Origin of the sequence: Mucilaginibacter sp., assembly GCF_965201005.1 — a bacterium.
In the GTDB taxonomy this organism is placed as follows: Bacteria; Bacteroidota; Bacteroidia; order Sphingobacteriales; family Sphingobacteriaceae; genus Mucilaginibacter_A.
Genome location: NZ_OZ241747.1, coordinates 3,573,174 through 3,630,374 on the forward strand (window position 1 = coordinate 3,573,174; position 57,201 = coordinate 3,630,374).

The 57,201-nt window shown below is 40.5% G+C and carries 61 protein-coding genes, 1 tRNA gene and 1 riboswitch (2 of these 63 running past the window's edge); of the genes, 25 read left to right on the forward strand and 37 right to left on the reverse strand.

Annotated features, from left to right (window positions below; genetic code table 11):
* The 3 genes in view from ACOFKR_RS16255 to ACOFKR_RS16265 are tightly spaced (at most 57 nt apart) and all read left to right on the forward strand, a layout consistent with a single transcriptional unit that may run on beyond the window.
* Positions 1-699: the 3' portion of a type 1 glutamine amidotransferase gene (locus ACOFKR_RS16255; RefSeq protein ID WP_419801851.1), read on the forward strand. 138 nt of this gene lie to the left of the window's left edge; the window shows 699 of its 837 coding nt (coding positions 139-837); the start codon falls outside the window, past its left edge; its stop codon occupies positions 697-699.
* 11 nt (positions 700-710) lie between these two features.
* Entirely contained in the window at positions 711-1,904 is a 1,194-nt protein-coding gene (locus ACOFKR_RS16260) for a hypothetical protein (protein ID WP_419801852.1), read from the forward strand.
* Positions 1,905-1,961: 57 nt separating this feature from the next.
* A complete protein-coding gene (locus ACOFKR_RS16265) occupies positions 1,962-2,120 on the forward strand; it encodes a FeoB-associated Cys-rich membrane protein (RefSeq protein WP_419801853.1) in 159 nt (52 codons plus the stop codon).
* A gap of 70 nt (positions 2,121-2,190) precedes the next feature.
* Here the strand turns inward: ACOFKR_RS16265 and ispF are convergent, their stop codons facing one another.
* Positions 2,191-2,670, reverse strand: coding sequence for a 2-C-methyl-D-erythritol 2,4-cyclodiphosphate synthase (ispF, locus tag ACOFKR_RS16270; protein ID WP_419801854.1), 480 nt, complete (start codon positions 2,668-2,670; stop codon positions 2,191-2,193).
* 14 nt (positions 2,671-2,684) lie between these two features.
* Positions 2,685-3,875: a type IX secretion system outer membrane channel protein PorV gene (porV, locus tag ACOFKR_RS16275; RefSeq protein WP_419801855.1), complete on the reverse strand. Its 1,191-nt coding sequence runs from the start codon at positions 3,873-3,875 to the stop codon at positions 2,685-2,687.
* 224 nt (positions 3,876-4,099) lie between these two features.
* Here porV and ACOFKR_RS16280 point away from each other — a divergent pair, with 224 nt between their 5' ends.
* On the forward strand, positions 4,100-5,710 hold the full coding sequence (locus ACOFKR_RS16280; protein WP_419801856.1) for an SUMF1/EgtB/PvdO family nonheme iron enzyme: 1,611 nt from the start codon (positions 4,100-4,102) through the stop codon (positions 5,708-5,710).
* A 286-nt stretch (positions 5,711-5,996) separates the two neighbouring features.
* Here the strand turns inward: ACOFKR_RS16280 and ACOFKR_RS16285 are convergent, their stop codons facing one another.
* The 26 genes from ACOFKR_RS16285 to ACOFKR_RS16410 form a co-directional block, all read right to left on the reverse strand.
* Positions 5,997-6,644, reverse strand: a complete 648-nt coding sequence (locus ACOFKR_RS16285) for a DUF4159 domain-containing protein (RefSeq protein ID WP_419801857.1) — start codon at positions 6,642-6,644, stop codon at positions 5,997-5,999.
* A complete protein-coding gene (locus ACOFKR_RS16290) occupies positions 6,641-7,342 on the reverse strand; it encodes a 16S rRNA (uracil(1498)-N(3))-methyltransferase (protein WP_419801858.1) in 702 nt (233 codons plus the stop codon). Before ACOFKR_RS16290 ends, ACOFKR_RS16285 begins: the two co-directional genes overlap by 4 nt.
* A gap of 11 nt (positions 7,343-7,353) precedes the next feature.
* A complete protein-coding gene (locus ACOFKR_RS16295) occupies positions 7,354-8,697 on the reverse strand; it encodes a hemolysin family protein (protein WP_419801859.1) in 1,344 nt (447 codons plus the stop codon).
* Entirely contained in the window at positions 8,697-9,254 is a 558-nt protein-coding gene (locus tag ACOFKR_RS16300; RefSeq protein WP_419801860.1) for an inorganic diphosphatase, read from the reverse strand. The genes ACOFKR_RS16295 and ACOFKR_RS16300 overlap by 1 nt, the downstream gene beginning before the upstream one ends.
* 24 nt (positions 9,255-9,278) lie before the next feature.
* Positions 9,279-9,932 carry a DedA family protein gene (locus ACOFKR_RS16305; RefSeq protein WP_419801861.1) on the reverse strand — a complete coding sequence of 218 codons (654 nt, stop codon included), beginning with the start codon at positions 9,930-9,932 and terminating at the stop codon, positions 9,279-9,281.
* 59 nt (positions 9,933-9,991) lie between these two features.
* Complete coding sequence (locus ACOFKR_RS16310) at positions 9,992-11,371, reverse strand: NADH-quinone oxidoreductase subunit N (RefSeq protein WP_419801862.1); 1,380 nt, start codon at positions 11,369-11,371, stop codon at positions 9,992-9,994.
* Positions 11,372-11,375: 4 nt separating this feature from the next.
* The gene (locus ACOFKR_RS16315) at positions 11,376-12,836 is read right to left on the reverse strand and encodes a complex I subunit 4 family protein (RefSeq protein ID WP_419803657.1); all 1,461 of its coding nucleotides are present in this window, start codon (positions 12,834-12,836) and stop codon (positions 11,376-11,378) included.
* A gap of 19 nt (positions 12,837-12,855) precedes the next feature.
* Complete coding sequence (gene nuoL / locus ACOFKR_RS16320) at positions 12,856-14,760, reverse strand: NADH-quinone oxidoreductase subunit L (protein ID WP_419803658.1); 1,905 nt, start codon at positions 14,758-14,760, stop codon at positions 12,856-12,858.
* Between the two features lie 36 nt (positions 14,761-14,796).
* On the reverse strand, positions 14,797-15,117 hold the full coding sequence (gene nuoK, locus ACOFKR_RS16325; protein ID WP_419801863.1) for an NADH-quinone oxidoreductase subunit NuoK: 321 nt from the start codon (positions 15,115-15,117) through the stop codon (positions 14,797-14,799).
* 12 nt (positions 15,118-15,129) lie between these two features.
* Complete coding sequence (locus tag ACOFKR_RS16330) at positions 15,130-15,618, reverse strand: NADH-quinone oxidoreductase subunit J (RefSeq protein ID WP_419801864.1); 489 nt, start codon at positions 15,616-15,618, stop codon at positions 15,130-15,132.
* A 53-nt stretch (positions 15,619-15,671) separates the two neighbouring features.
* Entirely contained in the window at positions 15,672-16,169 is a 498-nt protein-coding gene (locus ACOFKR_RS16335) for a NuoI/complex I 23 kDa subunit family protein (RefSeq protein WP_419801865.1), read from the reverse strand.
* A 14-nt stretch (positions 16,170-16,183) separates the two neighbouring features.
* The gene (gene nuoH, locus ACOFKR_RS16340) at positions 16,184-17,227 is read right to left on the reverse strand and encodes an NADH-quinone oxidoreductase subunit NuoH (protein ID WP_419801866.1); all 1,044 of its coding nucleotides are present in this window, start codon (positions 17,225-17,227) and stop codon (positions 16,184-16,186) included.
* The gene (locus tag ACOFKR_RS16345) at positions 17,227-18,237 is read right to left on the reverse strand and encodes a 2Fe-2S iron-sulfur cluster-binding protein (protein ID WP_419801867.1); all 1,011 of its coding nucleotides are present in this window, start codon (positions 18,235-18,237) and stop codon (positions 17,227-17,229) included. Before ACOFKR_RS16345 ends, nuoH begins: the two co-directional genes overlap by 1 nt.
* Positions 18,238-18,322: 85 nt before the next feature.
* The gene (gene nuoF, locus ACOFKR_RS16350) at positions 18,323-19,687 is read right to left on the reverse strand and encodes an NADH-quinone oxidoreductase subunit NuoF (RefSeq protein ID WP_419801868.1); all 1,365 of its coding nucleotides are present in this window, start codon (positions 19,685-19,687) and stop codon (positions 18,323-18,325) included.
* Positions 19,688-19,876: 189 nt separating this feature from the next.
* Complete coding sequence (gene nuoE, locus ACOFKR_RS16355) at positions 19,877-20,401, reverse strand: NADH-quinone oxidoreductase subunit NuoE (RefSeq protein ID WP_419801869.1); 525 nt, start codon at positions 20,399-20,401, stop codon at positions 19,877-19,879.
* Positions 20,394-21,605, reverse strand: a complete 1,212-nt coding sequence (locus ACOFKR_RS16360; protein WP_419801870.1) for an NADH-quinone oxidoreductase subunit D — start codon at positions 21,603-21,605, stop codon at positions 20,394-20,396. The genes nuoE and ACOFKR_RS16360 overlap by 8 nt, the downstream gene beginning before the upstream one ends.
* 11 nt (positions 21,606-21,616) lie before the next feature.
* Positions 21,617-22,120 carry an NADH-quinone oxidoreductase subunit C gene (locus ACOFKR_RS16365; protein WP_419801871.1) on the reverse strand — a complete coding sequence of 168 codons (504 nt, stop codon included), beginning with the start codon at positions 22,118-22,120 and terminating at the stop codon, positions 21,617-21,619.
* Entirely contained in the window at positions 22,120-22,662 is a 543-nt protein-coding gene (locus ACOFKR_RS16370; protein WP_419801872.1) for an NADH-quinone oxidoreductase subunit B, read from the reverse strand. Before ACOFKR_RS16370 ends, ACOFKR_RS16365 begins: the two co-directional genes overlap by 1 nt.
* A 196-nt stretch (positions 22,663-22,858) precedes the next feature.
* On the reverse strand, positions 22,859-23,230 hold the full coding sequence (locus ACOFKR_RS16375; RefSeq protein ID WP_419801873.1) for an NADH-quinone oxidoreductase subunit A: 372 nt from the start codon (positions 23,228-23,230) through the stop codon (positions 22,859-22,861).
* Positions 23,231-23,300: 70 nt separating this feature from the next.
* Entirely contained in the window at positions 23,301-25,001 is a 1,701-nt protein-coding gene (locus ACOFKR_RS16380) for a tetratricopeptide repeat protein (protein WP_419801874.1), read from the reverse strand.
* Positions 25,002-25,016: 15 nt separating this feature from the next.
* Positions 25,017-25,934 carry a PstS family phosphate ABC transporter substrate-binding protein gene (locus ACOFKR_RS16385; protein WP_419801875.1) on the reverse strand — a complete coding sequence of 306 codons (918 nt, stop codon included), beginning with the start codon at positions 25,932-25,934 and terminating at the stop codon, positions 25,017-25,019.
* A 223-nt stretch (positions 25,935-26,157) separates the two neighbouring features.
* The gene (locus ACOFKR_RS16390; protein WP_419801876.1) at positions 26,158-26,991 is read right to left on the reverse strand and encodes an energy transducer TonB; all 834 of its coding nucleotides are present in this window, start codon (positions 26,989-26,991) and stop codon (positions 26,158-26,160) included.
* Between the two features lie 44 nt (positions 26,992-27,035).
* Entirely contained in the window at positions 27,036-27,572 is a 537-nt protein-coding gene (locus ACOFKR_RS16395) for an ExbD/TolR family protein (protein WP_419801877.1), read from the reverse strand.
* A gap of 17 nt (positions 27,573-27,589) precedes the next feature.
* A complete protein-coding gene (locus ACOFKR_RS16400; RefSeq protein ID WP_419801878.1) occupies positions 27,590-28,195 on the reverse strand; it encodes an ExbD/TolR family protein in 606 nt (201 codons plus the stop codon).
* Between the two features lie 48 nt (positions 28,196-28,243).
* Positions 28,244-29,083, reverse strand: a complete 840-nt coding sequence (locus ACOFKR_RS16405; RefSeq protein WP_419801879.1) for a MotA/TolQ/ExbB proton channel family protein — start codon at positions 29,081-29,083, stop codon at positions 28,244-28,246.
* A gap of 270 nt (positions 29,084-29,353) precedes the next feature.
* Positions 29,354-29,695: a translation initiation factor gene (locus tag ACOFKR_RS16410; protein WP_419801880.1), complete on the reverse strand. Its 342-nt coding sequence runs from the start codon at positions 29,693-29,695 to the stop codon at positions 29,354-29,356.
* Between the two features lie 337 nt (positions 29,696-30,032).
* Here ACOFKR_RS16410 and metK point away from each other — a divergent pair, with 337 nt between their 5' ends.
* From metK to ACOFKR_RS16450, 8 genes are all read left to right on the forward strand, one after another.
* Positions 30,033-31,283, forward strand: a complete 1,251-nt coding sequence (metK, locus tag ACOFKR_RS16415; RefSeq protein ID WP_419801881.1) for a methionine adenosyltransferase — start codon at positions 30,033-30,035, stop codon at positions 31,281-31,283.
* Between the two features lie 51 nt (positions 31,284-31,334).
* Entirely contained in the window at positions 31,335-32,255 is a 921-nt protein-coding gene (locus tag ACOFKR_RS16420) for an EamA family transporter (RefSeq protein WP_419801882.1), read from the forward strand.
* Positions 32,224-32,853 (forward strand): NUDIX domain-containing protein, encoded by a 630-nt coding sequence (locus tag ACOFKR_RS16425; RefSeq protein ID WP_419801883.1) that lies wholly within the window; start codon positions 32,224-32,226, stop codon positions 32,851-32,853. The genes ACOFKR_RS16420 and ACOFKR_RS16425 overlap by 32 nt, the downstream gene beginning before the upstream one ends.
* 19 nt (positions 32,854-32,872) lie before the next feature.
* A complete protein-coding gene (locus tag ACOFKR_RS16430; protein WP_419801884.1) occupies positions 32,873-33,604 on the forward strand; it encodes a lysophospholipid acyltransferase family protein in 732 nt (243 codons plus the stop codon).
* A gap of 7 nt (positions 33,605-33,611) precedes the next feature.
* Positions 33,612-34,010, forward strand: coding sequence for a VOC family protein (locus tag ACOFKR_RS16435; protein WP_419801885.1), 399 nt, complete (start codon positions 33,612-33,614; stop codon positions 34,008-34,010).
* Between the two features lie 321 nt (positions 34,011-34,331).
* Entirely contained in the window at positions 34,332-34,532 is a 201-nt protein-coding gene (locus ACOFKR_RS16440; protein WP_419801886.1) for a hypothetical protein, read from the forward strand.
* Between the two features lie 93 nt (positions 34,533-34,625).
* Positions 34,626-34,856 carry a hypothetical protein gene (locus ACOFKR_RS16445; RefSeq protein ID WP_419801887.1) on the forward strand — a complete coding sequence of 77 codons (231 nt, stop codon included), beginning with the start codon at positions 34,626-34,628 and terminating at the stop codon, positions 34,854-34,856.
* A complete protein-coding gene (locus ACOFKR_RS16450; protein WP_419801888.1) occupies positions 34,846-35,172 on the forward strand; it encodes a type II toxin-antitoxin system RelE/ParE family toxin in 327 nt (108 codons plus the stop codon). The genes ACOFKR_RS16445 and ACOFKR_RS16450 overlap by 11 nt, the downstream gene beginning before the upstream one ends.
* A gap of 50 nt (positions 35,173-35,222) precedes the next feature.
* On the opposite strand, the gene ACOFKR_RS16455 is transcribed toward ACOFKR_RS16450, so the two are convergent.
* The 3 genes from ACOFKR_RS16455 to aspS all read right to left on the reverse strand — a co-directional run bounded on the left by ACOFKR_RS16455 (position 35,223) and on the right by aspS (position 39,122).
* Positions 35,223-36,611 carry a M28 family peptidase gene (locus ACOFKR_RS16455; protein WP_419801889.1) on the reverse strand — a complete coding sequence of 463 codons (1,389 nt, stop codon included), beginning with the start codon at positions 36,609-36,611 and terminating at the stop codon, positions 35,223-35,225.
* A 224-nt stretch (positions 36,612-36,835) separates the two neighbouring features.
* The gene (locus ACOFKR_RS16460) at positions 36,836-37,315 is read right to left on the reverse strand and encodes an FKBP-type peptidyl-prolyl cis-trans isomerase (protein WP_419801890.1); all 480 of its coding nucleotides are present in this window, start codon (positions 37,313-37,315) and stop codon (positions 36,836-36,838) included.
* A gap of 22 nt (positions 37,316-37,337) precedes the next feature.
* Positions 37,338-39,122 carry an aspartate--tRNA ligase gene (gene aspS, locus ACOFKR_RS16465; protein ID WP_419801891.1) on the reverse strand — a complete coding sequence of 595 codons (1,785 nt, stop codon included), beginning with the start codon at positions 39,120-39,122 and terminating at the stop codon, positions 37,338-37,340.
* Between the two features lie 228 nt (positions 39,123-39,350).
* Between aspS and ACOFKR_RS16470 the strand changes: the two genes are divergently transcribed.
* From ACOFKR_RS16470 to ACOFKR_RS16495, 6 genes are all read left to right on the forward strand, one after another.
* Positions 39,351-39,548, forward strand: a complete 198-nt coding sequence (locus ACOFKR_RS16470) for a hypothetical protein (protein ID WP_419801892.1) — start codon at positions 39,351-39,353, stop codon at positions 39,546-39,548.
* Positions 39,548-39,712: a hypothetical protein gene (locus tag ACOFKR_RS16475; RefSeq protein ID WP_419801893.1), complete on the forward strand. Its 165-nt coding sequence runs from the start codon at positions 39,548-39,550 to the stop codon at positions 39,710-39,712. Before ACOFKR_RS16470 ends, ACOFKR_RS16475 begins: the two co-directional genes overlap by 1 nt.
* Positions 39,713-39,889: 177 nt before the next feature.
* Positions 39,890-40,038: riboswitch (TPP riboswitch) on the forward strand.
* Positions 40,039-40,093: 55 nt separating this feature from the next.
* A complete protein-coding gene (locus tag ACOFKR_RS16480) occupies positions 40,094-42,478 on the forward strand; it encodes a TonB-dependent receptor (protein WP_419801894.1) in 2,385 nt (794 codons plus the stop codon).
* A 27-nt stretch (positions 42,479-42,505) separates the two neighbouring features.
* On the forward strand, positions 42,506-43,141 hold the full coding sequence (gene pnuC / locus ACOFKR_RS16485) for a nicotinamide riboside transporter PnuC (protein ID WP_419801895.1): 636 nt from the start codon (positions 42,506-42,508) through the stop codon (positions 43,139-43,141).
* Between the two features lies 1 nt (position 43,142).
* Positions 43,143-44,246, forward strand: coding sequence for an acyl-CoA dehydrogenase (locus tag ACOFKR_RS16490; protein WP_419801896.1), 1,104 nt, complete (start codon positions 43,143-43,145; stop codon positions 44,244-44,246).
* A 111-nt stretch (positions 44,247-44,357) separates the two neighbouring features.
* Positions 44,358-44,924 carry a thiamine diphosphokinase gene (locus ACOFKR_RS16495; protein ID WP_419801897.1) on the forward strand — a complete coding sequence of 189 codons (567 nt, stop codon included), beginning with the start codon at positions 44,358-44,360 and terminating at the stop codon, positions 44,922-44,924.
* Here ACOFKR_RS16495 and ACOFKR_RS16500 read toward each other — a convergent pair.
* Positions 44,921-45,730 carry an SDR family oxidoreductase gene (locus ACOFKR_RS16500; RefSeq protein WP_419801898.1) on the reverse strand — a complete coding sequence of 270 codons (810 nt, stop codon included), beginning with the start codon at positions 45,728-45,730 and terminating at the stop codon, positions 44,921-44,923. The genes ACOFKR_RS16495 and ACOFKR_RS16500 overlap by 4 nt on opposite strands.
* A gap of 71 nt (positions 45,731-45,801) precedes the next feature.
* On the opposite strand from ACOFKR_RS16500, the gene ACOFKR_RS16505 reads away from it, so the two are divergent.
* The 4 genes from ACOFKR_RS16505 (at position 45,802) to ACOFKR_RS16520 (ending at position 48,367) form a co-directional block, all read left to right on the forward strand.
* A complete protein-coding gene (locus tag ACOFKR_RS16505; protein ID WP_419801899.1) occupies positions 45,802-46,479 on the forward strand; it encodes an OmpA family protein in 678 nt (225 codons plus the stop codon).
* A 104-nt stretch (positions 46,480-46,583) separates the two neighbouring features.
* Complete coding sequence (locus ACOFKR_RS16510; RefSeq protein ID WP_419801900.1) at positions 46,584-46,952, forward strand: HYC_CC_PP family protein; 369 nt, start codon at positions 46,584-46,586, stop codon at positions 46,950-46,952.
* 82 nt (positions 46,953-47,034) lie between these two features.
* Positions 47,035-47,553 carry a heavy-metal-associated domain-containing protein gene (locus ACOFKR_RS16515; protein WP_419801901.1) on the forward strand — a complete coding sequence of 173 codons (519 nt, stop codon included), beginning with the start codon at positions 47,035-47,037 and terminating at the stop codon, positions 47,551-47,553.
* Positions 47,554-47,566: 13 nt separating this feature from the next.
* Complete coding sequence (locus tag ACOFKR_RS16520; protein ID WP_419801902.1) at positions 47,567-48,367, forward strand: hypothetical protein; 801 nt, start codon at positions 47,567-47,569, stop codon at positions 48,365-48,367.
* Between the two features lie 213 nt (positions 48,368-48,580).
* Here the strand turns inward: ACOFKR_RS16520 and ACOFKR_RS16525 are convergent, their stop codons facing one another.
* The 4 genes from ACOFKR_RS16525 to ACOFKR_RS16540 form a co-directional block, all read right to left on the reverse strand.
* Positions 48,581-49,570 (reverse strand): family 43 glycosylhydrolase, encoded by a 990-nt coding sequence (locus ACOFKR_RS16525; RefSeq protein ID WP_419801903.1) that lies wholly within the window; start codon positions 49,568-49,570, stop codon positions 48,581-48,583.
* Positions 49,571-49,671: 101 nt separating this feature from the next.
* Positions 49,672-51,225, reverse strand: a complete 1,554-nt coding sequence (locus ACOFKR_RS16530; protein WP_419801904.1) for a glycoside hydrolase 43 family protein — start codon at positions 51,223-51,225, stop codon at positions 49,672-49,674.
* A 170-nt stretch (positions 51,226-51,395) separates the two neighbouring features.
* Positions 51,396-52,499 (reverse strand): glycoside hydrolase family 2 TIM barrel-domain containing protein, encoded by a 1,104-nt coding sequence (locus ACOFKR_RS16535; RefSeq protein WP_419801905.1) that lies wholly within the window; start codon positions 52,497-52,499, stop codon positions 51,396-51,398.
* 161 nt (positions 52,500-52,660) lie between these two features.
* Positions 52,661-53,482 (reverse strand): phytanoyl-CoA dioxygenase family protein, encoded by an 822-nt coding sequence (locus tag ACOFKR_RS16540; protein WP_419801906.1) that lies wholly within the window; start codon positions 53,480-53,482, stop codon positions 52,661-52,663.
* Between the two features lie 243 nt (positions 53,483-53,725).
* Here ACOFKR_RS16540 and ACOFKR_RS16545 point away from each other — a divergent pair, with 243 nt between their 5' ends.
* Positions 53,726-54,724, forward strand: a complete 999-nt coding sequence (locus ACOFKR_RS16545; protein WP_419801907.1) for a glycoside hydrolase family 43 protein — start codon at positions 53,726-53,728, stop codon at positions 54,722-54,724.
* Between the two features lie 525 nt (positions 54,725-55,249).
* Here ACOFKR_RS16545 and ACOFKR_RS16550 read toward each other — a convergent pair.
* Positions 55,250-55,322: transfer RNA gene (locus ACOFKR_RS16550), tRNA-Met, on the reverse strand.
* 135 nt (positions 55,323-55,457) lie between these two features.
* Here ACOFKR_RS16550 and era point away from each other — a divergent pair.
* Positions 55,458-56,336 carry a GTPase Era gene (gene era / locus ACOFKR_RS16555; protein WP_419801908.1) on the forward strand — a complete coding sequence of 293 codons (879 nt, stop codon included), beginning with the start codon at positions 55,458-55,460 and terminating at the stop codon, positions 56,334-56,336.
* 83 nt (positions 56,337-56,419) lie between these two features.
* Positions 56,420-57,201: the 5' portion of a ribosome biogenesis GTPase Der gene (gene der / locus ACOFKR_RS16560; RefSeq protein WP_419801909.1), read on the forward strand. Its footprint extends 520 nt past the window's final position; 782 of the gene's 1,302 nt are visible here — the first part of the coding sequence; the start codon lies at positions 56,420-56,422; the stop codon falls past the right edge of the window.

Here is a 57,201-nt window from a genome sequence, read left to right on the forward strand (position 1 = left end):
GTTTTTAATTTACGCGGAAATAATGAAATCCCGGGTTTGGGTTTCGACATTTATATTTCCAGCGGCGGCCCCGGAAGCCCGCTGGATAGTGAAGGTTCTGTGTGGGAAACCCTTTATTTTGAATTGGTCGAAAATATCCAAAAACATAATAATTCTGATCATCCGCAGAAAAAACACGTACTTTTTGTGTGCCATTCTTTTCAGTTAATGTGCAGGTATTATGGCTTGGGCAAGGTAAATCAGCGTCATTCGCCTTCGTTTGGGATTTTGCCGGTACATCAAACCGAAAACGCGCAAATTGACCCTGTTTTTGCAGGTTTGCCAGAACCTTTTTATGCGGTGGATTCGCGATCCTGGCAGGTTATCGAACCAAACGCTGATCGTTTTGAAGCAATTGGTGCCACGATTTTAGCCATCGAAAAAGAACGTCCGCACTTGGATTGGGAACGTTGCCTGATGTCCGTTCGTTTTAACGAATATTTTATCGGCACACAGTTTCATCCGGAAGCAGACCCGGAAGGTATGCGTTTGCGTTTGCTGGAACCGGAAAGAAAAAAGGAAACCATTGCCGAACATGGAGAGCACAAGTACGATGAAATGCTGGAACGATTGAACGATCCGGACAAATTGCTGCTCACACAAAACACCATGATCCCGAATTTTCTGGACCAGGCACTTTTAACTTTTCAGGAAGCATAATTTAATTCACCATGATTTCTTCGGAACGGAAAGCTTTTAACAGGCAATTTTCAGCAGAAAAATATCAGCATTTTTTAAATCTGCTGCAGCAGGGTTTGGCTGAAGATATTGCTTTTCGTGTAGCCGAAACGCCGGTTTTTATCAGCAAAGAATTAAAAGAAAAACTGGTTTTGGCCGGAGAAGAAATATTAAAAACCATTTTTGATCCGGATTTTAAAGAACTGACCAAATGCGCCATTCCGCAAAAATGGAACGTGGCAAACGAAACCAGCCATCCGCATTTTATCGCTTTGGATTTTGCCATTTGTAAAGACGAACAAGGCAATATCAGCCCAAAACTAATTGAGTTACAAGGCTTTCCATCTTTGTATGGTTTTCAGTCTTTTTTGGGGGATTGTTATCGCGAAGCTTATAATTTACCTGATAAAAGAAGCATTTACTTTTCCGGCCTCAACAAAGAAAGTTATCTGGAACTGTTGAAAAAAACCATCATTGGCCCGTATCAGCCTGAAGAAGTGGTTTTGATGGATGTTGACGCGTTTCACCAAAAAACAGTGGTTGATTTTCTGATCACACAAAAACAGCTGGGCATTCCGGTTATCCCGCTGGAAGATCTGAAGCAGGAAGGCAAAAAATTGTATTATTTAAAAGAGGAGCGCAAGATTTTTATCAAACGTATTTATAACCGCTTGATTTTTGATGAAATTGATCATGTGCCTGATATTTTTGACCGGGTTGTAGATATCCGTCAGGATTTGGATGTAGAATGGATTACGCATCCAAACTGGTTTTACCGCATCAGCAAGTTTACGATGCCTTTTTTACAGAGTGAATTTGTGCCTAAAACTTGGTTTTTAAATGAACTGCCTTCTGTTCCGCAAAACCTGGAAGATTTTGTGTTGAAGCCGCTGTTTTCTTTTGCCGGGCAAGGTGTAATTATTGATGTAAAAGAAGCAGATATTGAGGCAATTCCAGATCCGGAAAACTGGATTCTTCAGGAGAAAGTAAATTATGAACCGATTGTGCAGGCACCTGACGGCGGAGTAAAATGTGAAATCAGGATTTTGTATCTTTGGCCTGAAAAAGACAAACAACCAACTTTAGCCATTAATTTGGCACGTTTAAGCCGTGGTAAAATGATTGGCGTGCGATATAATAAAGATTTTGACTGGGTTGGCGGTACGGTTGCTTTTTTTGAGCAGTAAAAGTTTGACTGAGCTTTCCGAAATTTACCCGATAAAAGAAGCATTATTTATAAAAGCATGAACCTCCAGATCATCATTGTTGCCATACTGTTTTTAGGGGCTATTTTTTATGTTGGCCGGTTGGTTTACAGTAGCATCACCGCTAAAAAAAGCTGCGGCAGTAATTGCAAATGCGGCGTGGATTTTTCTCAGGTAGAAATAAATAAAAGCAAGTAGTTGACAATTATTGCTGCTAAACTTCACTTTCAAAATAAGCAGCAGCGCGATCAATGCTTCTTTTATCAGCCTAAATCTTCTCAATTAAACAAACCGCATAAGCAACTACGCCTTCTTTTCTTCCGATAAAACCCATTTGCTCATTGGTGGTGGCTTTGATGGAGATATCCTCCACACTGATGCCGCTTGCTTCTGCAATATGGGCTTTCATGGCCGGAATGTGCGGGTTGATTTTGGGGGCTTCCAAACAAATCATGGCATCGATGTTGCCAATCGTCCAGTTGCGCTCGGCCAGCATCCGCAATACTTCTTTTAGCAGTAATAAACTGTTGATGCCTTTCCAGCGGTCATCTGTATTAGAAAAATGGAAACCGATATCGCGCAGATTGGCCGCGCCCAGCAAAGCATCGCAAATGGCGTGGAGCAGCACATCTGCATCAGAATGCCCGTAAGCACCGGAAGTATGCGCTAAATTTACGCCGCCCATAATAAACGGGTGGCCCTGGCGCAACTGGTGCACATCAAAGCCAAAACCTACCTTAATTTTCATTGATAAAAGAAGTATTACTTGTTTGATGGATTTTTACCGAAGGAATAGCCCAGCGTAAAACGTACGGTATTGGCAAGCGCACTTTGCTGCTCATTGGCCACTAAGTAAGAAAAATCCAGGTTAAAAGCTTCATAACGCAAGCCAACACCCAGCGTTAAGTATTTGCGGTTGCCCAGATTCGGGTTTTCGTAAAAATAACCGGTACGCAACGCAAACTGATGATTATACCAGTATTCCAGTCCGCCGCCAAAATTAATTTCTTTCAATTCCCCGCTGAAACCAGCATCTGTGAACGAGCCGAATATACCTGCCGGAACACTGGCTGTTGAATTAGGATTGCTCGGAACAAGTAGTTTATTGGCATCTAAAGTAGCGGTGATTTCGTTGTAAGTATCTAAATACCACGTGTTGGCAACACCAACCCGCAAATTGGTGGGCAAAAAATATTTTTGTCCGGTTTCTGTATAACTGATTTTGGAACCAATGTTGGAAATGTTGACACCCAGCGCAAAAAGATCATCTGTACCTAAAAGTTCCGTTGGTTTTTTATACGTTAAAGAAACATCTGCCGCTACGGCCTGGCCGGCTTTGGTTTGCTGGCCCGTAAAAAAACTACCGTTGGAAAGGTTAGAATAAATGTACCGCAGAGAAGTGCCTAAAGAGAAATTTTCGCCAAACTTACGGGCAAAACTGGCATCGATAGCAAATTCGTTGGGCGTATATGTACCCTGCTCCTGCTGGTTTATATCTACCAGCTGAATTTTGCCCAGGTTGAAATACTTTAAAGACAAGCCGATTACATTGCGGTCATCCAACTTGTGTGCGTAACTTAAATAAGCCAGGTTAATATCCGGTACTAAACGGCGCAGCCACGGACTGTAAGATAAGGAAAGCTGATCGCCGTTTTCTATAAACGCCAGTTTTGACGGGTTCCAGTAATTGGCATTTTTATCATTGGACAATGCAACACCGGCATCACCAATGGCGCCCGAACGGGCATCAGGGGAAATAGTTAAAAAAGGAACTGCCGTGAGCAACGCACCTGAAGAAGAACCACCGTTTGTGTTGGTGCCATTTACTTGCGCATCAGCATAAAAAACATTAAAAGTTATACTGATACTTAGCAATAAAGCACTTTTGATTATAATATCAATTTTCATCAAGCCGGAACAATAATTTTTAAGCAGCACGATAATATTATACATGTTACAGAATAAAGCAAAACAAAAACCGTTTTACAAAGCAAATAACTACTTTACAACTTGCTTATTGCCAAATCTAACTAAATTTTGATCTGCTGTAACTCTAAAAGATGTTATTTCGTTCAATATATAATAATATCTGTAAAGGGTATTTGCTGATGCCTAAATTTTATGTTGGCGTGTTTTACGAAAAATATTAAATTTACGTTCTACAGGATTCTCTAAAAATGAAAAAAAATTTTACTAACTGTGCTTTGGCAATGCTTATGCTGGGTGGTGTGTTAAGCAGTTGTAATAAAGCAAAATCTCAAAAAACAGGCTGGGCTTACAATGACCGCAGCAACGGCGGTTTTCAGGTTTTTGCCAAGAAACATCCGGCTCCTGGCCCGGGTTTGGTGCCGATAGAAGGCGGTACTTTTGTTTTGGGCGGCTCTTTAAACGAAGATCTTCAGTTTGATTATAATAACATAAGAAGAAGGGTCACGGTTGCTTCTTTTTACATGGATGAAACAGAAGTTTCCAATACAGACTGGCTGGAGTATATGTATTGGACCAAAAGAACATATCCGCAAGATCGGGAATTATATTACAACGCCATTCCTGATACGTTGGTTTGGCGGCAGCCTTTGTCCTACAACGAGCCTTATGTGGATAATTATCTGCGCCATCCGGGTTATCAGGATTATCCGGTGGTTGGTGTTAGCTGGGATCAGGCAAATGATTACTGCGATTGGCGTACACAACGCGTTAATGAAGAAATTCTGCGTGAACGCGGCATCATCACCGATTGGAAAACCATGAGCAAAAACAAAAAAACAGGTAGTGCTGCTGCTTTCAACACAGATATTTATTTGAACGGCCAATATCGCGGCACCGGTATTGATGGCAAGCACATGCCTACAGATTTGAATGCGGCCAACAAAGGAAAAGGTGGTAAACCGGCCACACGCCCGGCCCGTATTGAGGATGGTGTGCTGAAACAACCTTATCGTTTGCCTTCTGAAGCAGAGTGGGAATATTCTGCTTTGGCTTTAGCCGGAAACACTCAATTTGAAAACATCAGCGATGGTAAAGTTTATCCCTGGAATGGTATGGGTGTCAGATCACCAAAAAAGAGCACCCGCGGTTTGATTTTGGCCAACTTTAAACGTGGTGCCGGCGATAACATGGGTACGGGTGGTTACCTGAACGATAAGGCTGATATTACAGCGCCGGTTCGTTCCTATCCGCCAAACGATTTCGGTTTATATAACATGGCCGGAAATGTAAATGAGTGGACTGCTGATACTTACCGCCAGTTATCTTACGAAGATTTTGAAGATTTCAACCCTTTCCGCGGTAATATATATACCGATAAAAGATTGGCCAATGCAGATAAAGGTTTGCTGGCCAAAGATAAATATGGCCGACCGATTAAAGATTTGGCCAAAACTTCTAAAAAACAGAAATGGAGTGAATTGAACGGACAACGTGCCACTGCGGCCGAAACAAATGTTGCTAACAACAACCCGACAGCAAATGCAGTTACCGCTGCAAACAATACCGGCAAAGCATTTACACCTGATGTGAGGGGATATGCAGATTCTGTTAATACTACGTTATATGGCAATACTACTTTGGTAAATGATCATTCTAAGGTTTACAAAGGCGGTTCCTGGAATGATCGTGCTTACTGGTTAAACCCTGCAACACGCCGGTTTATGGATCAGGAAGACGCAACAGCAGAAGTTGGTTTCCGTTGTGCCATGGGCATGATTGGCGAAGCCGAAATCAACCCTGCAAATAAACCGCATTTCCGGGTTAAAAAAGCAAAATCACCAAAGAAAATACAGTTGTAAAAGGAGTATTGGTTTTATAAAAAGCGGCTTTCATCTTAAAAAATGAAAGCCGCTTCGTTTTTACAGTTTACCATAAACCATGTACTGTTTTTATCGGTATAAATTTAAAATGCTGATTTACTTTGATAATTCTTTAAGCCGATCTTGTATAAACGTAGAACTTGATTAAACTTTTTTTGTGCTTTACACCATGCTTTTTTTATCGACTAAAAATTGGTTTTTGCCTGGTTTGGACCAGTACTGACCCCAGTTTTTAGGCGATAAAAACAGTATCAGAAGGCTGAGATTATTGTGTTAAAGCGTACTCCACCAGATTGGCACCCATTTTCAAGGCTTTTAAACGGTTTTCTGGGGTATCGTTGGCATAAGTTCCGGCATCTTCCCAGCCATTGCCCAAATCGCATTCGTAAGTGTAAAAACAAACCAAACGGCCTTTGTAAGTCAACCCAAAAGCTTGAGGACGCTTGCCATCATGCTCATGAATTTTTGGCAGACCGTTAGGGAATGGAAACTTTTGATGAAAAACCGGATGGTTTACCGGCAATTCCACAAAATCCAGTTCCGGAAAAACTTTTTTCATTTGCGGGCGGATAAACTGGTTTAAACCATAATTATCGTCAATATGCAAAAAACCGCCGCCTGTTAAATATTTGCGCAGGTTTTTTACCTCCTGATCAGAAAAAACCACATTTCCGTGCCCGGTTAAAAATGTAAAAGGATAATTAAAGATTGTTTCGCTGCCAACTTCCACCACATCATCTTCTGGTTTGATGTTGGTTTTCAGGTTTTCATTACAAAACCTGATTAAATTAGTCAAAGCCGTGCGGTCGCCGTACCAATCGCCGCCGCCGCTGTATTTTATTTTGGCTATTTTATAAGTTGGTTCAGGAGGTTTTGGCGAAAGGAATAAAAATATCAGCAGCAGGTATTTCATCGGTTTAAAAAATTAACTTCAAAACAAGCTTCCAAAGCAGCCGTTTCTGTCCTTAATCGGCTTTGTCCTAAAGTTATGGCTTTAAATCCGTTTTCTAAACCCAGCTTAATTTCCTGCGGAGAAAAATCACCTTCAGGCCCAATCAAAACCAAATAGTTCTGTTGCAGTAGCAATGCTTCTTTTATCGATGTTTTTTTGGTGTCTCCGCAATAGGCAATCCATTTTTGCGAATTATTATTATCCCGAACCAAACTTGAAAAAGCTGTAAGCTGATTTAACTTTGGATGGTACGCTTTAAGCGATTGTTTCATGGCCGAAGTAACCACTTTGTTTAAGCGCTCGTGATTGATGATTTTTCGTTCAGAATGCTGGCACAGGATTGGCGTAATTTCATCGATCCCAATTTCTGTGGCTTTTTCGATAAACCATTCTAAGCGTTCAATATTTTTGGTCGGTGCAATGGCAATGTGCAGATAATGGTTGCGTTTCCCGAATCCCGACTCGGAATCAAGGATTTCAAAGCAGGTTTTCTTCGGATCAGGGACGCTGATTTTTGCACGATAAAAGAAGCCTTTTCCATCTACAATTTCGATTAAGTCATCTTTTTGCAAACGCAGCACTTTGGCGCAATGCCTGCTTTCTTCTTCATTTAAAAAGCAATCTGCCGGGTTCAAATCAGGTGCATAAAAAAGATACATCCGGCAGCAATTTAATCGTCATTATCAGAAACATCTTCCTCGTTCAGCAATAATTCCAGCTTAACAGATTCAATGTTTTGTCCTGCTTTTTTTAGCACGGTAATGTTATAACCGTTAGCTTCCTTCTGTTCACCAACTTCCGGTATTTTGCCAAATATTTCGCCCAGCCAACCGGAAACGGTATCAAAATCACCGTCTTCGGGCAGATCATGAGGTAATTCTTCGTTCACATCATAAATACTGGCCAGCGCATTAATTACAAATTCGGTTGAATTTAAGCGTTCTACAATTGGTTTTTCTTCATCATATTCATCCTGGATTTCTCCAACCAGCTCTTCCACAATATCTTCCAGCGTAACCATTCCGGCTGTTCCGCCAAACTCATCCATTACAATTGCAATCTGGATTCGTTTGAGTTGCAGTTCCGTCATTAAATCATTGATTTTTTTGGTTTCCGGGATGAAAAACGGTTTACGGATGATATCTTCTAATTTAAAATCAGTTTGGTTGACCAATAAAGGCAAAATATCTTTGGCTTGTACGATACCGACAATTTTGTCCATTGTATCTTCGTAAACCGGCATCCGCGAATAACCTTCTTTAATAATTCGGTTAAGTAAATCTTCTTTGCTGAGGTGCAATTCTACACCGGAAATTTTGGTTCGTGGAACCATGATGTTTTTGGCAACACGCTCGTTAAAATCAAATACGTTTTTAATCAGTTCGTGCTCGTTAGAATCTAAAACTCCGCTTTCTTTACCCTGATCTAACAAATACTGAAGTTCTTCTGAACTATGATGTGCCTCACTTGAATGCGATGATTCGATCCCGAAAATCCTCAAAATTGCGTTTGCAAATCCGTTTAAAGCCCAGATGAAAGGCCGGAAAACGATATAAAAAAAACGCAGTGGAAAAGCGATAAACAAACTGGTTTTTACCGGCTGTTTTATAGCAAATGTTTTAGGTGCCAATTCGCCAAAAACGATGTGCATGACTGTAATTATCATGAAAGCTAAAAAAAGCCCAACATTATTTGCCAGCGAACCGGTAATTGTAATGTGCAAAAAATTAAAAATGTTGAAAACAATTTTAGTCATCACTTCTTCACCAACCCAGCCCAAGCCCAAAGAAGCTAAGGTAACGCCTAACTGGGTAGCAGCCAGATAAGCATCAAGATGGTGTAAAATGGTTTTGGTTACTTTAGCAACCCGGCTTCCAGATTTTGCCTGGATTTCAATTTGGGAAGACCTGACCTTAACAATTGCAAATTCGGCTGCTACAAAAAAACCGTTCAGTAATACTAAAAAAACAGTTAAAAAAGCATGAAAACCGCTTACGTCAAGATCGGGCTCCATTAAATAATTTGTTTCTGAAACATTGTTTTAAACAGCGCAATGCTTTCTTCGATGATACGATAAGCTTCTTCCCTGCCTTCAAACTGTTCTACAGTTACAGATGCAGTATGCTCCAGTTTTTTATAATCTTCAAAAAAACGGGTAATTTCTGCTTCGGTATGTGGCGGAAGATCGGTTATATCGTTTATGTAATTTACAGACATATCATTTGCGGCCACAGCAATGATTTTATCATCACGTTCACCTTTGTCAACCATGTGCATTACGCCAATTACTTTAGCTTCCAAAATACACATTGGCACAACTTCCTGTGAGCAGATGACCAGGATATCTAAAGGATCGTTATCATCACAATAAGTCATCGGGATAAAACCATAATTAGCGGGATACATTACCGATGAAAATAATACACGGTCTAATTTTAACAGGCCATAATCTTTATCAATTTCGTACTTGCATTTTGATCCTTTAGGAATTTCGATAATTGCGTTAACACGTTGCGGTGATCTTCCATCTTCGCCCGGCGGGATGGTTTGCCATGCATGTTTTAAGGTCATAATTTTGATATATATTTTTTAATATTATTCAGTTGGTAAGTTATTTTGCGGAGAATTGTTTTTTGTAGATCTAAAATATGCTATGATTACAGGTGTGGCTGTAATCACAATCAATCCAACAATAATGAACGGCATATAATGTATTATCCCGGGAAATTTTCTCCCCAGGAAAAACCCCGACAAAGTAAGCAGCAATACCCATAACAAGCTTCCTACCAAATTATAAAATGTAAAGGTTTTGAACTTAACTTTTGCAACGCCGGCAAAGATAGGGGCAAAAGTTCGGATTATTGGAAAAAACCGACCAAATACTAATGCCATTCCGCCATACTTTTTAAAAAAATCTTCAGCCATGAAAATATATCGTTTTTTAAAAAACATCGTATCTTCCCGGTTCAAAAGCATCCTGCCGGTGCTGAAGCCAAACCAGTAACCAACGTAATTGCCCAAAACGCCAGCCATAAATAGCGTGCCCAGAAGCTGATAAACTGATACTTCCAACATCCCGGTAGCACAAAAAATACCTGCTAAAAAAAGCAAATAATCACCAGGCAAAAAAAAGCCGAAAAATAAACCGGTCTCAGCAAAAACGATAAAAAAAATAAGGTAAATCCCGCCCTTGCTGATGATTGCTTCTGCATCAATCAAGTTTGTTAGATGTTCCCAAATTTCTTTCATTAGCAAAGTTAGTCTGTAAAACTACAAATATATAATTAATTGCAGTTTAAGCCTCAATGCTAAATTATGTTGGAAATGAAGGCAGGATATATACCGATAATCAGGGTAATTAAAGCAGCAATGCCTAAAACAAAACTTACATTACCCGGAATGCTGATTGCTGCACGATCTTCTTTATTAAAATACATGGCAATAATTACCCTGAAATAATAGAAGATAGAAATGATAGCGTTGATTACAGCTAAGACTGTTAGCCAGACTTGATATTGAGATAATGCCCTGGAAAACATGAAAAATTTACCAATAAAACCCGCAGTTAAAGGAATACCTGCTAAAGAAAGCATAGAAACCGTAAGCACAAAAGCCAAAAACGGATTGCTTTTGCCCAAACCGTTAAAATTATCAAAACTGCCGCTGCCGGTTTGCTGCTGTACCAGCATCAACACACCAAATGCAATGATAGAGGCAATAGAATAAGCCGTTGCATAAACAAAAACAGCATTGGAAGATGCTACCCCTAATGCAACAATAGCAAATAGCATATAACCTACATGGGAAATACTGGAAAAGGCCAGCATTCTTTTAAAATTATGCTGATACAGTGCCGTAATGTTACCGATAAACAAAGTAATTATTGTAATGACTAATAAAGACGGGCTCCAAAAATCTGCAAGGGGCGCAAAACAAATGGCAAACAGGCGTAAAAAAGCGGCAAAACCAGCGGTTTTCACTACGGTTGCCATGTAAGCAGTAATTAGTGTCGGCGATCCTTCATAAACATCGGGTGCCCAAAAATGAAATGGTGCCGCTCCAACTTTAAAGCAAAGTCCAACAATCATCAGTAATATACCGGTGTAAAAAAGGTATGATATGTCCTGTGTGTTTGACAAGACGTGATTTTTAATCGTTTCCAAATCAAAAGAACCGGTTGCACCATAAATCAGGGTGATACCAAATAATAAAAAGCCAGTAGAAAAAGCCCCCATCAAAAAGTATTTTAGTGCAGCTTCATTTGAGGCAAAATCTTTTTTCTTGATTCCAGCTAAAATATACAGGCAGACAGACATAATTTCTATGCCTATAAACAGCATCACCAGGTTATGGTAAGAAACCATTACCATAATCCCGGCTAAAGAAAACAGGATAATGGCGTAATATTCGGCAACGTGTTCACTAATCCGTTCAAAATAATTTCGGGACAACAAGATGATTAAAATGGTAGAAAGTATCGTAATTACAGAAAACGCGATGGCATAATGATCAAACAAAACCATACCGCTGTAAATAGGTGTTGCAGCGGTGTTCCACTGGGCTATCGCAAATCCGGCAGCTACAACCAACCCAATTACCGTAACTGGCAGCAATGCTTTGTTTAGCCGGTATAATCCTAAATATAAAATAACGACCGCTAAAACTGAGATTGTAATAAGAGTACCCATTGGCTTATTTAGCTGAAATTAATTTTTGATTGACCTGCTCAATCAGGTTGGTTACGCTGGCTTCAGATAGGTGTTGCAGAGGTTCCGGATAAACACCAATCAGAATTATCAATGCACAAATTGTAATCAGGAATATTTTTTCTGAACCGGAAACATCAGGAAAAAAGGCAGTTAAAGAATTGCTTTCGCCCTGCATAATTTGTTTGTACATCCGCAGCATATAAACTGCCCCGAAAATGATGGTCAAACCGGCAATAGCAACCAGCCAGATATTGTATTGATAAATACCGTTCATCAGCAAAAACTCGCCAATGAAACCATTGGTCAACGGCAATGCAACCGTTCCCATAATTATAATGATAAAAGAAGCAGCCAGAAAAGGTGCACTTTTGGCAATGCCGCCCATCAGGCCGATATCACGGGTGTTGATTCTTCTGCTGATGATATCAATCACAAAAAACAAACCGATAACGTTGATGCCATGGCTTAACATTTGGATCATAGCACCTTGTACCCCCTGAATATTCCAGGCAAAAATACCGGCAGCAATTAAGCCAACGTGGGCAATGGATGAATAAGCAATTAAACGTTTGCCATCTTTTTGATTGAAAGCAATCAATGATGCATAAACGATACCAATAACGGATAAAATTATTGCTGTACTTTGCCAATGCATAAAACCAAGCGGTGCAACCGGAATCAGCCAGCGAATTACACCATAAATACCCATTTTTAACATAATACCCGACAACATCATCGTGCCGCCGGTTGGTGCTGTGGTATAAGTATCAGGCTGCCAGGTATGAAAAGGAAAAATCGGCATTTTGATAGCGAAGGCAATAAATAATGCCCAGAATATCCAGCCCTGGTGATAAGCATCAAATTTTAAATTATAGATGGATTGAATATCAAAAGATTTATCCGGAGTTTGCAGATGCAAATAGATGATACCCAACAACATAAACAATGAACCGGCAAATGTATAAATGAAGAACTTGATGGTGACTTTAACGCGGTTTTCACCTCCCCACAAAGCACAGATAAAATAGATTGGGATTAAAGCAACTTCCCATCCAACGTAGAACAAAAAAGCGTCCATCGCAGTAAAAACCAGCAATAAACCGGTTTGCATAAAAAGGATGAGTGCATAAAAAGCAGATGGATTGTTGTAATTGTGTTTAAATGTTGACAGAATAATCAACGGAACCAGAACCGTTGTCAGAATAACTGTAATCATGCTAATCCCATCTATACCAGCTTTAAAATGAATACCGAAATCTATAATCCAGGGATAATCAACTACGTACTGATAACTGGCATCTGCATGAAAACCAGAAACCATTACTGCTGCCACAACTAATTCGGCCAGCGCAAAAAACAGTGCAATATTTTTTACATTTTGCCCTTTAAAAAACAGCAGAACCAATGCAGCCAACAAGGGTAAAAAGAGTAGAATAACCGTCATATCTTGATTCTGCAAACTGTTAAATCCTGAATAAACTATAAGCCATCATGGCAATAATGCCGATAACCATTACAAAAATATAAAAACCCACATTGCCGGTTTGCAGCAGTCGTAAACCTTTGCTGCTTTCGATAGAAATTTTTCCTAATCCGTTTACAAAGCCGTCAATAATTTTTAGATCAACAATTTTATAAAAGAATTTTGAAGCTGCGTCCAGCGGTTTGCGGATAACCAGATCATATAATTCATCAATATAAAACTTGTGGTAAGCAATAGTATTGATTAGTGTACGGTCTTCTCCTTCTGCAACCGGAAGATTCCCACCTTTTCCGTACTTGCTAAAAGCCCAGATAATTGCCAATAAAGCCCCGCCAACTGAGGCACACATCAAAACCAATTCTGTAGTTTTTTCTGCATGAACCGGAGGAATTTGTGCAATTGTAGAGGCAAAAAGTGGCGACAGATAATGTTCTAACCAATGATGACCGCCTAAAACTTCCGGTAAACCAATTAAACCGCCAATCATTGATAAAATAGCTAAAGCAATTAACGGAACAGTCATTAACAAAGGTGATTCATGCAGATGATGTTCCTGTTCGCTTGTTCCTCTAAACTTTCCAAAAAAAGTAAGGAAAATTAATCTGAACATATAAAATGCAGTGAACATCGCCCCAAGCAATCCTAAAACGTACATGGTTTTGCTTTGCTCATATACATGTGCCAGGATTTCATCTTTAGAAAAGAACCCGGAAAACGGCGGAATACCAGAAATGGCAATTGCACCGATCAGCATCGTCCAAAAAGTAACCGGCAATTTTTTACGCAAGCCGCCCATGTTGCGCATGTCCTGTTCGCCGCTTACAGCATGGATTACAGAACCGGCACACAAGAATAAAAGTGCCTTAAAAAAAGCGTGGGTAATGACATGGAAAAATGCGCCTGTGTAAGCACCAACGCCCAAGCCCAAAAACATATAACCCAATTGAGATACAGTTGAATAAGCCAGCACTTTTTTAATATCCGTTTGTGCTATTGCAATTATAGCTGATAAAAGAATAGTTGCAAGGCCAACCCCGGCAATTAAATGTTGGGTAAAAGGAGCTAAGGTGAACAGGACATTGGAACGAACGATCATGTAAATACCTGCTGTAACCATTGTTGCGGCATGAATTAATGCAGAAACTGGTGTTGGACCGGCCATAGCGTCCGGAAGCCAGGTAAAAAGCGGGATTTGTGCCGATTTGCCGGTTGCACCGATAAAAAGCAAAACAGTAATCAGGGTTAGCACCGGACTGCTGATTTTTAATGTAGCGGCCTTCAAAAAGACATCGCTAAAAGAAGCACTACCAAAAGTGGCGATGATTACAAAGATCGCGATCAGGAAACCTAAATCGCCGATGCGGTTCATTATAAAAGCTTTTTTGGCTGCATCTGCATAATTTGGGTTCGTAAACCAGAAACCAATCAGCAGGTAAGAACACAAACCAACACCTTCCCAACCAATAAATAAAATGATATAATTGGAACCTAAAACCAGCAGTAGCATGAAGAAAATGAACAAGTTTAAGTAGGCGAAAAACTTGCCAAAACCTTCATCATTATGCATGTAACCGATAGAATAAACATGAATCAGAAAGCCGACACCAGTAATGATCAGCAACATTATGGAACTGAGCTGATCAACTAGAAAAGAAAACGGGATACTTAAATTTCCGGCTTTGATCCATTCAAAATAAGTTATGGTTATGGGCTGACCTGAATTTTTTACCGATAAAAACAGCATCGCACTTAATACAAAAGGGATCAGTACCATTAAGCTCGCCAGTAAACCTATCAAGTTTTTCGGTAGTTTATTTCGGCCCAAACCATTTATAACAAAACCGGCCAAAGGAAGTATCGGTATTAACCAAATATAATTGCTGATCATGAACGTGCTACATTGATTTATAATATGTTACAATTACCACTTTAACCGGTTCAATACGTTGATATCAATAGTATTGGTATTGCGGTAAATCATAACGATTATTGCTAAACCTACCGCTACTTCTGCAGCAGCCAAAGCCATTACAAAAAATACAAAAACCTGTCCGGCCGCATCATTTCTATAAATGGAAAATACGGTCAACAACAAATTAACAGAATTCAGCATCAACTCAACCGACATAAAGATGACAATGGCATTTCTGCGCGTTAAAACACCAATAACGCCGATGCAAAAAATAATTGCGCTTAATATGATATAATGGTTAAGCGGAATGGTTTGTATAACGTTAGACATATTTTGCATCGGTCAGGATTCTTTCTTGGCTAATAAAACAGCACCAACCATTGCGGACAACAGCAGGATTGAAGAAACTTCGAACGGCAATAAAAACTGATGAAACAGCACTTTGCCCAGGTTTTTAACTAACCCCAGGTTTGGATCTTTTAAGATAACCAATTCAGAATTACCGGAAATTTTTAAGGAAGCAACAAGCGTTACCAGCAAACATCCGCCGGCAATTACGCCAATTACTTTTAGCAGGTTTGATTTTAGCGGCTCGGTATCGTGGTTTAAATTCATCAACATTAACGTGTATAAAAACAGCACCAAAATAGCTCCCATATATACAATAAAATTTACAATGCCCAGAAACTGTGCGTTAAGCAAAAAATAATGAATGGTGAAAGTAAAAAAGGTAAGGATAAGATAAAGGACACTATGCACCGGATTTTTAGAAAAAATCACGAGCAGTGAAAAGAAAACAGATAAAAATGCGACGAAGTAAAATAGACTCATATGCTGAAATAAAAATACCTTTGCTCCGCAATAATGGCGCAAAGGTATAAAACTTATTGATTCAAGGGTGCTTCTACTAATTTGTCTTTACCATAGATAAAATCCTTGCGCAAAAAATCCGTCGGAACAATATCGCCGTCTAAATAAATGGCTTCTTTCGGGCAGGCTTCTTCGCATAATCCGCAAAAAATACAACGCAGCATATTAATTTCGTAAACGGCTGCATATTTTTCTTCGCGATACAGTTTTTCTTCTCCGGGCTGGCGTTCTGCAGCAATCATTGTGATCGCTTCTGCCGGGCAAGACAAAGCACAAAGTCCGCAAGCAGTGCAACGCTCTTTGCCATTTTCGTCTCTTTTTAAAGAATGCAGGCCACGGTAATTTTCAGAAAATTCGCGCTTTTCTTCAGGATATTTAATGGTAACCGGTTTTTTGAAGAAATGCTTTATGGTGATTGAAAGTCCGGATAAAATAGCCGGTAAATAAGCCCGCTCCCAGAAATTGAGCGGCTTAGCTTCCAAAACTTTCTTTTTATTGGTTAAAGATTCCATTGAACTGTTAAAAATTATTTAAAAACAGTGGCAAAAATGCCTGTTAAAACGATATTGGCAATGGCAAGCGGGATCAAAACTTTCCAGCCTAAATCCATTAACTGATCATAGCGGAAACGCGGAATAGTCCATCTAACCCACATAAAAAAGAAGATAAAGAAAATGATCTTGGCAAATAATGCAAATACACCTAATATGGTCACCAAATTTTCTGATAACCCTAAATGGTGCATAAACGGAAAATTGTAGCCGCCAAAATAAAGCGTTGCCATTACTGCCGAAGAAATAAACATGTTGATGTATTCTGCGAACAGATAAAAACCTAATTTCATGGAAGAATATTCGGTATGGTAACCGCCAACTAATTCTGTTTCACATTCAGGCAAATCGAACGGACTGCGGTTGGTTTCAGCAAAAGCACAAATAATAAATATTAAAAACCCTAAAGGCTGACGGAAAACATTCCAGGTAAACCAACCGTTAGCCCAGAAACCGTGCTGCTGTTGTGCAATTTCTTTCAAACTTAAAGTTCCGGTCAGCATTAATAAAGCAATAATAGACAAACCCATTGCAATTTCGTAACTGATATTTTGTGATGCCGCACGGATTGCTCCTAATAAAGAATATTTATTATTTGATGCCCAACCGCCAATCATAATGCCGTAAACTCCCAGAGAAACTACGCCAAAAATGTACAATATGCCAACATTGATGTCTGTAACCTGAAGATCAATCACACGGGAACCGATGGTTAATTGTTGCCCCCATGGGATTACTGCAGAGCCGATACAAGCGGTTAAAATTGCTAAAGAAGGCCCGACAATAAATAATAAACCGCTGGATTGTGTAGGAATGATTTCTTCCTTCATAAACATTTTTGCACCATCGGCCATCGGCTGAAAAATACCAAAAGGGCCGGCACGGTTTGGGCCAACACGGTCCTGCAAAAATGCAGCTACTTTACGTTCTGCATACGTAGAATACATAGCCGTAACCAAACTGATCCCGAAAATAATCGCAACCAGTATAAATTTTTCTACTACTATTGATGATTCCATTATAAGCGGGTATAACGTTCTAACTGTTCTTTATTTGAGTCCTGCAGAGCCAGGTTCTTTTTAATAATCGGCAATGGCTGTAACGAATCGTAATGGTTGGAACTGATTACCGAAGTGTTGGCTACATTTCGCGGACCTTCAATTACCCAATCCGCTGTTTTCTTTTGCTCAAAACGACAGGTGTTACAAATAAACTCTTCCACTTCACCATAAACGTCTTTACGGCCGGTTACACGCAAAACATCGTCGCCTTTGTACCATAACGTTACTTTTCCACAACATTTATCGCAATCGCGATGTGCTTCAACTGGTTTGGTAAACCAAACCCGGTTTTTAAAACGGAAAGTTTTATCGGTCAAAGCTCCAACCGGACAAACATCAATTACGTTTCCGGAAAAATCATTATCGACTGCCTGATGAATATAAGTAGAAATTTCTGAATGATCGCCACGGTTTAAAATTCCGTGAATGCGATGATCGGTAATTTGATCTGCCACAAAAACACAGCGGTAACATAAAATACAGCGCGTCATGTGTAACTGAATTTTATCACCAATATCAATCCGTTCAAACTGACGGCGCTCAAATTCGTAGCGGGTTTTTGCTGCTCCGTGCTCGTAACCTAAATCCTGTAAAGAACACTCGCCAGCCTGATCGCAAATTGGGCAATCCAAAGGATGGTTGATTAGCAGCATCTCTACAATACCTTTTCTGGCTTCAATTACTTCTGCGGAGGTGATATTCTGCACTTCCATGCCATCCATCACTGTTGTACGGCAAGAAGCAACCAGTTTTGGCATCGGGCGCGGGTCTTTTTCAGAACCTTTGCTCACTTTAACCAAACATGTGCGGCATTTACCACCACTACCCGATAACTTGGAGTAGTAGCACATGGCGGGCGGCACCACATCGCCGCCAATTTGCCTTGCAGCATTGAGTATGGTTGTACCGGCACTCACTTCTACCGCTATTCCGTCTATATTAACTTTAACAAGTTGTTCTTCTGGCATTTTATCCAATCAAAAACTTAAATTAAGTATTATTTTGTATGATAAAAGAAGCATTCAATCTGATGCTTCTTTTATCACCTATTTTTTATACTGCAACAGGTTCTGGTTGTGGCAAAGGATCAGCGTAATGTGCCAAGCCATAATTTCGCTCTAAACTTATCCGAGGCTCGGTAACATGCCACTCGAATTCATCACGAAAATGACGAATCGCACTAGCAACCGGCCACGCAGCTGCATCTCCTAACGGACAAATCGTGTTACCTTCAATTTTTTTAGAAACGTCCACTAGCAAATCAATATCGCTTAATTTGCCATGACCATATTCTAAGCGATGCAAAACCTTTTCCATCCAACCAGTTCCTTCACGGCAAGGCGAACATTGCCCGCAACTTTCATGGTGATAAAATCGTGCGAAATTCCAGGTATTCCTTACAATACACTGATCTTCATCAAAAGCAATAAAACCACCCGAACCCATCATCGAACCAGTTGCAAAACCACCATCTGATAAAGATTCGTAACTCATTAACCGGGCTTCCTGATTTATCGTTTTGGTGATTAGATTAGCTGGTAAAATTGGTACGGATGAACCTCCTGCAACGACTGCTTTCAACCTTTTTCCGTTTGCTATACCTCCGCAGTATTCGTCAGAATAAATGAATTCCTCAACCGGAACGCCTAATTCAATTTCATAGATTCCGGGTTTTACCAAGTTACCTGAAGCAGAAATTAGTTTTGTTCCGGTACTTCTGCCGATACCTATTTTAGCGTATTCTTCTCCGCCATCACGGATAATCGGAACAATAGCTGCAATAGACTCTACATTGTTCACAACGGTTGGGCAACCCCATAAACCAGCAATAGCCGGAAATGGTGGTTTGATACGCGGATTACCACGTTTCCCTTCCAAAGATTCGAGTAAGGCTGTTTCTTCCCCGCAGATGTAAGCCCCGCCGCCCGGCTGTACATACAATTCCAGATCATAACCAGTCCCTAAAATGTTTTTACCTAAAAATCCAGCGTTTCTGGCTTCGGCAATTGCCTTTTCCAAAATGCGTATTTGCGGCATCATTTCCCCGCGAACATAGATATAGGAAACTTTTGCACCCAACGCAAAACTACCTATAATCATTCCCTCAATCAGTAAATGAGGAATTTTTGTCATCAAAAAACGGTCTTTAAACGTTCCCGGTTCAGATTCATCTGCATTACAAACCAGATAACGAGGGACACCTTCCGGTTTTGCAAGAAAACTCCATTTCATTCCGGTAGGAAAACCTGCACCACCACGACCGCGCAAACCTGATTTTTTTACTTCCTCCACAATTTCTTCCGGAGTAAGGGTTTTCAAAGCTTTTTCAACAGCTGAATAACCGCCTTTTGAGCGGTAAACATCATAAGTATTGATGTCTGGTACGTTGATATGTTCTAATAATAATTTTTGTCCCATTATGCTGATTAGTAAGTATTGCCAGCTATTATATACTTATCACACTGATATTTCACAGCATACCTTAAAGCATTTGTTGTTGTTAAACCGATGATTAAATTGTAGTAATTCCAATTTTTAGTCGATAAAAACAGTATGAATCCAATTAACAATACTAAATCCCAGGCTATAACTTTACTATTTGTCATATCAGTTATTGGCTTTTATAGTAAGATCGCTAATCAATTGATCAACAGATTGCGGTGTTAAATTTTCATAAAAAGTATATTCTGGCCCGATCTGCAAAACCGGCGCAAAACCGCAAGCGGCCAAACATTCTACGCCCCGCCAGCTAAATAAACCATCTGGCGTAATGTCACCTTCTTTTACACCTAATTTTTGCTCGATGTATTTCATGATTTTTTCTGCACCAACCAGACAACACGGGCCGGTGCGGCATACTTCCAGCATGTATTTGCCTTGCGGACGTAAGAAATACATTGTATAGAAAGAAGCCACTTCGTAAACTTCAATCGGCTGAATATTTAGATACTCAGCTACTTTATCCATTGCATCCACGCTTAACCAGCCAAATTCTGCCTGAACCACATGCAAAATAGGCAACAGGGCTGCTTTCGGATGTTGCTCCGGATACCGGCTAACTATATCTGTAAATTGCCTGTACAGTTCAGGTGTAAATTGTTGTACAACAACAGTTTCTTCAATTTTAAGCATCTAACTCTCCGGCAATAACATTTAAACTACTCATGTTGATAATGGCATCAGAAAGCAACATTCCCTGGCTCATAGGTGCATACATTTGATAATTGATAAAACTTGGCCTGCGGAAATGTAACCTGTATGGTGCACGGCCACCATCGTTTATCAGATAGAAACCCAATTCCCCGTTTCCGCCTTCTACTGCATGATATACTTCTTTTACCGGTGTAATTACCTCGCCCATTACAATTTTAAAATGATAGATCAATGCTTCCATATTGTTATAAACTTCCTGTTTTGGCGGAAGATAATAATCCGGAACATCAGCATGAAAAACACCTTTTGGTTCTTTTTCAATCATTTTCAAAGCTTGCTCAATCATGCGCATACTTTGTTTCATTTCTTCGTTCCTGACCAAAAAACGACTATAAACATCGCCATTTGTACCTACAGGAACTTCAAAATCAAAATCTTCGTACGAACTGTAAGGTTCCATCGCCCGAACATCGTAATCTACGCCTGCAGCACGTAACAACGGCCCGGTCCAGCTATAGCTTAATGCAGTTTCGGCCGTTACTGGTGCAACACCTTTTGTACGATCGATAAATATCCGGTTACGATTAAAAAGCGATTCAAATTCTTTTAAAACCGGTGGAAAATCTACCAAAAACTTTTTGATTTTACGAAAAGCTATTTCATTAAAATCACGTTCAAAACCACCGATCCGGCCAACATTTGTAGTTAAACGGGAACCGCAAATTTCTTCGTAAATTTCGTAAATGGCTTCTCGATATTCCATCATGTATAAAAAACCTGTAAATGCGCCGGTATCTACCCCAAGCACGCCGTTACAAATAATATGATCAGAAATACGCGCCAGTTCCATCACAATCACCCGCATGTAATCTACCCGTTTTGGCATTTTTATATCCAGCAGTTTTTCAACCGTCATGTGCCAACCCATATTATTTATGGGTGATGAACAATAGTTCATCCGATCCGTTAGCGGCGTGATTTGATAAAACGGGCGATGTTCGGCTATTTTTTCAAACGCACGGTGAATATACCCGATTGTTGAAACGCCGCTAATTATACGCTCACCGTCCATTTGCAGCACATTTTGAAATACACCGTGTGTTGCGGGGTGTGTTGGGCCAAGATTTAGCGTAGTTGGCGAATCCTGCGGATCATTATCAGTAAAAACCGGAAAGTTTTCCATCAATTATATTGCTATCTTCCGAAGAAGTAATCTTTTTTGTCAACACGGTTTGGATCTTCCAGCGGAAACTCTTTCCTCATCGGAAAAACTGTCATATCATCCACGTTCAATATCCTGCGCAAATCCGGATGACCATCAAATTGAATCCCAAAATAATCGTAGGTTTCGCGTTCCATCCAGTTGGCACCGTTCCAAATAGTTGTGGCTGTTGGAATATGAAGGTCATTTTCGTCCAAAAAAACTTTAAGCCTGATCCTAATATTATTTACAAAACTGTGCAAGTGATATATAATTGCAAATTTTTTCTCTCTTTCAGGATAATGCACAGCTGTCAAATCTGTTAAAAAATTAAACTGAAGTTTAGTGTCCGACTTTAAATAATTTAAAACCTCAATTATATCTTCACGGTCAGTTTCAAAATTTAGCAAATCGGACATTTCGGGCAATAGCCTAACCTTTTCCCCAAACTTTAAATTAATTTGATCAAAAACTTCTTCGTTTAAAATTTTGCCCATTATTGAATACCGTATTTAGCCAGTAATTCTTTATATTCAGGCCCTTCCCTGCGACGACCACTTTCAGTTTGCACTAATTTTTGAATATTCATAAAGCCATCAATAATACCTTCCGGCCGCGGCGGGCAACCCGGAACATACACATCAACCGGAATAATTTCGTCTATACCTTGCAAAACAGAATATGTATCAAAAATACCACCGCTTGATGCACATGCACCAACAGCCATTACCCACCGTGGTTCGGCCATTTGTAAATATACCTGGCGCAGTACCGGAGCCATTTTTTTGGCGATCGTACCCATTACCATTAACAGGTCTGCTTGGCGTGGCGAAAAGCTTAACCTTTCTGCACCAAATCTTGATAAATCATAGTGCGAACCCATTGTGGCCATAAATTCAATTCCGCAGCAAGAAGTGGCAAATGGTAAGGGCCACAAAGAATGTGAACGTGCTAAACCAATTGCCTGATCTAAAGATGTAGCAAAAAATCCTGACCCTTCAACTCCTGGCGGAGCTTCAACAACCTTTATATCACTCATAATCTATCCTCACAAAAAAATTATCATAACGATAAATACAAATTTACAATAATAATTTTTTTAGTACCAGACTTTATAATCCGGAAGCTTATTTAGAATTATTCTTAAAAAATAATTTCCTGAATGATTAATGCTTCTTTTACCGGCATAAATTTATGCCGGTAAAAGAAGCATTAACATAATTTATGAAGAGGTTTTAATCCCAATCAAGTGCTTTTTTCTTCAGGATATAAATGAACCCAAGCAGTAAAGTACCCATGAAAATAAACATTTCTACCATTCCATCTGATCCTAAATCCCGAAAGTTTACTGCCCATGGATACATGAAAATTACCTCAACATCAAAAAGTACAAACAAAATCGCAACCAAAAAATATTTAATAGAAACCGGTGTACGGGCGTTACCGATAACTTCTATTCCTGATTCAAAAGGTGTAAGTTTATCTTTAGTACTTCTTTTAGGGCCTAATTTGTGGGTTGCGAACATTGTGGTAAATACAAAACCTAACGCCACAATTATTTGAAATATGATCGGCAGATAATTCACCGGTAAACTTTGTGCTTCCATTAAAGTTTTAATTTTTCCAAATATAAAAAAAGGCTCCTAAAAGGAGCCTTTTCACATTAATTATTAGCTATTATTTACCTTTAGATTTCTTATCGGCATAAGCTTTTGCTTGTTTATCTGTAGGATCTATTTGTAATGCCTTGGAAAAATTTTCCGCAGCTTTAGCTTCGTCTTTTTCTTTATATTCGTAATAAGTACCTAAATAATCGTATGCTTCTGCCATAAAGCCTTTATCCTCATCCGGAACTGCTCCTTTGGCAGTAATTAACTGAATATACTGTTCATAATATGGTTTGGCATATCCCTGCGAAGTATTACGGCTTGGCTCACGCAAATCATTGGCTCTTGCCTGGTATAAAGCAACCGTGGCTTGCGGCTGTGCAGCATGCTTTTGGATATAAGTAAACGCCGTATCAGCTTTTAAAAGTAACGTAGTATCTGCAACAGGTTTTGGGGTGGCAGTGCTGTAATATTGTGCTTTAAAAGCATTGTAATAACTAACGCCTTCCCTTAAATAATCATTTAATGTTGCCTGTTTAGATTTTGAAACAAACACTCTATAAGCATCTCCTGCTTCGGCATACTTCTTTTGATTGTATAAAGATTTGGCAATTTCACCATAAGCTTCTACTTGAGTTGTATCTAAGGCCAATGCTTTTCTTAAACTGTTTATACCCACAGAATCTTGTCCGGATGCCGATTGTAAACGGCCTAAATACAAATAATCCAACGGAATTAATCTTTTAGAGTCTGCTTGTGTAATAAATTTGTTCAAAGCTTCTAAACCAGCAGCATAATTTTTGTTTTCGTACGCTGCATAACCCAAATAGCGGTAAACCAGTAAATTATTTTTAGGTGCAGTTTTTACAATTTCCTGGGTTTCCTGTTGCAAGGCCTTGTAATCTTGGGCATAAACTAAAAAGCGTGCGTAATTCATTCTTGAATCTAATGAACGGTCTGTTAAATCAAGATATTTTTTATAAAATTCAACGGCTTGCTTATATTTCTGTTCTGAAACTGCTTCAGTGCTATTTTTGCCCCAACGTAAATAAGTTTCTGCTAATTCGCGATATGCAGGACCGTAATTTGGGTCAATGGCTAATGCTTTGCGATATTCTTTTTCAGAATCTTCATAATTGTTGGCCTGTTTCCAAATCACCCCTGTTGCCACAATGGCACTAACCATTTTCGGATTAATGGCCAAAGCTTGCGTGTAATTGTTGTAAGCCTCTGTATTTTTCAACTCAGAACGATAAGCATCTCCTAACGCAGCATACAATTGCGGGTTTTTTTCTTTTGTGTTTGATGCAATACCGGCGTTTAAAATTTGAATTGCTGCATTTGCATCAGGACTTGGTGGAAGCAAATATGCCTTGCCGATATACACATACGGTTCTGTATCTTTTTTTTCTGTTACAGCTACAGCCTTATCAAAATTTGACTTTGCAGAAGCGTTATTTTTATCCATACGATCCACAGCCCCTAAGCCAGCATAATTGAGTGCTGATTTAGCATTAACGCTCAACCCTTTTGTAAAAGCAGCTTTTGCTGAATCAGAATAGTCTTTCTGAATGTATAGCCAACCTAAATAAAAGTAATTTTCTGCATTTGTTGCTTGAGTTTGTGTGAGGTTTTTAAGCATGCCCTCCGCTTTTTGATACTGTTCTGCATCTAATGCTTTTTTTGCATCCGCTAAACTTTGGGCAGATGCTGAATAGCCAATTAGAGCCATTCCGGAAAAAGTTAAGGCTATTTTATTAATCATCTTCATAGTTAAAATTCTACTTTAAAGTTCTTTTTTAATAAGTATTTCTCTTGTTGGCATAGAATCAGGCAATAAACCTGATCGTAAAACTATTTTTTGTCCTCGTTCACTTTGTAAAAATGAAGAAAAACCAGTCCCTAAACCTATTTTGCCTGTACAATCAATTATATAAATAGTTCTGGTTAATGGATATTGTTTTAGAGCAAATGTAGATTGCGAAGGTTTAAAATAAGTTAATGACTTACTTTTTGAACTATCATTTTCAATACCGACAATCCTTATATTCTTTGTTGCACTAATATAATCACTATCAGGTTCAACTAACCAGCTATAACTGATAAAACCAATCGCATTATCATTGTTTGCAACATATTTTATAACTTCTTTACTGTTTTTAACAGCATAAATATTTTTTTGGTTTGAACTTTCTAAACTAAAATAACTTTTTAAATAATTCAAAACGCTTGAATTAGGATTATCAAAAACGAGATTTTTAGTGTCTTTAGTATTAGAATTAAACAAATTTTTAATTTCTGCTAAAGTCATAATTGTATCTGGTACGTTTTTACCAACAATTAATGCGATTGCATCATGTGCTACTTTTCCAACTTTTGGCGGTAAGCCTCTATCTGTAAGCAATTTAACTTCGTTCTGATTTAAATCCCTGCTCATTACAGCAAAACGCGCTTTATTGTTTAATATAAGGTCTAAAATTTTATTTTCCGGCTGATAAACTACATTTGGCTTTGCCTGAGTGTACAATGATTTGAAAACATACATTTCCTGATCTAAAATAGGGGAAATAGATTCGTCAAATACAAAAGTATAAGTACCAGACGTAAACCCATCTGTACTATTATCATATATTTTGTTCTGGTTGCAGGACGCAAAACCAACACATAGTAATAATATACTGTTTAAAATATTTTTTAAATTCATTTTTTAGGGATTAATCTTGAAAAACGAAGAATAGAATAAACAATAAATACTGAACCAAACAAATAACGCTGGGTTTGCGTCATGGTTAAAGGAAGTTTTTGCCAAAACATAATCATCAAACCCAAACCAAAAAAACCAGCAAACGTGATTAGCCCTAAAATAAGGAGAAACCGCTCTTTGAGCGGTTTCTCCTTAAAATTAAATCTATTTAACATTGAGCAAACTATTGATCTCCCTGCAAAGTAAAAGCTACTGGCATGGTGTAGGCTACACGAACTGATTTACCGTTTTGGATACCTGGCGACCAGTGAGGTGATTTTGAAAGCACTCTGACTGCTTCAGCACCACAACCTCCGCCGATATCACGTAAAACTTTAATATCTGTTAAAGAACCATCCTTTTCAACTACGAAAGACATAATTACTCGACCTTGAATGTTGTTTTCTTTAGCAACTGGCGGATAACGAATATTATTGCCTAAGTATTTATAAAATGCAGCATCACCACCAGGAAATTTTGGTAAAACTTCAACTGCTGCAAAACTTACCGGCTCATTACTTTCTTCTACAACTTTTTTAGTAATATCCGCTTTACCAACTGCCTCATCAATTCTAATTTCCTGATTAGGATCACCTTTTTGATCTTTTTGTCCCGGATCTTTTACTTCCAGCTCTTTTACCGTTGGCGGATCTTTTTCTTTCACCTCATTGTCTGGTTTTACTACAGGAGGCGGAAAACGAACCTGGTCAACTTTTGGCTTAGGCGGCTCCACTTGTGGAGGAGGGGGAGGTGGTTGTGTTGCGTTAATCGGTGGTGGTGGCATTAGCACCACATCCTTAATTTTTACTTTTTCATCTGCTTTTGGAATGAACCCCTTAATTTTGTCTATAATTGTTGGTGTAGCAATAGCGACGATAAATAGTACGCTCGCAATAATTAATGCCCGTACAGATGTTTTTGAGTTTTCTTTACGGAGTACATAAGCCCCATAAGATTTGTTACGGCCACTAAAAACAACATCAAGCCATTCCGGATTTAAAATATCTAATCTTGCCATGGTTTATGTTTTAATAAAACTAAAATTTCCTTTTTACCAATTTTCTAATAAAGATTATCTCTTTTTAGAGACTCTATTTCGTTTTCGACAATATCAACTATCGCATATCTTTCAATTTTAGCGATGCCTAATTCATCCAATATATCAACCATATTTTTATAATTGGATTTATCGGAAGGCTTGATTAATACGATCATATCTTTTCCACCAGACTGAGCTTTAATACGTTGTGAATTTTCAATCAAAGCTTTTCTAATACCGTTTTTGCTATAATCTGAAATAATAGGTGATACTTTACCAGGCTCACCAACAAAATATTCAAGTTTGTCTTTGCTCCCTAACAATATAGACATTGTTCTCGAAGCTGGTACTGCTAACTGATCTTTTTTAGTATCGTCTTTATCCGGCATACCTAAGTCCATTGCCTGAGGTTTAGCCAAAGTTGTAGTCAACATAAAAAAAGTGATCAGCAAAAACGCCAAATCTACCATGGCTGTTAAATCAACTCGGGTGGAAGCTTTTTTACTCCGTACTTTTCCTCCGCTTTTCTTGCCACCCCCGGAGGTATCTAATTCTGCCATTTTTTATCCGTTTTAAATTAATTTGCAGCCCGCAATGATGTAATCAGGCTAAATTTGTTTACTTTTTGCTTTTGTAAAATATCGATTACTTTTTTGATAACCGGGTATTCTTCTTTGCTATCGCCTTTGATACTGATACGCAGTTCTTTGTTCACTAATAGTTTTGCAGACACCCTTGCTTCACGAACCCAATTAAACAATTCATTACTTACAGAATCTGTAGGGATCCCCGGTTGTTTTAACTCTTTTCTCTGATCTGGTGACATATCCAAAAACTGTTTCAGGCTTTGAATCGGCACCCCAAAAGATGGCAGAGTTTCAAAAACAGCTTTTTCTTCTGGTGTAAAAGTTACATTATACTTTTGCCCTACGCTTTCTAAAGTTTGCCTACGGATTGCTTCCCCTTCCATTCCAAAGAAAACCTTGTTTTGGCCAACAGTTATAATTGCTACATCATCAGGCAGTTTAATTGTAACAGAGGAACCCGGAATATCAACCGGAACCAGATCTTCTGTTTTAAACTTTGAGGTAAGGATAAAAAAGGTCAGCAACAAAAAAGCCATATCGCACATTGCTGTCATGTCAATCGCGGTACTTTTTCTTTTGATTTGTGCTCTTGGCATATATGGTTTTGATTATAGTAATTAATTCTGTTTCAAAAACAAGAACTATTAATAGCTCTTGTTTTTATGAGATGCAGCATAAGTTTGAACAATGCTGAACCCTGTTTCATCAATTGCATAAGTTAAAGTATCTATTTTAGAAGTAAAATAGTTGTATGCAATAACTGCCAGGGTTGAAGTGAAGATACCTAAAGCCGTATTGATCAAAGCCTCAGAAATACCTGTTGCCAATGCAGCCTGATTAGGTGCCCCTGATGTTGCCAATGCAGCGAACGCCCTGATCATACCTGTTACCGTGCCCAGCAAACCGGTTAATGTACCGATAGAAACCAGAGTGGCAATAATAGTCAAGTTTTGCTCTAACATGGGCATTTCTAAAGATGTTGCTTCTTCAATGTCTTTTTGAATAGCCAAGCATTTTTGGTCAACATCCATGTTGGTTTCTGTTTCCATTTCACGATATTTTTTCAAACCTGATTTTATTACGTTGGCCACAGAACCTTTTTGTTTATCACACTCAGCACTTGCAGCTTCGATGTTACCGGAGTTTAAATAAGCTTGTACTTTTTTAATAAAAGAATCAACATTGCCAGAACCTGCTGCTTTTCCGATCACTACAAAACGCTCTATAGAAAAAATGATCACACATAATAAAAAAGTCATCAACACCGGCACAATTGGGCCGCCTCTGTGCACAGTTCCAAAATAATCATTTGGGTCACCATGCTCAACATCACCTCCTTTATAGTGACTGGCATCACCTAAAACGAAAATGTAAATCAATAATGCTACAACAAATGCGATTGGGATTACTAAGGTTGCAAAGATGCTTGAAGAACCAGAGCTTTCTTTAGTTACGGTTGTTGGTTTTGGTGGAGTAGTTGCCATTTTTAAGTTTGTTTAGTTTTGGTTAGATTTTTAGTTTAGTAAATATAGATTTTAATAATGGTATTATGTTAATGCAATAACAAATTTATAGTTTTTGAATAATTAAAAAAAGAGCAGCAACAGCAATTTAATTTATTTTTAAGGCTGATAAAATATTCCCTTCTTATATTTATATCAGGTTTGATTTTACAATGAAAAACAAAAAAATCAATTTATGCAAATGTTAAAATGTAAAATATACACATAATTTTTAAACGTAAAAATTTTTGCTTAACCGCCGGCAATTTTTGCTTTATAATTATCAGAAAGCAGTATTTCAAGCACTTTATCGCGGAAATTGCCCTGGATCAAAATTTCACCGTCTTTTGCCGAACCGCCAACGCCGCATTTGGTTTTCAACTTTTTGCCAAGCTTTTCCAAGTCGTCCTCCGTCCCATTAAAATCACTGATGCGTGTCACTAATTTTCCGCTGCCTTTCCGGTCCAGATAAATTTTTAGTTGCTGTTGCTGCGGTGGTAAAGTTTGTTGCGCAAAAATGTTTTCCTCCTGATATACAAAATCAGGATCTGTAGAATACATTACGCCCGAAATATTTTTATTTTTCTTGCTCAATTTAGGTTGATACTGTTTTTATGCCTGTAATTTAGTCTGCCTGTGTAGTTAATCTGCAAGAATTTGCTAAACACAAGTATGACAAATAAATTTTTAGTTTTCAAATTTTATTTACACTGATTTTTATGCCATAAAAACAGCATCCGTTCCAGCACAAACAAAATTAAACCGGATAATCGATTTTATAAAATAATTTTAATTTTGCTGCCTGAAAGTGGACTGATTTGAATTGATTGCAACCACCTGAAAAAAAGTGCTAAAATGTATATTCTTTTCGTGCTGCGATCCTTCCCAACGGCTTCTTTTTGCATTTTTTAATTTTTTATAAAAAATAATTATGTCATATTTATTTACTTCCGAGTCTGTTTCGGAAGGACATCCTGATAAAGTTGCCGATCAGATTTCTGATGCCTTGATTGATAACTTTCTGGCCTTTGACCCTGATTCTAAAGTTGCCTGCGAAACGCTGGTTACCACCGGGCAGGTTATTTTGGCCGGGGAAGTAAAATCCAAAGCGTATCTGGATGTGCAAAAAATTGCCCGCGACGTGATCAATAAAATTGGCTATACCAAAGGCGATTACATGTTTGATGGCAGTTCCTGCGGCGTTTTATCGGCCATCCATGAGCAATCGCCGGATATTAACCAAGGTGTTGACCGGGAAGATAAAGCTTTGCAAGGTGCCGGCGATCAGGGGATGATGTTTGGTTATGCCACCAGCGAAACCGAAAATTATATGCCGCTGACTTTGGATATTGCACATGCTTTATTAATCGAGCTGGCCGCTATCCGCAGGGAAAATAATGAAATTAAATACCTGCGCCCGGATGCAAAATCTCAGGTGACGCTGGAATATGACGACAATAATCAGCCAATCCGTATTGATGCCATCGTAATTTCTACACAGCATGATGATTTTGACGAAGAAAAAATGATGCTTAATAAAATCCGCGAAGACATAATCAGCATTTTAATTCCGCGTGTTCAAGCAAAGTATCCTAAATATTCGCACTTTTTTAATGAGGAAATCAAATATCACATCAACCCAACCGGAAAATTTGTAATCGGCGGCCCGCACGGCGATACCGGTTTGACCGGCCGTAAAATTATTGTTGACACTTACGGCGGCAAAGGTGCGCATGGCGGCGGCGCGTTTTCCGGAAAAGACCCATCAAAAGTAGATCGTTCTGCGGCTTATGCCACGCGGCACATTGCCAAAAACCTGGTTGCCGCCGGGGTTTGTAACGAAGTATTGGTTCAGGTTTCGTATGCGATCGGCGTGGCGCAGCCGATGGGAATCTATATAAATACTTACGGAACAGGAAAAGTTGATCTGCACGACGGCGAAATTGCAGCAAAAGTTTCCGATATTTTTGATATGACGCCTTACGCCATCGAAACCCGTTTTAAACTGCGCAACCCAATCTATTCGGAAACGGCCGCTTATGGTCATTTTGGCAAATCACCGGAAACGGTAACCAAATCCTTTTTCAGCCCGAACGGCGAAGAAACCAAAATTGAGGTTGAACTTTTTACCTGGGAAAAACTGGACTATTTAGATAAGGTAAAAGAAGCGTTCGGTTTATAAGCCGATGCTTCTTTTAGCATACTTTTTTCGGGCTGATATTAAAATTTTCAGATGCAGCATAAGCCTTTGCTCCAGCGGCTGTTGCTGCTGTTTGCCTTCTTCAATATCTATATTATTTGGGGTTCTACCTACCTTGCGGTAACTTTTGGCCTGGCCGGTTTTCCGCCTTTTATTTTGGTTGGTCTGCGTTATCTCGTTGCCGGATTGATTTTGCTGATCTACGCCAAATCAAAAGGCGAAAATTTCCCGCCCAAAAAACTCCTTATAAAACAAGCATTCAGCGGCATTTTGATGCTGGTTGGCGGCACCGGGATGATTGCCTGGGCCGAACAATACATCACTTCCGGCCAAGCTGCAATTTTAGTGGCGACAGAACCGCTGTGGTTTTTGGTTTTAGATCGGAAACGCTGGCCCGAGTATTTTTCCGATAAATTTATCCTTTTGGGTTTGCTGGTGGGTTTTGCCGGGATTTTAATGTTCCTGAAGTCCGGTCATCTGCAAATCAACCATTCCCAAATCGGCCTGATTGCCACGTTTGTGGTTTTACTGAGCACAATTTGGTGGGTTTTGGGTTCATTGCTGATCAACAGCAGCCGCGGAAAAAGTTCTGTGATGATGAACAGCAGCGTGCAACTACTTTCTGCCGCAATAGTTTGCGCTTTGATTGCTGTTTTTACCCATGAAATTTCAGGCTTTTCCATTACACAAGTTCCTGCAAAATCCTGGCTAGCACTTTTATTTCTGATTATTTTCGGCTCACTGATCGCATATTTATCTTTCGTTTGGCTGATGACAAAGCGACCGCTGGCCATTATCAGCACGCATACGTATATTAATCCGGTTGTTGCGGTGTTTTTGGGATGGCTTTTTGCCAACGAACAATTACTAAAAGGCCAGCTTATCGGTTTACTTATTATTTTGGTTGGGATTTTACTCGTGAATGTCCCCGAATACCGAAAAGCTGCCGGTTGATTTTCCGATTAAATATTTTATTATTTTTACCTCTATGCAATCCGAAGAAAATCCCTGGAAAATCAATTCCGAAAAAAACATTTACGATAATCCCTGGATCAACATAACCGAATTTAAAGTGCTTAACCCGGCCGGAAACCCGGGGATTTACGGCAAAGTCCATTTCAAAAACAAAGCCATCGGAATTGTTGCTTTGGATGAAAACCAACATATTTATATGGTTGGCCAGTATCGTTTCCCGATCAATCAGTACAGTTGGGAATTGCCGGAAGGCGGCGGACCGTTAAATGCGGAACCATTAGATTCTGCCAGGCGTGAGCTGCTGGAAGAAACCGGCCTAAAAGCAGCAAAATGGACAGAACTCCTGCGGATGCATCTTTCCAATTCGGTTTGTGATGAAGAAGCGATCGTTTATCTCGCCCAAAACCTGCAACAATTTGAAGCCGAACCGGAAGAAACAGAGCAGCTGATTATTAAAAAAATGCCTTTTCTGGAAGTTTACCAAATGGTTTGCCGCGGCGAAATTACGGATGCCATTACGGTTGCCGCTGTTTTGAAAGTTCATATCTTGCTGGCAGAAAACCGATTACCTGTTTAAATCTGATGCTTCTTTTACCATGCAAAAACTGTTGAGTTATGGTTTAACGCCGCTGCACTACATCGCTTTTACTTTTTTTCTGCTGCTTTTCCATCCGCTGCAATGGCTTGCTTCCCGGTTTGGCTACAAAGCGCACAAATTTGTGGTTGATGTGTTGAACGCCTGCTTGATTTCTACGTATTATTTACTTGGTAATCCGGTGAGTTTTATCAATCATTTTAATTTACCGAAAAACCGTTCGATTATTTTTATTGCCAACCACCAGAGTTTGTACGACATTCCGCCGCTGATTTGGTTTCTGCGGAAGTATCACGCCAAATTTATCTCTAAAATCGAGCTGACCAAAGGCATCCCGTCCATTTCCTACAACCTGAAACATGGCGGCGGTGCCAATATCAACCGAAAAGACCCGCGACAGGCATTAACAGAACTGGCTAAATTAGGTACGCGGATGAAAGAAAACCGATGGTCAACCGTAATTTTCCCGGAAGGAACGCGCTCAAAAGATGGCGTTGTAAGAGATTTTCAAAGTGCCGGCGTGGCTACTTTGCTCAAAAAATGCCCGGAAGCTTTGCTGGTTCCAATTGTAATCCGCAATTCCTGGAAAATGGTACGCTTCGGCACTTTCCCGTTAGGAACTTTTTTAAAACTGGAATTTGAGGTTTTGGCGATGATCGAACCGGAACAGTCTGCAGAAATTTTGGTAAAGCATGTAGAAGCTTTAATTCAGAAAGCATTAGGACAGGATTGATTAAACCATGAAGCAGTTTATAGCACATTTTGCACTTGTTGTTGACGACTACGACAAAGCAATCCAATATTATACTGAAAAACTTGGTTTTATTTTGGTAGAGGATACTGTTTTAACTGCAACAAAGCGTTGGGTTTTAGTTGCACCGCCTGGTTCTACCGAATGCTGCGTTTTACTTGTAAGAGCAGCAGATGAAAAACAGAAGCTAAGCATTGGCAATCAAACAGGTGGTAGAGTTGGTTTTTTTCTGTACACAGACGATTTCAAAAGGGATTTTTCAAAAATGGTTGAGAACGGAATCGAATTTGTTCGAGAACCAAAGGAAGAACCATATGGTACTGTTACCGTTTTTAAAGATATTTATGGTAATCTGTGGGATTTGTTAGAGCCGGTTAAAAAATCTTAGAACCTGTTTAAATTTATAAAGAAAGAATGCCAATGCTTCTTTTACCCTATAAAAATTGGTGTCTGCATCAATTTTACTCAATCAAAAAACTAAAAAGCTTACCATTTTTTAGGTGATAAAAGAAGCATAGGAAGTAAACTGAACAAAAATTTAAATAAGCTTTTAGTATCAATAAGTTATAAACATTAGTGTTTTATGTCTTCCGGTAAAAACTTCATCGGCAAAAAAATGCCATTCACCGGCTTTTCTTACTGATTTGCCTAATACAGATTTAAAGGCGCAGCAATTAGTTTTTTCTTTGGTTCATCAAACCAACAGATCATGAAAAACTTCATCAGCAACACCAACCCGTTCATACTTCTTTTAGCACCTGTAATTTTGGCTTTGCTGCTGGGCATCCATTATGAACTGGAGCATTTGCGCGCTTTCCGGGTGGCCAGTGCCGAAACCATTTCTCTATTTTCCAACAGGATGAACCTGTTCCAAACCGTTTGCGAAGTGGTTAAGGAGCAGGTTTGGTAAGGATTTTTAGGTGGTAAAAGAAGCATTGGTATAAATCAACCTCCTGATTTCATAAACTTTATTTTGTATTTTTGAGTAACACTGAAAATCGACATGAGCGTACAGATTATACAAAATAGCAAAGGCAAACCTACCGGCGTTTTTATCCCGATCAAAGAGTGGAAAACGTTGAAAAAACAGTATCAGGATTTGGAACAACTGGAAGCTGAACCTGATAAAAGCCTGATTTTGATTGAATTAAAAGAAGCCATAACAGAATTACAATTGATTGAACAGGGCAAATTGAAAGCCCGGCCTGTAAAAGAACTGTTGGATGAGTTATGAAGTTGCTTCCATTCCTATTTTTGACAAACAAGTTAAACGGTTTATTAAAAAATATCCTTCTTTAAAAAAGGATTTATCTGATCTTGTTGAAAGCTTGGTTGATAGTCCAAATCAAGGCAAAGCACTTGGAAATAATTTTTTCAAGATACGTTTAGCTATTGCTTCCAAAGGAAAAGGAAAATCTGGTGGTGCGAGAATTATCACCTATTTAAAAATCACAGCGACAACAGTTTACCTTGCTACTATTTACGATAAATCTGATCAGGGTTCGATTTCAGATAAAGAACTGGAACGGATTTTCAGATTAGTTCCATAAAGCAAAATATTGACTACAAGATTTTTTAGCGATAAAAGAATCATCAGAATTTATCTTATCGGTTTCGGCACAACCGGCAAACTTTCGTGCCCCAATTCATCTACCGATTGTATAGCGAAAAAATAATTATCTTTCGAGTAATCCATCGTCGCTTTGGTATTCGTTACAAAAGTTTTAGTTTCCCAGTACGGACTGATGGTTTCCCGCATCAGCACATAATAACCGGCCGGTTTTTTGCCACTTTTTGGTGCTTCCCATTTCAATTGCGTTTTGTTGGTGAGGCCGCTGGTAATTACGCCCACATTTTGCGGTTCGGCCGGTGCCAAAGCTAAATTTGCTAACACAGAAAGGTTCATGCGGGCAACTTTTTGGATGTAATCATAATCGGCAAAATCCGGCAAATCACCATAATCTACGCCTTTTTCTTTGCGGACGTCCTGGTGCTGGCGGTTAAAATCTTCGTTCATTTCTGTAAAACGAACGGCGGTAAAACCGTTTTGCAAAAAAGGTGTCTGGTCGCCACCACGCAGAAAACGGTCTCGGCGGTAAATCATTTTTACATCAAGCTGCGCCACATAACGCTCGCCGATTTCTTTGGTGTAACGGGCCAACTGGCGCGACGGACTATCATTTTCGCCACCATTATTAACCAAAGAACTGATGGCGATACCGGCACGCCGCGCGGCCAAACTATCCGTTCTGGAAGCGATGGCCGTAGATGGCACGCCTTCGCTGAACACGCGCACACTACGGTTGTCTTTCAGCCCGGTTTCCATGCCGTAAGTGTTGCCCACAATATCGTTGTTCAGCATGGCATCCACGTTCCAGTTTTCGGCTTTGGCACGTTTGGCCACGTTGGTAGAACCGTTTAAACCCTGCTCCTCGCCTGCCACGGCCATAAAAATCAGGGTTGCTGGAAATTTCCGGGTAGCCATCACTCTGCAAAGTTCCATCGATAAAGCCGTTCCGGAAGCATCGTCCACCGCGCCGGGTTCAACTGCATTAGCGTTCATTATATCGTTTACACGGGAATCATAATGGCCGGAAACTACGTAAATCCGAGTATCGTTCGGGTCGGTCCCTTTTAGCGTGGCCAGCACGTTTTTCAGCACCGTTGGCTTATCAATCCGGCCGCCCGCAGGCTGGATAAACGTATCAAAATCAACCCGCATCCTTCCGCCGGAAGCTTTGGCGTAGCTTTCCATTTCTGCTTTGATCCAGTTTCGGGCTGCACCGATGCCGGTGGTTTTGCTGGTGGTATCGCTTAAAGTATGCCTGGTTTTAAAACTGACCAGCTTTCTGACAATCGTTTCGATATTTTTAGCCGAAACCTCGTCCACCATTTTACTGATTTGCGGATCCTGGCGAATGATGGTTGTTTGCGCAAAAGCAGAAATACTTATGGTAAGTAAAAAAGTGCCGAGTACCGTTTTTTTCATCTGATTTTATTGTTGAAGGGATTGATGATTTGACAATGCTTCTTTTATCACCTAAAATTTAGCATCAACCCAAATTAAAAGTTAAAAATTTTAGTAAGCTGTAACAAATTTGTTAAGACTGGTTAAAATACGCTTTCTTTTGGTTAAAAGCACTGGATTTTATACGATAAAAGCAGCATGACATATCATCATGCTGCTTTTTGTGCGGTAAAAGAAGTATTAATTTAGCCTTGAACTTGAAATAAATCAATAGTAAATATCAGTACAGTGTTTGGCGGTATAGAATCTCTTCCAGCAGGGCCATAAGCTAATGCGGAAGGAATGTATAAAATAATGCGGCCACCCGACTTGATAAACGGAATACCAATTTGCCAGCCTTTGATTACTCCACTTAATGGAAAACTTATATTTGGAACTGTTTGAAAAACTGTTTTATCCAAATATTGTCCTGTGTAAGCCACACGAACAGTGGAATTTATAGTTGGAGCAGTTCCGCTTCCGGGATCAACAACTACATAATATAAACCAGACGCATCTTTGGTAGCAATAATTTTATCTGCAGCCAGATAAGCCTGAATCTTATCATCATCAATTTTAGCTTGCACAGCCGGATCAACAGTTGGTGTAGTTGTAGCAGTGTCACTTTTTTTACATGCCGAAAAAAGTATGGTAAAAACAGCAAAAAATAATAAGTATTTTTTCATGTAGAAGTTTTGTTGGTAACGGTTAAGCAGTTGTTTTTATTTTTAGTTCGTTCAATTGTTTTTGGTCGATGGTGGATGGCGAATCAATCATCACATCCCGGCCCGAATTGTTTTTGGGGAAAGCGATTACATCACGGATGGAATCCAGTCCGGCAAAAATCGAGCACAAACGATCAAAACCAAAAGCCAGACCACCATGCGGCGGCGCGCCAAACTCAAACGCATCCAGTAAAAAGCCAAATTGTTTTTGTGCTTCTTCTGCGGAGAAACCCAAATGTTTGAACATCAAAGCCTGCAAACTTTTATCGTGGATACGAATGGAGCCGCCGCCAACTTCTGTTCCGTTAATCACCAGATCGTAAGCATTGGCGCGTACTTCTCCGGGATTGGTTTCCAGCAGCGTTAGATCTTCCGGTTTTGGCGACGTGAAGGGATGGTGCATCGCGTGATAACGTTCGGTTTCTTCGTCCCATTCCAGCAACGGAAAATCCAAAACCCAAAGTGGCGAAAACGTATTTTTATCGCGCAAACCCAAACGTGTGCCCATTTCCAAACGCAATTCGTTCAGTTGCTTGCGTGTTTTCTCTTTTTTACCTGCTAAAAGAAGCATCAGATCGCCGGGTTCTGCTTCAAAAGCCGTTGCCCAGTTTTTCAAATCTTCTTCACTGTAAAACTTATCTACGGAAGATTTTAAAGTTCCATCCAAATTATAACGCAAATAAATTAAACCCGTAGCACCAATTTGCGGGCGTTTGATATAATCTGTCAGCTCGTCCAGTTGCTTGCGTGTGTAGGAAGCGCAATTTTTTGCATTGATGCCAACAATTAGTTCAGCTTGTTCAAAAACAGGGAAAGTTGCCTCACCGCCGCCTCTCCAAAGGAGAGGAGCCTCGCTTGCAGACTTAATAGTGTTTTTAAGCTCTACAAATTGCATCCCAAAACGTGTGTCCGGTTTATCAGAACCGTACAAACGCATGGCTTCGGCGTAAGTCATGCGCGGCACTTCTATCAAATTAATTCCTTTTACATTTTTGAATAAAGTGCGCACCAAACCTTCAAAAACATTCAAAATATCTTCCTGCGTGATGAAGGACATTTCGCAATCGATTTGCGTAAATTCAGGCTGCCGGTCTGCGCGTAAATCTTCATCGCGGAAGCATTTTACAATCTGAAAATAACGGTCGAAACCGGAAACCATCAGCAATTGCTTAAAGGTTTGCGGCGATTGCGGCAACGCGTAAAATTCACCCGGGTTCATGCGGCTCGGTACCACAAAATCACGTGCACCTTCTGGCGTAGATTTAATTAAAACCGGCGTTTCTACTTCGATAAAATCCAGTCCGTCTAAATATTTACGTATTTCCTGCGCCATTTTGTGGCGCAAAATCAGGTTATTTCTAATCGGGTTTCTGCGGAGATCGAGATAACGATATTTGGCGCGCAACTCTTCGCCGCCGTCGGTTTCATCCTCAATTAAAAAAGGCGGAATTTTAGATTGATTTAAAATTTCCAGCTCAGCAACCGCAATTTCAATTTCGCCCGTCGGGATTTTGAGGTTTTTGTTGGAACGTTCGATTACTTTTCCGGTGGCTTTGATCACAAACTCGCGGCCTAAAGTACGGGCCAGCTCTTTGATCTCCGCAGTAGTTTCATCATTAAAAACCAATTGCGTGATGCCATAACGATCACGCACATCCATAAAAGTAGTTCCGCCTAAATCGCGCGATTTTTGTACCCAGCCGCATAGCGTAACCATTTTACCAAGATCGTTTAAAGTTAATTCGCCGCAAGTATTTGTTCTGAGCATCGTTATGCTTTTTTGTTTGAAGCTGCAAAAGTAGGGTTTTTGGTGGAAAGGTTTCAAGGTTAAAGGCGGAAAGGTGAAGGGTAGAAAGGCTTAACGCAAACAACACTAATTTTTAGGTGATAAAAGAAGTATGGTTGTTTGTTCCGGCTAAGCGGAAAGTAGGTTACGATAATTTTATCGATAAACAACTTTCAAAATTAAACGTATATTTGTTTTAACTGATTCATCATGACAACGATAAGCATTAAAATCCCTGAAAGCAAAGCTGCCGATGTTGCTTCTTATATTCAAAAAATTGGTGGTGAAGTTGTAAAAGAAAATAGGTTTACGGCTAATTCTACCGAGCAAAAAGAGGAAGATGAAGTTACGCACGAATCTTTTTTCGGTGAAAATATCAAAAGGGTAATCAACGCTTTTAAATCCTGATGACAACCACACCATCCAAACTGAAAATTAAAGTTCAGATTGGAATTACAGCGGTTCTGCTATTGTTTTGTATTTATATCATCGCAACCGAGCCTGCCAATAGCGATAAGTTAAAATGGGCTTTTGGCATTGTTGGCATTATCATTGGTTATTGGTTGAAATAACTTTTGTCAGGATACTTCAAATACTCCGGACTTTCGGTCTTTCTCTCTTCCGGACTTCCTTTCTTCTCTCTTTTTCCAAATTAAAAAACTATCTTTGCCCAAATTCTCAAGGGGTGCCTTGCTTGGTAATAGTTTTCGATCTGCAGGTCGTTATCTACCAACTGAAAAACAGGCTGAGATCAAACCCAGAGAAGCTGATAGCCAGTAGCTGTCAGCAATCAGAGATCAGCTATTGGGCTGAAAGCTGATTGCTGAAAGCCGAAAGTTCTCCGCTTTTCGCACCTGATCCGGGTAATGCCGGCGTAGGGAGAGGTAAAGTTAAGTGTACTGCGCGTTCGCCCTGGCGCGGAGATGGTTTAACTACAGTTTATTATTTACATTTTGAAAAAATTTCTATTGGCTTTTACAGCCTTGCTGCTGCCATTTTTGGCCGCGGCGCAGTTTTCCCTGTCGGGGAAAATTACGGATGCACTAACCGGCGAAACTTTGCCCGGCGCATCCGTCGTCATCGAAAAAACACCTATAAAAACAGCATCGAACGAGAACGGAAATTATCAGTTCCGGAATTTGAAAAACGGCAGTTATGATTTGACCGTCAGCTACATCGGTTACCAACAAATACGGCAAACGGTCGGCATCAGCCAAAATCAAACCCAAAATTTTGCCCTTAAAAGAAGCACCATACAGGCAGATGAAGTTTTTGTGCGCGCCACCCGGACCAGCGCAAAATCCGGCTTCACCTACACCAACCTCAGCAAAAAAGAACTCGCCAAAAATAATTTAGGCCAGGATTTGCCTTATCTGCTCAACCAAACGCCTTCCGTGGTAATTACTTCGGATGCTGGCGCAGGCGTAGGTTATACCGGCATCCGCATCCGTGGTTCTGATGCTACGCGCATCAATGTAACTTTAAACGGTATTCCGCTTAATGATGCCGAAAGTCAGGGCAGTTATTTTATTGATCTGCCCGATCTGGCTTCTTCGGTAGATAACATCCAGATTCAGCGCGGCGTGGGCACTTCTACTAATGGTGCGGGTGCTTTTGGGGCGAGTTTGAATATCCAGACCACCACTCGGCAGGATTCTGCTTACGCGCAACTGGACAACTCGGCTGGTTCTTATGGCACGGTTAAAAACACGGTTGGTTTAGGTTCGGGTTTGGTTGCCAATCATTTTACGTTTGACGGAAGGTTATCGCGCGTTCATTCTGATGGTTACATTGACCGCGCTTCGTCTGACCTGAAATCCTACTTCCTTTCCGGTGCTTATTACGGCAAAAATACATTGATCAGATTAAACGTTTTCTCCGGGTCAGAAAAAACTTATCAGGCCTGGGATGGTGTTTCCGAAGAGAATATCATGGCCGGAAACCGTACTTACAATGATTTGGGTTTGATGCCAAACGGCGAGTTCTACAAAAACCAAACAGATAATTACACCCAAAACCATTATCAATTATTGTTCAACCAAAAGCTTTCTGACAAATTATCGTTCAACGGTGCGTTGCATTATACGCAGGGCAGCGGTTATTACGAGGAATATAAAACTGCCCAGCCTTTTGCAAAATATAATTTAACACCGGTAATTACGGGCGTGGATACAACAGACTTGGTCAGAAGGCTTTGGCTCACCAATTACTTCTATGGCGTTACGTACAACCTGGATTATCAGGCCAGGAAAAACCTGAACTTTACGCTGGGCGGTGCTTACAACGAATACCGCGGCCAGCATTATAACCGCATTGAGTGGACGCAGCAAAGCACCAACATTTCGCCGGATTACGAATATTCGCGCAACAATGCTTTTAAGACGGATTTCAACATTTTCGGGAAAGTAAATTACCAGTTAGGCCGCTTAAATCTTTATGCTGATTTGCAGTACCGGCACATCTATTATTCGTTTTTGGGCTACGATCAAAACCTGAACAACGTGCAGCAATCCGCGCAGCTAAACTTTTTCAACCCAAAATTGGGCTTAAATTTTCAGCTCAACCCAACCAATAACCTGTATGCTTCTTTTGCGGTAGGAAATCATGAACCGAACCGTGATGATTACGTTGGCTCTACGGCATCCAGCCGCCCAAAAGCAGAAACTTTGTATGATTTTGAAGCCGGCTACCGCACGCAGCAAGGCGTTTTCAGTGGTGGCGTCAACGGTTTTTATATGTTGTATGATAATCAATTGGTTTTGACGGGAAGTTTGAACGATGTGGGCGCGGCCATCCGCAGCAACGTAAAAACCAGCTACCGCGCCGGTCTGGAGTTTGACGGGCGCGTACAGATCGCGCAGCCTTTGTACTGGTCGGTTGCGGCAGCTTTAAGTACCAATAAAGTGAAAAACTTCCGGCAGTATTTGTACAATTATGATAACGACCAAACCGTTTTAAATCAGCAATATAAAAAAACGGACATTGCGTATTCGCCGGATTTTGTGGGTTCGAGCGAGATTGGTTACCGCCCAATTAAAGGCGGCGAAATTGCCTTCATCAGCAAATATGTGAGCAAGCAATTTCTGGACAATACTTCCAGCGATGACCGTAAACTAAACGCTTTTTTTGTGAACAACCTGCGTTTTCGTTATACTTTCAACCTAAAAGCGGTTAAAAATATTACGGCAACTTTTTTAATCAACAATATTTTCAGCGAAAAATACGAGCCAAATGGTGCCGTTTACCCGGATATCGAAGGCGGAAAAGTTGTGAATTACAATTATTATTATCCGCAGGCACCGCGCAATTTTCTGGCTGGTTTAAGTGTCAGGTTTTAGGTAGATAAAAACAGCATCCGCAGAAATATGAACCTACATTACTGGTTGCAACTGCTTGCAGAACAGTTAAAAGAAACCGGCTGGCTGCAATGGCTGGCCGTGTTTTTTGGCGTGGCCGAAGTTTTATTGGCAAAAAGAAACAATGTTTTGCTGTACCCGGCGGGCTTGATCGGCACGCTGCTTTCCATCGTTTTGCTGCTGGAAGCAAAATTATATGCCGAAACTTTGCTCAACTTATATTATATTGTAATGAGCATTTACGGCTGGTGGTTTTGGCTGAAAAAACGTGATGAGCCGCCCGTCCCGATCTCCTACACCACCAAAAACGAATGGCTGGTTTGCCTGCTGATTACCGCTGGCGGCTGGGCGATACTGTTTTTAGCCATTAAAAATTATACCGATTCCAACGTGCCTGGTTGGGATGCCTGGGTTTCATCAACCGCCTGGGCAGGCACCTGGCTGCTGGCACGCCGGAAGATCGAAAACTGGTTGGTCCTCAACCTCAGTAATCTGTTTGCCATGCCGCTGCTGTTTTACAAAAACCTGCCGCTGTTTGCTTTACTTACTATTTTTCTGTTTGTGGTGGCTATTTTTGGTTATTTTGATTGGAAAAAGATTTACCGGCACGCTCTTCGCACCTCACGCCCCGAACCAAATTTCTAACATGCAAGTTTCTCATCCTTCCCAATTACTTCAACCCGAATGGGCCGAAATTATCCGATCGGAAGCGACAGTAGCCGAACGGACAGGCTTGCTTCAGCCCAAACAATTGCAACTGATTTACCAGCAGCAATGGTTTAAGTTATTGGTGCCCGAAGTTTATTCCGGCTACCAGAAATCCTTGCCGGAAATGGTGCAGTTAGAAGAAAGCCTGGCTTGGGCTGATGGCAGTTTCGGCTGGGTGGTTACCTTGTGCAGCGGCGCGGGCTGGTTTGCCGGTTTTATGCCGGTAAAAGAAGCATCGGCTATTTTTGAAAATCCAAAAGTTTGCCTGGCAGGAAGCGGCGCATCCAACGGAACGGCTACAATTTCGGGCAATGGTTTTGTGCTGAACGGAAGCTGGAAATATGCCAGCGGCGCACAACATGCCACGCATTTCACCGCAAATTGTGTGGTAAAAGAAGCACAGGAAACGGTTTTAGGCGAAGATGGAAACCCGCGAATCCTATCGTTCATTATCGATAAAAAAGATGTAAAACTCATAACCGCCTGGAAATATACGGGCATGATGGGCACCGGAAGCGACGCTTTCGAGATCAACAATTTGAAGGTTTCTGCTGACCGGAGTTTCAGGATCAACCCGGATTTTGCTTTAGTTGACCAACCTTTATACCGCTATCCGTTTTTGCAATTGGCAGAAGCTACTTTGGCGGCCAACTTATCTGGAATGGCTATTCATTTTATGAATTTGGCAGAAGTTATTTTTCAGGAGAAACTGGGTTTAAATAAGCTTTCCATCAACCAAAAAACAGTTTTGAGAAACACGTTCCGCCGCCTGGAAACAGAGTTTGGCCAACTCCGGGAAGCATTTTATTTCGCCCTAAACAAATCCTGGTCCACGCCAAACAACGAAAAAAGTACGCTAAAAGAAGCATTGCAGGAAGTGAGCAAAACCAGCCGGTTGCTTGCCAAAAAAGCCCGAGAAACTGTTGATCAATTGTATCCTTTTTGCGGGCTGCAGGCAGCCAGTCCGGATACGGAAATCAACCGCGTTTGGCGCGATTTCCATACGGCCGGGCAGCATAGTTTGCTCACATTTTTGGAGTGAGGAAAGGGCAAAGCTGGAAAGGTTAAGGATTAAAAGGAATATGCAATAATCTTAAACGCTTTTTGCCATTTCTACCTTTGCCCTTTTTACCTTTGCCCTTTAACCTTAAAAATGTCGTCCCACCACATCGTCCGCGAAAAACAAGAACCTGCACTGCTAATTTTGGATTTAACTGATTTTGAGGAAGAACATTTAGGCCAGCTTTTAGAATGGAGCCCGACCGTTTTAGTGAATGACGGATCGGCAGAAAAAATGCAAAGTTTGGGGATTAAGTTTGATGTGCTGCTGACGGTAACCGAGAACAGGTTTTTGCAGGAACATCTCCGCGTTGTACCAATCCTGGAAAACGCTTTAAAAACCGGTTTGCAGTTTTTGGTTGATGAAAAATATCCGGCCGTCAATATTATTACCGGTAAAAGAAGCATGGCCGATTTTTTGGTTTTTGCCGACCGGATCACGCTGGTTATTTTCAGCCAAAACCAAAAAATTTACCCAATAAGCAGTGGTTTCAACAAGTGGAAAACTACCGGGGAACGGATCGAAATCATTCATCCGCCAAAAGATTTAAGCTTTGAGGGTTTGGATCAGATCAGCCATAATCAATATCAAACCAAAGCCGACGGGTTTTTTACGCTGAAGTTTGCACAGCCGCTTTTGTTTATTGCAGAAGAGGTTTAAAACGCGGCCGGATCATCCAAGCATTTCATTAAATCAGGATATTGAAACCGGTAATCAAAATCAGCAATGATTTTTTGCGGACTGACGATTTTCCAATCCGTTTTCTCGTCTAAAAATTCCGGTGCGGCCAAACCCATTTTTAAAATGGCTTTACTGTAAAATTCTTTTTTGGTTGGGTGCGATGGCGCAACGGCATTATAAACGCCGGTTTCAGGCTGATTCAAAATGGCTTCGATCAAGCCTAAACAGTCCTGCAAATGGATTAAGTTGACCGGTACCAAACCGTTCGGGATGCTGTTTTTATCCTTGAAAAACCTGCCCGGGTTTCTGTCCGGGCCAAACAGACCGCCAAAACGAACCACCGTTGTTTGCAAATTTTTAGTCGATAAAAACAGCATTTCTGCCTGTGCCAGTTCTGATGGAACGGTGGGCCCGGTCTCGGTAACTTCCCGGCAAACATCGCCGTAAACAGATGTAGAACTGATAAAAACCACTTTGCGCACTTTAGTATTTTCAATGGCCAACAGCAAATGCCGCATTTTTTCCAGATACCCGCTCTGTCCGCTTTTGCGCGATGGCGGCACGTTGATAAACAACACATCACTTTCAAAAAAAGCATCCGGAAAAGTAGTTTCAGCATCAGCCAGTATTAAAAATGCGTCAATTCCGGCGTTTTGCAGCAACATAATTTTTTGCAAAGTTGTGGTAGAACCTTTTACCTGCCAGCCATTTTTAAGCAGACTTTTGGCCAGCGGGAAACCGAGCCAGCCACAGCCTAAAATGCTTATTTTTTTATCCATGTTCATGGCTTCAAATATAAATCAAAACTAAATTGGCATCAGCTTTGTAACTTGCATCACAAATACTTAAATAGATCATGAAAAAATCATCCCCCAAATTAGCCCTCACTTGTATCGCTTTAGCCCTTACAGCTACGTTCAACACGGGTTGCAGTTCGTTTACCAAAACCCAAAAAGGCACAGCAATTGGTGCCGGTGCAGGTGGTACAATTGGTGCTTTGATAGGCCGAAGGGCCGGTAATACCGCAATTGGTGCTTTAATTGGCGGTGCTGTTGGCGGTACTGCCGGTGCGTTCATCGGCCGGAAAATGGACCGTCAGGCAGCAGAGATCAAACAAACCGTTCCGGGTGCAGATGTGGTTAGGGAAGGCGAAGGCTTGATTGTAAAATTTGATTCGGGCATTTTGTTCGACGTTAATAAAACTGCTTTAAAACCGGTTGCAACCACTAATCTGCAAAATCTGGCCACTTCCATGCAAAATAACCCGGACACCAATATCATGATTATAGGTTATACAGACAATACCGGCTCTGCAACTTACAACCAGGATTTATCCGTTCGCCGTGCCAATGCCGTAAAATATGCCATCACTTCCAACGGTGTTTCCGGCACGCGTTTAACAACCGAAGGAAAGGGCGAAGGCGACCCGATTGCCGATAACACAACCGAAGCAGGCCGGGCGCAAAACCGCCGCGTGGAAATTGTAATTGTGGCAAACGATAAAATGAAAGCCGACGCTAAAACGGCACAGTAAACAAAATTTATACCGATAAAAGAAGCATCTTAATTAAAAACTGAGATGCTTCTTTATTTTAAAAACAGCTACCAGTATGCAATTATTTGCGTTATTTTGTAGCGATGTTAAAAAAACCAGGAATCATTTTAGTTACGTTGCTTTACCTTGTTACGGCAACGGGCTTTGTGATGAACCTGCATTTTTGTGGTAAAAACATTGCCTCCGTTGGCCTGAACAAAACGGCAGAAGAGTGCGGCATGAGCAGTAAATGCTGCAAAAACACCCACCTGGAAGTTAAAGTAAAAGATGCGCACCAAACGGCACATACTGTTTTTAGCAGCATAAATTTGGCGTTGCCGGTTGCTGTTGTCCGGTTTCATTTTTTGGATGAAGGATCAACTATCAATCACTTAACCTTATTTTCTGCTGAACGTGGGCCTCCGCTTAACGGCCAAGTTATTTTTCTTAAAAATCAAAATTTCCGGATCTGATCAAGTTGTGATCAAAGCAAAATTTAAACAGTTTTTTCCAGCTGTTGATACTTTTTTTACAACACATTTTTAATCAATCCCGATGAAATCCTTTAAAATATTATTAGCTGTTTTAGCTATTTCCATTACTTCTGTACAAGCACAATTTGTTAAAGCCGATTTACAGGTAAGCGGTTTAACCTGTTCCATGTGTTCTAAAGCAACCGAAAAATCTTTGCGCACTTTAACTTTTATTAGCGATATCAAGCCTGATTTAAACCGTAATTTATTTGTGCTCACCTTTAAAAAAGATGCGGATGTAAACTTGGATGCCATCAGCAAAAAAGTGCTGGACGCCGGTTTTTCGGTAAATAAACTAACGGCTTCTTTTAACTTTGACAATTTAAAAATCGACAACAATTTCCATTTTAATTATGCCGGTAACACGTATCACTTTTTAAATGTAAAAGCCGAAACGTTGAACGGCGTTACGCCTGTTACGGTAATTGATAAAAATTTCATTCCAGCTTCTGCTTATAAAAAATATGCCGCACAAACCACTTTTCCTTGTTATAAAAGTGGCATGATGGGCGGCCAGAAAGTTTATCATTTAACGATTTAAGTCAAAATTTAACATGAAAATATTTTGGCTGAGTTGGTGCTTTTTGGCATCAACCTTAACTGCTTTTGCCCAGGAATTATATGTACAATCCGAACCTGCCAGCAATATGGCGCGGCATTCTTTAGGTTTACGGTTAGAAAATCAGGGTTATTTTAACCCTGATTTTCGTAACCGAAGTACGGTAGAAATCATGTATGGCGCAAGCAAAAACTGGATGATCCACGCTTCGGGTTATGTATCAGATTTTTACCTGCAAAAACAGCATTTGGAAGGTTTTAGTGCTTACGCTAAATACCGATTTTTTTCGGTTGATTCGGTGCAAAAGCATTTTCGTGGCGCAGCTTTTATCAAGGCATCAAGTATAAATAATCCGATTTTGAATCAGGAAATTGCTTTGGAAGGTGATAATTCCGGCTTGCAAAGCGGACTGGTTTTTACGCAATTGCTGCATAAACTGGCACTTTCGGGTTCCATCAGTTATTTGCGCGGATTTAACAATCAGAACAACCAAATCCCGGTTGGTTTTGCAAAAGATGCGGTTGCTTATACGCTTTCTTCCGGTTATCTACTTTTTCCGAAGAATTATACTAATTACAATCAAACCAACGTAAACTTTTACCTGGAATTATTAGGTAAAACCAATCCAAGTTACAAGCAAAGTTATCTGGATGCTGCGCCTGCCGTTCAGTTTATTTTCAACAGTGTTTTCCGGGTTGATTTTTCTTATCGGACACCTTTATATAACAGCATGACGCGTAATTCGCAGAATATGTATTTGGTTAGGTTAGAGTATAATTTTTTTAATTTGTTTTGAGGATTTTGTTTAAGTCAAACTATAATAGTTTACTTAAAAGCCAGTTCAAAATTTGTTCAATTTAATTTCTATGCTTCTTTTACCACCTAAAATTTGGTGGTTGCTACCGCTTTTTCGCATCGGAACAAATTGCAAAAACCAAATTTACCGGCATAAAAGAAGCATTTGTTTTTTAAACGAAACTTAAACAAAGCTGATCAATCCAACCTTTGATCATTTAATGATATACGGCTCATTTTTTGTCCAACCGATTTCAATGTTAGACAAATACCAGCTTTTGCCATTATCATTGTTCCCCTGATAAAATAGATAAGTTTTAGCATTGCTATCCTCAAAAATACATGGATGGCCGGATTCGCTGCTGTTCCAGCTTCCAGGTTTGCCGTTTGGTAAAAATGGTTGGTTAGAAAGCCGTTTCCATACTTTGCCATCGCTGCTTACCGCTACCCCGATTTGTTGCGGCGCATTGTTGTAATTGCCTGCGTAAAACATATAAAGCTTGTTGTTGCGCTTGATGATACTTGCACCTTCTATACAATTTCCTTCCCAGGGCAAAACAGGTTTTAAAATGGCCGAATCAACGGCTTGTTTCCAGGTGCTTTTACTAAAATTTGCACCGATTGACGCGCTGGCCACGCCCTGCTTTTGTATCTGCCCGCTGCTGTCGCGCGTGGCGAAATAGAGAAAGTATTTGTTTTGGAAAGGATAAACTTCGGCATCTATTGCCCGGCCGTTGGTCCATTTTCCGGCAGGATGAAAAATCGGGTTGCTTGTATCACGTTTAAAATTTATCCCGTCGGTTGATACGGCATGGCATATTGCATCTTTGGCACCGTTGCCATAAGTTTGGTAAAAAAGATGGATTTTACCGTCTTTTAAAATAGCACCGGGCGCGCATAAACCTTTTTGTTCATAAGCGGCAGCAGGCTTGATTTCGCCTATTTTGACCCAATTATACAAATCTGTACTTTGGGCGATGCCAATATCCCAGCCAAGCATTCCGTTACTGCTGTTGTTGGAAGCCTTGCGCGAATAATACATCAGGTATTTACCTTTAAATTTTACAACTATCGGGTCTTTGGCCAACGAAGTCCCTGCTGTTGTAGTATCGCTGAAATACATGCGCGGCACTTGCGCCCGGCCTGCAACACTTATCAAAACCAGGATAAGCAGACTGCACTGTTTTAAAATTTTTATATACATGTTAGAACTTGTTTAAACCCCATTCCGCCTAAACTTGACATGCTGTTTTTATGCCGGTAAAATTGGTGTTAAAGTTGATTTTTTACCTGATAAAAACAGCATCACTTTCTTTTGGCCACCTGCATCCTGAACCAGTTTATATCTACATAACCGCCTGGCTTTTGGGTTGCATAATTGAACAGGCAGAACTTGTTGCCCGTAAAAACAGATAAATTGAATTTCATGGCAAATTCGTTTCCAAGTTGTTTAAAATTGATATTATCAGTGCTGTAAAAAAACGTGGCATTATCGGTATTGGCATCTACTTTAGCTTGTAAATAAATTTTATTTGAAGCCAGGTTTTCTATTGCGGCGGTTTCTTGCCCGTTTACCGCCATAACCAAACGTTTTTTTCCGTTTTTCAGTTGCACGGCGATATAGGCATAAGGGTCCTGAAAAATGGCCAATCCTGCCACGTCGCCTTCTTGTAAATGGCTGACATCAAATTCTGCCGTTCCGGTTGATGCCGGGCCGAACGGCCGTTGGGTCAATGTATTTCGGGCAAGCCTCAGATTGTCAACTATTTTGCCGGTTTTCAGGCGCAGATAACCTTTCCGTTCCGTAAGCGACCACAAACTATCGTTCGGGTTATGGTTCCAAGCCCATTGTAAACCCAATTTGAGTTGGTTAAATTCGTCTGATTTTGGCAAAATGGTAACCGGCCAGCTTTTGCCTACGTTTGGCTTTTTGTAAGTGGTTACCGCTTTGCCGTTTACGCCAACCATTGGCCAGCCATCAACCCAGGTAACCGGTTGCAGCGTGGGCACACGGCCAATGGCATCTCGATCCTGAAACAAAACCGACCACCATTCGCCCGTTTGCGTTTGGACCAATGCGCCCTGATGCACGCCTTTTTTTCGGAAACCCATGTCATCTTTCAACACCACTTTTTCTTCGTACGGACCGTAAATATTTTTGGAACGCATGGCAACCTGGTAGCCGTCGCCGCCGCCATAAGTGCAATACAAATAATAATAACCATTGATTTTGTAAACGTGGCTTCCTTCCAAACCTCCGCGTTGTTTGCCTTCAAAAATTATGGTATCTTTTGATTTAGGCGATAAATCAGGGTTCACCTCCGTTAAATTAAGTTTTGAATAACCATGTACTATATAGATTTTATTGTCGTCATCAAAAAACAAACCGGCATCATAATAAGCTTTTGGTAGTTTGGTCAGCTTCCATGGCCCGGCCGCAGATTTGGCCGTACAAAGAAACCCGCCTTCGTCCAGCGTTACAAAAAGGATGTAAAACTGCCCGTTATGATAGCGGATGCTGCTCGCCCATTGGCCATGCGCATAACGTGTTGCGCCCTGCATGTTGTACGCCGGATATCCGGGAATCCGCTGAACGGCGTCGCTTAGGTATTTCCAATTAACCAGATCTTTAGATTCCATCACCGGCACGCCCGGAAAATAGTTCATGGTAGTGGTAACCATATAATAAGTATCACCAACGCGGATCACGTCATTGTCCGGAAAATCGGCCCAAATAATCGGATTGGTATAAGTGCCGTTGCCGTTGTCTGCCTGTTGCGCATGAACTGGGTTGATAAAAACCAGGATTGATAAAATTAATGCTGAAAATACTTTTGTGCCCAACTTGTAATTTAACATGTTCGTATTTTATTGTTGATTTCTGAGAATCCGTTTTTACCAATGCTTCTTTTATCACCTAAAAATTGTTGTCTATTACTTTTTTATATCGATATAAAAATCTAAACTTGGATTTTATTACCCTAAAAGAAGCATCCAAGTTTAGAATGGATTTTGAAATGTTGCTGAGGTCATTCCAAATGCTGCTGTAAATAAGTTTTGGATTTTGATTTAGAAATAAAGTCCTTCAACAAATCAATTTCCTGCGAATCATAAGCGGCAAAATCACCGTGAAAAAGATCATGCTGCCATACTTTTGGCACCGGGTCTCCCGGCCGGTGCCCCCAGGGAAGATTGGTTTGTGTTTTTCCATTCACCAATCCCCACAACATGCAGCCAATCTTTTCATCATAAAAAACAGCAAGGTTATTTTGAATGGTCGATCCGTTCGGGCGGTTCATCCATTCGGTATTAATCAACGGGCGGTTATATGTTTTAAGTTCGGCGATATTTTTGATCAAATCGTCTTTATTGCCGTAATTATGGAACGAAATGATGTCCGAACCAGCAACTGCTATTTCGTTCAATTGCTTGTTTCCGTTCCAAATATCAACTGTCACCGGTTGCGAAGGATTGACTTCACGTGCCCAGCGGATCACTTTTTTCAGCAAAGGCAAAGTTGCGGTGCCGAGGCCGCCATTGGTCGGTTCGTTGTACAAATCCCAGATAAAAACGCGCGGATCATTTTTAAACCTGCCCATCACCGCTTTTACATATTTTTCCAGCCGGAAATGCGTGGTAGAATCGACAACCATGCTGTGGCCCGGGCTTGGCGACCAGGCCCAGGCGTACCAGCCTTTTAGCGGTTCGGGCTGTTTGCCAACTTTCGGGTCTTGTTCAATCCCAAACACGCAATCATCAAAGAGTGCAGGCATGAACTTTATTTTGTGCTTGTCGCAAATCGCCATAAACGTGTCCAGGGTTTTGAGGAAATATTGTGGGTCATCTTCATAAACCGCAAACTGAAGCACAGCCCGCAAACTGTTCAAGCCCGTTTTTTCGGCTAAAGCCAGCTCTTTATCAATTGCAACGGGATCAAAAGTGGTCTTGTCCCACATGGCCGTATAATTAATGGCATAAGCCGGAATGTAGTTGAAACCGCAATACCAGGGCTGTTTGTTGTACCATTCCTTTATTTTTTGTTTGGGCCAGCGTGCGTCTTTTTGTTGCGCGCTTACGTAGGATTTGGGTTGAAATAAAAGGAACAGGCTTATCGCGAGGAAGACTTTTTTCATGGTGATGCCGTTTGGCTTTGCGGTCTATATTGATTTGGTTTGATGTTTTAACGAAGTTCCGGTTTTCAGCAAGATGTTTATTTGGGTTTATGCAGATGCTTCTTTTATCACCTAAAAAACAGTGAAACATTATTTATACCGATGGCTGATAGATAGCCAAACTACAGTAAAAGCGGGTTAAGTTCGGATGCAACCAATTCGCCAGGTTCTAATCCGCAAAGCCAGCGTTGCCGGTCGTTTTCCTGATGCTTGTTTTGCGGCTCGGTCACGCACGCGCCATCAGCAATATAAATAACTGTAAATACTTCCCTAACTGTATTTTGCGACTGATTTCCGGGTGCAGAATGCAGCGTCCAGCCGTAATGCCAGGAAGCATCACCGGCTTTCATGGATTTAGGCCGGTCAACTTCAAAACCTTTGTCTTTTACAAACTGCTCCAACATCGCTTCGGATTCATCAGAAATGGCCATGTTCTCTACAAAACCGGCATTTTGCGAACCGGAAGCAAAGGTAAGCATGCCCATTTCGGCGGTAATATCGATCAAAGGCATCCACATCGTAATCGTATTATTGGTGTCAACCGGCCAGTAATACTGATCCTGGTGCCAGGGCGTGAAACCGCCGCCCGGCTCTTTATATAAAGCCTGATCGTGATAAATACGCACATTTTGCACGCCGAGCAAATCAGCAGCGATCTTGGCCATCCGTTTGGCCAGCGTAAATTTTTTTACATTTTCGTCCACTTCCCACAAATTCATAATCTGCAAAAAAGCTTTGCCGTACGTGTCCCGCTCGTCCAGGCTTCTTTTTTCGGTATTATAGCGGTTGGCTGCTTTGTTGATGACGGTCCGGTAAGCAGAAACTTCATCGGCATTCAAAATCCCGGGGATCAAAACGTGCCCGTTTTTACGAAACCCTTCGATTTGGGCATCGGTTACCTGTTTGTTGTCCTTTAATTCCGGCAGGTTATCAGTTATTGCCATAAAAAATCACTTTGGTTTATTGAGGTTTGAAGGTCTAAATAACTGTTTATAAAGGACGATTTTAAGGTATAAATTGGAATTTTATTGGTTTATGTTATCCTTTTTATAGAAAAAAGATCAGTATGTGCGAAAATATGAACTTATCAGGGCATTTTGGGTAAAACCGTTTTTTTACCGTTGGGGAAATTTTCTCAAAAAGAACTCATCGGTCATTACCTTTGCGCTACCAAAACCTTGATAAACATGAAAAATTTGTTCCTGATTATTTTTTCTTTAGGCATTTTCCCGTTTATGGATTTTGCAAATGCGGAACAGGCAAACGCCGGTCATTACCATGAAACCAAGATGGCCACAGACACAATTTACCTTGCCGACCCAACCATTTTTTTGGATAAAGGGATTTATTATCTGTACGGAACAGGCAGCAACCAGGGTTTTCCGGTCTATCAATCTTCTGATTTAAAAAATTGGACCGAACCTTCGGGCAAAACAAATGGTTTGGCACTTTTTAAAGGCGATGCTTACGGAAACGGCGGTTTTTGGGCACCACAGGTTTTTAAAAACGGCCGTACTTATTATATGGTTTATACAGCTGATGAACATATTGCCATAGCAGAAAGCGACAGTCCGTTGGGGCCGTTTAAGCAAAAAGAAATTAAAGTATTATCTGGCGTGGGAAAGCAGATTGATCCTTTTGTTTTCCGTGACGAAGACGGTAAATCTTACTTATATTACGTGCGTTTGAGCGAAGGCAACCGGATTTTTGTGGCCCGTATGAAAGACGATTTTTCTGATATTTTACCAGAAACCGCAAAAGAGTGCATTACAGCAACCCAGGATTGGGAAAATACAGCCAAATCGCCTTGGCCGGTCACCGAAGGGCCAACGGTTTTTAAAAAGGGCAATCTTTATTATTTGTTTTATTCGGCCAATGATTTTCGTAACCCGGATTATGCCGTAGGTTATGCAACCGCCCGATCGCCTTTTGGCCCCTGGAAAAAGTCTGATCAAAACCCAATCATCAGCAAAAACCTGTTAAAAATAAACGGGACCGGCCACGGCGATTTCTTTAAAGACAAAAAAGGAAACATGGAATACGTTTTTCACACGCACCATTCCAACGTTCAAGTATCGCCGCGGGCAACGGGCTTGATCCGGGTAAAATTTGTAAAAAATGCTTTGGGCAGTTACGATGTGGTAGCCGACGCGTCCAGCTTTAGGTTTTTGATGCGGAAAAAATAATCAGCTTTTATGGATCGTTTTGTTGCGATCGAGACAACACCTGATGCTGTTTTTATGGCCATAAAGTTGCTGACGGATTTCAGGACGCTACAAAAAGCAGTTCTTGCCCTATCGCCTCTTCATATTTTCATAAGAATAAGCTTTCGACGTCAAAAAAATAAATAATTAAAGCCATTAAAAATCAATTTTATCTCCTGAAAATCAATTTTGTAAAGACTTATTTAGTAACGGCTCTTCCAAAACAATTTAAATGATTACCTGATTACTGAAACCAACTTTACTATGCTTCTTTTATCGGCATAAAATTGGAAAAGCAAGATTTATGGGCCTAAAAGAAGTAGGGTGATATTTTTTCGACATAAACTCAAACATGCTTCTAATATTAGAATAATTAACATTGATTTAAAAAATTGATAATCAACAAAATAACTACCTAAAACAACGTATAGAATTGTATATCTTTTTAAGAAATTATCCAACTGAAAAAGCCTGTCAGAATAATCTGACAGGCTTTTATTTTTAAGGTAGCGGGAGCAGGACTCGAACCTACGACCTTCGGGTTATGAGCCCGACGAGCTACCAACTGCTCCATCCCGCACTGTTTTTGTTTTCCCTCCGGCCATAAACCCCGAAAGCCTTTCCAGTGTCTCAATTTTTGATATTGTTTCCCTGATTGCACTGCAAAGATATAATTCGTTCCTTTGCAGTCCAAATATATTTTTAATTTTTTTCAATGGGTCATCAGGCAGGATTTGTAAGCATCATCGGGAAACCCAACGCCGGGAAATCAACTTTGATGAACGCGCTGGTTGGCGAAAAGATGTCGGTCATCACTTCCAAAGCCCAAACCACACGCCACCGGATTTTGGGGATTGTGAACGATGAAAACTACCAGATCGTTTTTTCTGACACGCCGGGCATCATCAAACCGCATTATGCTTTGCAGGAAAGCATGATGCACCAGGTAGAAGGCTCAATTGTGGATGCGGATTTGATTTTGCTGATGACCGATATCAACGAGCAGCACGACGAACAGGATGTGCTGGAAAAACTGGAAGGTTCGCAGGCACCATTGATCGTTTTAATCAACAAAATAGATCAGAGCGACGAAGAAACCGTGATGCAAAAAATTGCTTACTGGCAGGAAAAACTTCAGCCAAAAGCGGTTTATGCCATTTCGGCTTTACACCTACAAGACATTGCTTCTTTTATCGGTACAATTTTGGCGTACATGCCCGAGCATCCGCCGTATTACGAAAAAGATTTTTTAACAGATCGTAACGACCGTTTTTTTGCTTCGGAAATTATCCGCGAAAAAATATTTAAAAATTACAAAAAGGAAATCCCTTACAGTACCGAAGTGATTATCACGGCTTTTAAGGAAGATGAAAAAATATACCGCATTAGTTCGGAAATTATTGTGGAGCGCGATTCGCAAAAAAACATTTTGATTGGCCCGGGCGGCGCAATGCTGAAAAAAATTGGCACTTATGCCCGGAAAGATATGGAAGAATTTTTTCAGCGCAAAGTTTTCCTCGAAATGTTTGTCAAAGTAATCCCCGACTGGCGCAGCAAAAAAAATTACCTGAAACAATTCGGGTACGAAGAATAAGTATTGGTTGTCAATTGTTAGTTTCGAGTTGTCAGTTCTACTCGTACAAATGGCAACCGGCAACTAAAAACACAACAACAAAAATGAGTAATATAGTAGCCATAGTTGGCCGCCCCAACGTAGGCAAATCCACTTTATATAACAGATTGACCGAGAGCCGCAAAGCCATTGTTGATGATTACAGCGGCGTAACCCGCGACCGGCATTATGGTCATGCCGAGTGGCTGAACCGTACTTTTACCGTAATTGATACCGGCGGCTATGTGGCCAATTCGGAGGATGTTTTTGAAGCAGCCATCCGCGAGCAAGTGGTTATCGCCATTGAAGAAGCAACCGTAATTTTATTTATGGTGGATGTTACCACTGGCATTACCGATCTGGACGATGACATTGCAACGGTCCTCCGCAGAAGCAAAAAACCGGTGCATGTAGTTGTAAACAAGGTAGATAATACTGCCAGGTACGATGAAACCAGCACTTTTTACGGTTTGGGTTTAGGCGAGATTTTCCCGATCTCTTCCATGACGGGTTCCGGAACGGGAGAACTGCTGGACGAAGTAGTGAAAGGTTTTGACGACGAAGAAGTTGAAGAAAACGGCCTGCCAAAATTTGCCATTGTTGGCCGCCCGAACGTGGGCAAATCCTCTTTAATCAATTCGCTGATTGGCCAGGAGCGTAATATTGTAACACCGATTGCCGGCACCACGCGCGATTCGATTCATATCCATTACAATCAGTTCGGCCATAATTTTATGCTGATTGATACCGCAGGCCTTCGTAAAAAAACCAAAGTACACGAAAACATCGAGTTTTATTCCGTCATGCGAACGATTAAAGCTTTGGAAGAAGCAGACGTGGTTTTGAT

Bases quoted from the DNA above. Each gene is read 5' to 3' on its own strand.
- ACOFKR_RS16260 (WP_419801852.1), top strand. From the start codon at position 711: ATGATTTCTTCGGAACGGAAAGCTTTTAACAGGCAATTTTCAGCAGAA.
- ACOFKR_RS16360 (WP_419801870.1), bottom strand. From the start codon at position 21,605: ATGGAAAACTTTCCGGTTTTTACTGATAATGATCCGCAGGATTCGCCA.
- ACOFKR_RS16395 (WP_419801877.1), bottom strand. From the start codon at position 27,572: ATGGCAGAATTAGATACCTCCGGGGGTGGCAAGAAAAGCGGAGGAAAA.
- ACOFKR_RS16425 (WP_419801883.1), top strand. From the start codon at position 32,224: ATGTCCCCGAATACCGAAAAGCTGCCGGTTGATTTTCCGATTAAATAT.
- ACOFKR_RS16445 (WP_419801887.1), top strand. From the start codon at position 34,626: ATGAGCGTACAGATTATACAAAATAGCAAAGGCAAACCTACCGGCGTT.
- ACOFKR_RS16315 (WP_419803657.1), bottom strand. From the start codon at position 12,836: ATGACGGTTATTCTACTCTTTTTACCCTTGTTGGCTGCATTGGTTCTG.
- ACOFKR_RS16405 (WP_419801879.1), bottom strand. From the start codon at position 29,083: ATGGCAACTACTCCACCAAAACCAACAACCGTAACTAAAGAAAGCTCT.
- ACOFKR_RS16380 (WP_419801874.1), bottom strand. From the start codon at position 25,001: ATGAAGATGATTAATAAAATAGCCTTAACTTTTTCCGGAATGGCTCTA.
- ACOFKR_RS16495 (WP_419801897.1), top strand. From the start codon at position 44,358: ATGTCGTCCCACCACATCGTCCGCGAAAAACAAGAACCTGCACTGCTA.
- ACOFKR_RS16530 (WP_419801904.1), bottom strand. From the start codon at position 51,225: ATGTTAAATTACAAGTTGGGCACAAAAGTATTTTCAGCATTAATTTTA.
- ACOFKR_RS16505 (WP_419801899.1), top strand. From the start codon at position 45,802: ATGAAAAAATCATCCCCCAAATTAGCCCTCACTTGTATCGCTTTAGCC.
- ACOFKR_RS16365 (WP_419801871.1), bottom strand. From the start codon at position 22,120: ATGGGCAAAATTTTAAACGAAGAAGTTTTTGATCAAATTAATTTAAAG.
- ACOFKR_RS16290 (WP_419801858.1), bottom strand. From the start codon at position 7,342: ATGTATCTTTTTTATGCACCTGATTTGAACCCGGCAGATTGCTTTTTA.
- ACOFKR_RS16520 (WP_419801902.1), top strand. From the start codon at position 47,567: ATGAAAATATTTTGGCTGAGTTGGTGCTTTTTGGCATCAACCTTAACT.
- ACOFKR_RS16510 (WP_419801900.1), top strand. From the start codon at position 46,584: ATGTTAAAAAAACCAGGAATCATTTTAGTTACGTTGCTTTACCTTGTT.
- nuoK (WP_419801863.1), bottom strand. From the start codon at position 15,117: ATGTCTAACGTTATACAAACCATTCCGCTTAACCATTATATCATATTA.
- ACOFKR_RS16310 (WP_419801862.1), bottom strand. From the start codon at position 11,371: ATGGGTACTCTTATTACAATCTCAGTTTTAGCGGTCGTTATTTTATAT.
- ACOFKR_RS16280 (WP_419801856.1), top strand. From the start codon at position 4,100: ATGAAAAAAAATTTTACTAACTGTGCTTTGGCAATGCTTATGCTGGGT.
- ACOFKR_RS16375 (WP_419801873.1), bottom strand. From the start codon at position 23,230: ATGGAAGCACAAAGTTTACCGGTGAATTATCTGCCGATCATATTTCAA.
- aspS (WP_419801891.1), bottom strand. From the start codon at position 39,122: ATGCTCAGAACAAATACTTGCGGCGAATTAACTTTAAACGATCTTGGT.
- ACOFKR_RS16370 (WP_419801872.1), bottom strand. From the start codon at position 22,662: ATGAGTGATATAAAGGTTGTTGAAGCTCCGCCAGGAGTTGAAGGGTCA.
- ACOFKR_RS16295 (WP_419801859.1), bottom strand. From the start codon at position 8,697: ATGGAGCCCGATCTTGACGTAAGCGGTTTTCATGCTTTTTTAACTGTT.
- ACOFKR_RS16500 (WP_419801898.1), bottom strand. From the start codon at position 45,730: ATGAACATGGATAAAAAAATAAGCATTTTAGGCTGTGGCTGGCTCGGT.
- ACOFKR_RS16335 (WP_419801865.1), bottom strand. From the start codon at position 16,169: ATGGAATCTTTAACCAATAAAAAGAAAGTTTTGGAAGCTAAGCCGCTC.
- era (WP_419801908.1), top strand. From the start codon at position 55,458: ATGGGTCATCAGGCAGGATTTGTAAGCATCATCGGGAAACCCAACGCC.
- ACOFKR_RS16345 (WP_419801867.1), bottom strand. From the start codon at position 18,237: ATGCCAGAAGAACAACTTGTTAAAGTTAATATAGACGGAATAGCGGTA.
- metK (WP_419801881.1), top strand. From the start codon at position 30,033: ATGTCATATTTATTTACTTCCGAGTCTGTTTCGGAAGGACATCCTGAT.
- ACOFKR_RS16305 (WP_419801861.1), bottom strand. From the start codon at position 9,932: ATGAAAGAAATTTGGGAACATCTAACAAACTTGATTGATGCAGAAGCA.
- nuoH (WP_419801866.1), bottom strand. From the start codon at position 17,227: ATGGAATCATCAATAGTAGTAGAAAAATTTATACTGGTTGCGATTATT.
- ACOFKR_RS16475 (WP_419801893.1), top strand. From the start codon at position 39,548: ATGACAACCACACCATCCAAACTGAAAATTAAAGTTCAGATTGGAATT.
- ACOFKR_RS16435 (WP_419801885.1), top strand. From the start codon at position 33,612: ATGAAGCAGTTTATAGCACATTTTGCACTTGTTGTTGACGACTACGAC.
- ACOFKR_RS16300 (WP_419801860.1), bottom strand. From the start codon at position 9,254: ATGACCTTAAAACATGCATGGCAAACCATCCCGCCGGGCGAAGATGGA.
- ACOFKR_RS16545 (WP_419801907.1), top strand. From the start codon at position 53,726: ATGAAAAATTTGTTCCTGATTATTTTTTCTTTAGGCATTTTCCCGTTT.
- ACOFKR_RS16385 (WP_419801875.1), bottom strand. From the start codon at position 25,934: ATGAATTTAAAAAATATTTTAAACAGTATATTATTACTATGTGTTGGT.
- ACOFKR_RS16525 (WP_419801903.1), bottom strand. From the start codon at position 49,570: ATGTATATAAAAATTTTAAAACAGTGCAGTCTGCTTATCCTGGTTTTG.
- ACOFKR_RS16540 (WP_419801906.1), bottom strand. From the start codon at position 53,482: ATGGCAATAACTGATAACCTGCCGGAATTAAAGGACAACAAACAGGTA.
- ACOFKR_RS16285 (WP_419801857.1), bottom strand. From the start codon at position 6,644: ATGAAATACCTGCTGCTGATATTTTTATTCCTTTCGCCAAAACCTCCT.
- ACOFKR_RS16265 (WP_419801853.1), top strand. From the start codon at position 1,962: ATGAACCTCCAGATCATCATTGTTGCCATACTGTTTTTAGGGGCTATT.
- porV (WP_419801855.1), bottom strand. From the start codon at position 3,875: ATGTATAATATTATCGTGCTGCTTAAAAATTATTGTTCCGGCTTGATG.
- ACOFKR_RS16490 (WP_419801896.1), top strand. From the start codon at position 43,143: ATGCAAGTTTCTCATCCTTCCCAATTACTTCAACCCGAATGGGCCGAA.
- ACOFKR_RS16440 (WP_419801886.1), top strand. From the start codon at position 34,332: ATGAAAAACTTCATCAGCAACACCAACCCGTTCATACTTCTTTTAGCA.
- nuoE (WP_419801869.1), bottom strand. From the start codon at position 20,401: ATGCTTAAAATTGAAGAAACTGTTGTTGTACAACAATTTACACCTGAA.
- ACOFKR_RS16515 (WP_419801901.1), top strand. From the start codon at position 47,035: ATGAAATCCTTTAAAATATTATTAGCTGTTTTAGCTATTTCCATTACT.
- ACOFKR_RS16330 (WP_419801864.1), bottom strand. From the start codon at position 15,618: ATGAGTCTATTTTACTTCGTCGCATTTTTATCTGTTTTCTTTTCACTG.
- ACOFKR_RS16450 (WP_419801888.1), top strand. From the start codon at position 34,846: ATGAGTTATGAAGTTGCTTCCATTCCTATTTTTGACAAACAAGTTAAA.
- ACOFKR_RS16420 (WP_419801882.1), top strand. From the start codon at position 31,335: ATGCAGCATAAGCCTTTGCTCCAGCGGCTGTTGCTGCTGTTTGCCTTC.
- ACOFKR_RS16460 (WP_419801890.1), bottom strand. From the start codon at position 37,315: ATGAAAAAATACTTATTATTTTTTGCTGTTTTTACCATACTTTTTTCG.
- pnuC (WP_419801895.1), top strand. From the start codon at position 42,506: ATGAACCTACATTACTGGTTGCAACTGCTTGCAGAACAGTTAAAAGAA.
- ACOFKR_RS16535 (WP_419801905.1), bottom strand. From the start codon at position 52,499: ATGAAAAAAGTCTTCCTCGCGATAAGCCTGTTCCTTTTATTTCAACCC.
- ACOFKR_RS16470 (WP_419801892.1), top strand. From the start codon at position 39,351: ATGACAACGATAAGCATTAAAATCCCTGAAAGCAAAGCTGCCGATGTT.
- ACOFKR_RS16455 (WP_419801889.1), bottom strand. From the start codon at position 36,611: ATGAAAAAAACGGTACTCGGCACTTTTTTACTTACCATAAGTATTTCT.
- ACOFKR_RS16430 (WP_419801884.1), top strand. From the start codon at position 32,873: ATGCAAAAACTGTTGAGTTATGGTTTAACGCCGCTGCACTACATCGCT.
- ACOFKR_RS16390 (WP_419801876.1), bottom strand. From the start codon at position 26,991: ATGGCAAGATTAGATATTTTAAATCCGGAATGGCTTGATGTTGTTTTT.
- ACOFKR_RS16400 (WP_419801878.1), bottom strand. From the start codon at position 28,195: ATGCCAAGAGCACAAATCAAAAGAAAAAGTACCGCGATTGACATGACA.
- nuoF (WP_419801868.1), bottom strand. From the start codon at position 19,687: ATGGGACAAAAATTATTATTAGAACATATCAACGTACCAGACATCAAT.
- ispF (WP_419801854.1), bottom strand. From the start codon at position 2,670: ATGAAAATTAAGGTAGGTTTTGGCTTTGATGTGCACCAGTTGCGCCAG.